Source organism: Parabacteroides distasonis ATCC 8503, assembly GCF_000012845.1.
In the GTDB taxonomy this organism is placed as follows: Bacteria; Bacteroidota; Bacteroidia; order Bacteroidales; family Tannerellaceae; genus Parabacteroides; species Parabacteroides distasonis.
Genome location: NC_009615.1, coordinates 4,450,585 through 4,508,255, shown reverse-complemented (window position 1 = coordinate 4,508,255; position 57,671 = coordinate 4,450,585). Strand labels below are relative to the sequence as shown.

The following is a 57,671-nucleotide window of genomic DNA, read 5'->3' as shown; positions in this document are numbered from 1 at the left end:
CCACTTTTGATCTTGTTTACGCTATTATCTTGCGCAGATACGATAGAGACTCGTATTCCCTATCGTATCGTTAGTCTAGAATTGGACCTCACTTATCAAGATAAGGCGTTAAATGCAATACAAGCTTACAAGATCTACACACAAGCAAATATAGATCAAGATCGTGAGCAAACAGGTTTTGGAGGCGTATTGGTCTATCATGGATTGTCCAGTAACGGAACCGGTGCATTCTTTGCGTTCGATGCCGCTTGTCCTCATGAGGCATCCGCTAATGTCATCGTAGAGGTGGACGAATCCGCCGTATACGCCATCTGCCCGAAATGCGGTAGTAAATTTGAACTTTTAAACGGTATCGGCAACCCGGTGGAAGGGCCTTGCGCTGAGGAGAAACAAGCCCTCAAACAATATGTCGTCGATACAAACGGTAATAAAATTTACATCCATAATTAAATTTTTCACCGGAAATGTTTGGTAGTATAAATATTTGTACTACCTTTGCACTCGCAAAAGAGAAACAAACAATGCGGAAGTAGCTCAGTTGGTAGAGCATAACCTTGCCAAGGTTAGGGTCGCGGGTTCGAGTCCCGTCTTCCGCTCAACTCTTAGAGAAGAGGTGGATGCTCGAATGGTGGAATCGGTAGACACGAAGGACTTAAAATCCTTTGGCCATTGCGGCTGTGCGGGTTCAAGTCCCGCTTCGAGTACGATCTAATTTAATTGCGGAAGTAGCTCAGTTGGTAGAGCATAACCTTGCCAAGGTTAGGGTCGCGGGTTCGAGTCCCGTCTTCCGCTCGCTTCCAAAAGGCCTCGCTGTTCGAAAGAATAGCGGGGCTTTTTATTTCCAAAATATAATCGTATCTTTATCTTCAATTAAAGTGAGGGTTATGGAATTACGTACAGCGAATGTTACCCGATATATCATGCCTCTGCGGGAAGGCGGATCATTGCCTGCTTTAGCGGAGGCGGACGATGAGTTTAAATATGTCGTTAAGTTCCGGGGAGCCGGACATGGGACAAAAGCCTTGATAGCCGAGTTGATCGGAGGTGAGATCGCTCGTTGCTTGGGTTTCCATGTACCGGAATTGGTCTTCCTGAATCTTGACGAGGCTTTCGGGCGGTCGGAAGGTGACGAGGAGATACAAGACTTACTACAAGCAAGTCAAGGGCTCAATCTGGGATTACATTTTTTATCCGGAGCCTTGACTTTCGATCCGGTAGTCAATCGTGTAGATCCCAAACTCGCCTCACAAGTCGTATGGCTCGATGCTCTTTTGACAAATATAGACCGCACGGTCCGGAATACGAATATGTTGATATGGAATAAAGAACTTTGGCTCATCGATCATGGAGCTTCCTTATTTTTCCATTTCTCATGGGTAAATTGGCAAAAACATGCGATCGGCCCTTTCATCCATATCAAGGATCATGTATTATTGCTACAAGCGACGCTGCTGGAGGAAGTAGACAAGGATTTCAAACGTATCTTAACGGAAGAGAAAATTCGTGAGATCGTAGGTCTAGTACCCGACGATTGGTTGCATTGGAACGATAGTCCCGGTACGCCTCAAGAGATACGTGATGTATATATCCGGTTCTTAATTGACCGAATCGCCCATTCTGACACGTTTATAAATGAAGCTCGACATGCAAGACAAACACTTATATGAATATGCCGTAATCCGTATCGTACCGAAAATCGAACGGGAGGAGTTTATCAATGTAGGCCTTATCATGTTCTGTAAACGGCCTAAATTCATCAAGGCTCGCTATCATGTAGACGAGAAGAAACTTCGTCTGTTCACATCAGATATAGATAAAGAATCTTTGTGCGCCAATCTCCACGTTTTCGATAAGATATGTTCCGGCGCCAAGGATGGAGGCCCTATAGCTAGCCTAGATATTCCAGAGCGCTTTCGTTGGCTTACCGCCATAAGAAGTGCCTCTATCCAAACCTCACGTCCACATCCCGGTTTTTCCAACGATCTAGAACAGACATTTGAGAGATTATTTCAAGAATTAGTCTTATAGATAATAAACATAAATCTCCGTATCACGATAAAAGAAAAAAGACGGATCGTTTAAACAACCCGTCTTTCCTTATTGAATTAATAGATATTATACTTTTCCTTTTAAGTCCGCATCCATAGCGGCGGCGGCCTTACGACCGTCTCCCATCGCCAGAATCACGGTAGCTCCACCACGAACGATGTCACCACCGGCATACACATCGCCTAAAGCGGAACGCATACTGTCTTCCTCCACTACGATCGTACCCTTCTTGCTCACCTCCAAGCCTCCAAAGGCACGGGGTATTAATGGATTCGGAGATACACCGACGCTAACGATCACCTCATCCACATCAATTGTTTCGATAGCGCCCTCGATAGGTACCGGACGACGGCGACCAGAGGCATCCGGCTCGCCCAATTCCATCTTCTGCAAACGCATCTGTTTCACACGGCCTCTTTCATCACCTATATATTCAATCGGATTATGAAGCGTCAAGAACTCCACACCTTCTTCCTTCGCATGTTTCACCTCTTCCAGACGGGCAGGCATCTCCTCCTCGCTACGACGGTAGACGATCATAGCACGCTCAGCACCCAGACGACGAGCGGTACGGACAGAGTCCATAGCGGTATTTCCTCCACCGATCACGGCCACCTTCTTTCCTTGTAGCACCGGCGTATCACTTTCCGGATTCGCCGCATCCATTAAGTTTACACGGGTCAAATACTCGTTGGACGACATCACGCCCACAAAGTTCTCACCCGGAATGTTCATAAAGTTAGGCAGACCGGCGCCACTTGCCACAAACACGCCCTTAAAGCCATCCGCATGCAAATCATCATAACTGATCGTCTTGCCCACGATACAATCTTTCTCAAACTGTACGCCCATCTTCCGAAGACCATCAATCTCCACGTCCACGATCTTATTCGGTAGGCGGAACTCCGGGATACCATATTTCAATACACCACCGATCTCATGCAATGCCTCGAACACAGTCACATCATATCCACGCTTCGCCATATCTCCGGCAAAAGACAATCCGGCAGGACCGGAACCTACCACGGCAATCTTGATACCGTTCTTCTCCGCGATCTCCGGAACCGAGATATTACCGCTCTCACGTTCGTAATCAGCGGCGAAACGCTCCAAGTAGCCAATGGCAACCGCTTCCTTACCCATTTTCAAATGGATACACTTGCTCTCGCATTGTTTCTCCTGCGGACAGACACGACCGCAAACAGCGGGCAGGGCACTTGTCTCTTTCAAGGTCTTAGCGGCCTCCAAGAATTCCCCACGCTCGATATTCTTGATAAAAGTAGGTATATTGATATTTACCGGACATCCCTGCATACAAGTAGGATTCGGACAATCCAAACAGCGCTCGGCCTCTTGCATGGCCTGTTCTTTTGTCAAGCCTAAGTTAACTTCCTCCAAACGGGTACGACTCCGGTATTCCGGGTCCAACTCGTTCATCTTCACACGGGGGATATCCGCACGTTCTTTATTTTTCTTGCTTCTGCGAAGTGCCTCCCGCCAAGGTTCGGCACGACGAGCAGCGATTAATTCTTCTGTTGTCATGATTCAATTACGTGGTTTCGTTATTTCTTCTCTATATCCTTATAAGCGCCGAGACGCATGATCATCTCATCAAAATCCACTTGATGAGCATCGAACTCCGGTCCGTCCACACAAACGAACTTGGTCTTCCCGCCTACCGTGATCCGGCAAGCTCCGCACATACCCGTTCCGTCCACCATGATCGTATTCAAGGAAGCTACGGTAGGAATCTCGTATTTCTTTGTAAGAGCGGAAACGAATTTCATCATAATAGCCGGACCGATCGTAACGCATAAATCCACCCTCTCCCGGTTGATCACGCTCTCCACGCCATTCGTCACCAAGCCTTTCGTACCATACGATCCGTCATCGGTCATGATAATTACCTCATCCGAGTTTTGGCGCATCTGCTCCTCAAGGATCACCAAGTCCTTGGTACGGGCCGCCAATACGACGATCACACGGTTTCCCGCCTTATGGAAAGCCTCCACGATCGGCAACAACGGAGCGACACCTACGCCACCACCGGCACAAACAACCGTTCCAACCTTCTCGATATGGGTAGCCTGCCCTAACGGACCCACCACATCCGTGATATAGTCACCCTCGTTCAATTCACAGATCTTACGGGATGAGCCGCCTACCGCTTGGATCACCAAGGTGATGGTACCTTTCTCGGTATCCGCCCCGGCAATGGTAAGAGGTATACGTTCGCCTTTATCGCCAACCTTCACGATCACGAAGTGACCGGCCTTGCGGGAGCGGGCGATCAAAGGAGCCTCGACTTCCAGCTTCACCACGTTGGCTGAGAAATGTTCTTTACTTACAATCTTATTCATTATAATCGCTACTGTTGATAGTTTGTCTTGTTTTGCTGGCAAAAATAAGATAAAAAAGTGAATATAGCCCTATTTTCCTTAACAAAAGGCTTTATTCAAACAAACCTTCATCACGCACTAACATCAAAATAGCGGAATGAGGGACAATCAAGAACTTTTCGTCATTAAAATTGATCTCGTAAGCGGCATTCTGCAAATAGACAGCCAAATCACCTTCACGGGCTTGAAGCGGCAAGTATTGCACCTCCTCCCCTTTCTTTTTCTCCCAGACCTCATGCTCCTCAGATTGAGAAGGCAACGGATATCCGGGCCCCGTCTTTATGATATAACCCGCTTGTATCTTCTCCCCTTGTTGAACCGAGGGAGGCAGATACAATCCGGTCTTCGTCTGGCTCTGTGGATTCTTAGGCTTAATCAATACTTTATCGCCTATCATCAGGAATTTATCGATGTCTTTTTGATCTATGGATAGTTGCATGATTATAAGATGTTAAATTTTTATTTCGCGAACTTACGGAAAGTTTACCGAACAAAAAACCCTGTTCGTTGAATAAATCCGCTCGTTCACAGATTATATTTTCCTAAGTTTTTCCCTTGATTTACATTTGCACTGTTAGAACTTGTGAAAGCCATAACAATCCGGTTCATCATACAGACCGGCAGAATAGGTAAACATTAAGGAAAAGGGCACTTTCGGGTGCCCTTTCTCATTTATCCCCATCAGAAAACAATCGGATTCTATCAAAAGTTGTTCACCGATAAAAAACACGATTTCACAGAATAAATCCGCCCATTCACTGACTTTTATTGCTCAGACTCTAAACAAACTTTAATATTGAACCTAGTTTACTATACTTTATTAACCTATTTTATTATGAAACACAGACATGCGATCTTTAGAAGCAGGCTGGGACTAGCTTTATGCTTTATGTTGGCAGGCGGTGCTATCATACCGCAAAGTTCCGTATTAAAAGCGGAAACCTCCGTTACGCAACAATCCCGGAAAATAACGGGTACGATCACCGACGCTAAAGGAGAGCCCCTATTAGGTGTTAACGTAGTCGTAAAGGGTACCACGAACGGAACGATCACCGATCTGGATGGTAAATACGTATTAGAAGTAGAGCCGAATGCCATTCTGGTCATCTCTTACATCGGGTACGTAACTCAACAAACACCTGCAAGCGGGAACGTCATGAACATTACCTTAAAGGAAGACACCCAAAATCTAGACGAGGTAGTCGTTGTCGGTTACGGTACCCAACAGAAAAAGGACATCACAGGTTCCGTAGCGGTTATCGATACCGAAGAGCTATTGGCGTCTTCCGGTTCTTCCGCCACACAACAGTTGCAAGGTAAAGCGGCGGGCGTAAACATCGGTACCTCCGGTGCTCCCGGTTCAGCCACGATGGTACGCATCCGAGGTATTAATTCCATCAATGACAACGGACCTTTGTATGTTATCGATGGCGTATCCACTCGTGACCAAGACCTAAGCTCTATCAATCCCAATGACATCGAGAGTATGCAAGTATTGAAAGACGCCTCTTCCGCTGCGATCTACGGAGCGCAAGCAGCGAATGGCGTCATTTTGATCACGACCAAGAAAGGGACAAAAACGGGACAACCGAGATTAACCTATGACGGATATTACGGTTTCTCTAAAACAGGTAAACGCTATGACGTCTTAAACGCTTATGACCGTATTGATGTTGAATGGCAAGCCTCGAAAAACAATCTGGACCTAACGGGAGCTAGCGCCAACGGAGAATTACCTTACCACCAGCAATTTGGAAGCACTTCCGACTCTTGGGTTAATCATCTACCCAATTACATGACCGTAACCGGCGCCGGTGGTAGCACCTCCATCGATCCTAGCGATTACGATCAAGCGAACAACGTAGTCTATGCGCCCGTAGGCGATACGAACTGGTGGGATGAAATCAGCCAACTCGGTTGGATGCAAAATCACCAGTTGTCCTTGTCTGGAGGTACCGATAAAGGGCAATACACCATGAGCATGAACTATTTCGACCAGCAAGGTACCGCTATCGAATCTTATTTCACACGCTATCAAGCACGTGCTAATTCATCGTATAACGTCCGCCCATGGTTGCGATTCGGAGAGAACCTAACTTATAGTTTTAGCAAAAACAACGGACTTAGCTTCTCAGGTACAGAGTCCAACATCTACTCATGGACTTATCGGGCCTCTCCTTATGTACCGGTTTATGACTATGCGGGCAATTATGCAGGCTCCTTATTCGCCGGGACCGGCAATTTCCAGAATCCTGTAGCTATTCATGAAAGAAATAAGGATAATTATGCCACTACCCAACGTGTATTTGGCAACGTGTATGGAGAAGCAGACCTATGGACCGGGCTGACTTTTAAAACAAACTTCGGTATCGATTATCGTAATGATTATTCTTACTCGATGACCAAGAACAACCCGGAGTTCTCCGAGTCCGGTGGCCAAAATAATTTCTACGAAAGTAATTACTTCAATTATCGTTGGGTTTGGACCAATACGCTATATTTCAGCCGGACATTCAATGAGATCCATTCCTTGAACATCTTATTGGGAACAGAGGCTATTCGGGATGGTTTAGGCAGATCCCTCAACGCACGTAGATATAACTATTTATTCGAAGACAATACCAATACATACACCTTGGATATGGGCGAGAACAATAGCCAACGTACCAACTCTTCCACTTACAATGGAGAATTCGCGCTATTTGGTATGTTTGCCCGTGCAGACTATGGATATAAGGATAAGTATCTATTAACCGGTATTATCCGCCGGGACGGTGTTTCCCGTTTCTCGGAAAGTAATCGTTACGGAGTCTTTCCTTCTATCTCCGCCGGTTGGCGTATGTCAGAGGAGGCATTTATGGAACCAAGCCGAGATTGGCTGGACGACTTAAAGATACGAGCCGGTTACGGCGTCACGGGTAACTCAGAGATTCCTGTCGCGACTAATTTCGCCAATTTGTTCACGACCAGCACCTCCTATACGAATTACGACATGACCGGAGCGAACAATAGCGAGACAACCGGATTCCGCCTCAGTACCTACGGTAACACTGATACGAAATGGGAAATGACCAAGATGGTCAACTTGGGTCTGGACGCGACCTTCCAGAATGGTAAATTGAGCGGTTCATTCGAATGGTATACGAAGAAGACATCCAATATGTTGATACAAGCGGCCTACACCTCGATGGCCGGAGAATCCGGAAGCCCTTATATCAACTTCGGAGATATAAAGAACACCGGTTTCGACTTCATGTTTAATTACCGTGACCGAAAAGGAGACTGGGCATGGGATCTATCCTTGAATTTATCCCATTATAAAAATGAGGTCTTGAAACTCGCGGAAGCTGACGATTATTCTCTATGGGCTAGCGGTACGCGCATCGAAGGATACGTAACCCGTACGACAAAAGGACATGCCGTGTCTGAATTCTGGGGGTTGAAGCAAAATGGTTTTTATGAGTCCGTAGCCGATGTTATGGCAACCAAGCCATTTGGACAAAGTGATATCACAGAGGCAGACGCTGCCGCTTATGTCGGCCGCTTCCGTTTCGAGGACTTGAACGGAGACGGCAAATTGGATGATAGCGACCGGACCTTTATCGGCTCTCCTCATCCGGACTTAACCGGAGGCCTCAACGCCACGTTAACATGGAAAAACTGGGACTTTACTATGTTCTGGAACTTCTCTATCGGCAATGACTTATATAATAACACAAAATATTTTACCGATTTCTGGACTTTCAACGGTAATAAATCCTCACGCCTCAGAGATCAATCATGGACATTGAATGGCGATAACAGTAATGCTATCCTTCCTATGCTGAATACGGAAGATAACTATTCCGGAGCTTATTCTAGCTCTTATTACGTAGAAGACGCCTCCTTCTTACGCCTGAAAAATCTCGTATTGGGATATTCCTTGCCAAAGGAATTACTCAAGAAGGCCGGTATCCAGAATCTCCGCCTGTACTTACAAGCCGAGAATATCCTTACGATCACCGGATATACAGGCTTAGACCCAGAGTTTACCAACGCTTATTTACGGCAAAGCGATTCTGACAACGATGGAGCCGGACGTGTAGACTTAAAAAGAGGAGTCGATATGGGAGGCTGGCCAACAACCATGCGGTTCTTATTGGGCGTGAATTTTACTTTCTAAATCCATTTTATAATAAAAACGACTAGTATGAGACATAAAATATTAATAGTAAGCGCAGCTGCTTTATTTACCTTGAGTTCTTGCGGTGAAGATTTCCTGTATAAAGCTCCTCAAGGCAGTATTGACCAAGAAGCATTAACAAACGCAGAAGGGGTTGAGTTATTGGTGGTCAACGCTTATGCCGGTTTGACCCGGCCGACCGGATATGACAATATGTTCAACTGGGTATTCGGCGGTGTATACGGAGGTGACGCCAATAAAGGCTCCGAATCCAATGACCAATCCGTATTGAACTCCGTAGAGACGTATGCTGTCACCGCCACAAACGATTATTTACTGAATAAGTGGAAAGACGCGTATTATGGAGCACAACGTTGCAACTTAGCGCTCAATGTGATGAAAGAAGCGGCAGATATGGACGAGACGACCAAGGCCAACCGGACCGCGGAGCTGAAATTCTTACGTGCCCTATTCATGTTCGAAGGGGTAAAGATTTTCGGACCGACCGGCATGCCCTATATCGATGAGACGATCGCCGCTGAAGAAAACGATCCGAAAGTTCATAACGGTACGGATATCTATCCTAATATTTTAGCAGACGTAGAAGCGGCCATTGAAGGATTGCCCGAAAAACAGACCGAAGTGGCACGTCCTACGAAAACAGCGGCAAAAGCGTTAAAGGCTAAAATACTGATGCAGCAAGGTGATATGGCAGCCGCCAAACCCATCTTGGCCGATATTATCGCAAACGGATTAAGTCCTAAAGGAGAGAGATTGGCCTTACAAGATGATCTGGACGCAAATTTTAACGCAACTACCGAAAATGGGAAAGAGTCTATCTTTGAGGTACAATTCTCTGTCGGAGCCAATAATAACGGGAATTACGGATTTTTACTGAATTATCCTCATAACACAGGCCCCGGTGGATGTTGCGGATTTTATCAACCCTCTTACGAATTGGTAAACTCATTCCAAGTAGACGAAAATGGGCTTCCTTATCTTGAGGGAGAGTACAGAAATAAAAAATCCGTGACAGAACGTGTTACCGATTATGATTACATCTCTAAGAATGATAAGACGATCGCCGTAGACCCTCGTCTAGATTTCGCCGTAGGACGTATGGAGATTCCTTATAAAGATTGGGGATTGCCCGCTAATGATTGGGTACGAAATGTAAGCAGCGGTGGGGTATTCCTACCCAAAAAGCATGTCTATAGCAAAGCGGAACAGGATGCCGGATTAGCTGGCTCCACCTATTCATCCGGCTGGGCTCCCGGTTCTGCCATGAATTTACAATATCTATGCCTACGTGATTGTAAATTGTTATATGCGGAATGCCTAGCGAACGACGGAGAATTAAGTGCCGCCATGCAGCAAGTAAACGATATCCGTGAACGTGCAGCCAAACCGGACAATATCATTTATTTGGAAGACGGAACGCCTGCCGCCAATTATTTGGTGAAACCTTATCCATCCAGTCACGCCGCATTCAGCAACAAGGAAACTTGTATCAAGGCGATTCATATGGAACGTAAGCTGGAACTTGCGATGGAAGGACAACGATTTTTCGATCTGGTTCGTTGGGGAGGTGATTATATGAACAAGGAATTGACGGCATATATAAATTATGAGAAGCAATACCTAACTAAATTCTATGGTGTATCCGCTCCAACCGCTTCTAAGACGATGTTCCCGATTCCCGAGACAGAGATCCAGACCGCAGGAAACGATGAGAACGGCCAAGCTTATCTGGTACAAAATGATGCTTGGAAATAGTCCAATCTCATCCTTCTTATAAACAGAAAGGCGGGCTTCCCGAAAGAAAGTCCGCCTTCACGATTCTTTGTATCTACATTAAATAGAACGTCCCTTGAACACATTCGACTCGCTCGAAGGATAGAGATTTCCCGTAAAGGATATACGGTTGCTATTAAAGTTAGGTGATACCGTGGCAGTACATTTATTCGTACCTTTCGCCATACGGAACGTAACCCTAGCGGATACCGCTACACCCTGCACATTCATCTCGTACATAACGTTTCCTTTTTTGTCAGTCTTCATCTGTACACCGGAAGTTGTTCCATCAACCGTTATACCTCCTATTCCGTTAGGACCGGCCGCCGGAGTATTAAACGCTAACTGAATGGTAGCCTTCTCACCCTTCACCGAAACGAAGTTCGTGTTCGGAGTAACATAAACAAAACTACCGCGCTTAAACTCTATACGATCCGCTTCCAATACGAAATCCTTATTCTTCAAAGCTTGCACCGCTTGTTCAAACAATGCGTTAGCCTCGGCTTCCTCCGCAGCTTTCTTCGCTGCCTTCTCTGCTTTCTTTGCTTCTTTCTCAGCCTGCTTCGCAGCTTTCTCCGCTGACTCGTCCTGCTGTGCCATCATCGACCCTGCACCAAATAATAAAACGGCGAGCAATAATACAATCTTCTTCATATTAACTCATTTTTAAAGGTTTGTCTATAAAAGTACTTTTATACATACAATAAAAATACAATTAACATCGACATAAGTTCATCTTTAACCCTTATTTTTCACGTTTTTAACATGATACCATAAAAAGCCCCATGCGGTTACCGCCGCAATGAAATCGGAGAAAGGTTGCGCTAGCCAAACGCCATCCAATCCCCAGATCGGAGGAAATAGCAGGATAGCCGGTATCAGGAATAAAACCTGCCGACTTAGACTCAGAAACATCGCTTTCCATGCGACACCGATACTTTGAAAAAACTGGCTGATCGTAATCTGGGAACCGACAACGAAAAAGACCAGCATCGTCAGACGTAATCCATTGTCCGTAATCGACACCAATTCGGCATCCGTCGAGAATACGCTAACGATCAGTCTAGGGAATAATAAACTGACGATACATCCTACCCCTGTAATCAAGGTCGATACTATAATAGACAACCGCAAGGTAGCCAATACCCGGTCATGATGCCCAGCGCCATGATTAAACCCGACAATCGGTTGCATCCCTTGGGCGATACCGATAATCAACATAACCAGCAGCATGGCGATACTGGAAATAATACCGCTGGCACCAATCGCCAAATCGCCTCCATTCTCTTTCAACGCATGGTTCATGATCACCACAACCACACTGCCCGCCAGCTGCATGGAAAATGGAGACATGCCGATCGTAAATATATTCCAAATAATGGGACCTTTCAACCGGAAATATTTCGTATGGAAACGTACGATACTATCCTTGCTGATAAAATGACTCATCACGAAAGCGGCACCGGCAGCCATGGAGATCACCGTAGCGATAGCGGCACCCTGTATCCCCATATCCAGCCAAAAGATAAAGATCGGATCTAGGATCACGTTCAAGACGGCACCGATCATCATCGTGAACATCGCCTTTTTCGGATATCCGGAAGCACGCATCACGGCATTAAAGCTAAAGCTTAATGTAGCCAGCAAATTACCCGGGACAGCGATATATAAATAGTCTTTCGCATAAGGTATCGTCTGCTCACTTCCTCCGAACCACATTAACAAATCATCCAAGAAAATCATACTGGGGATAATCGTCAAGGCTCCGATAATGAATGTCAAAATGAAAGCGTTTCCTAATACGTTATCTGCCAGATCATTCGCCTTACGGCCTAGATGAATGGAGACCCTTGTAGCGGCTCCCGCGCCGATCAACATTCCAAATGCCTGCATAAAGAGTAGTATCGGGAAAGTCAAAGTCAATCCGGAGATAGCTAGCGCACCCACTCCTTGTCCGATAAATATACGATCTACTATATTATAAAGAGCATTAACCATGGTCCCGATAACGGCGGGAATTGCGTAATGTACCAACAAACGGCCTATATTCTCATTTTCCAGCCGCCATGTAATCTCATTTGACATATATAACTTATGATTTATGAATTATGATTGAGATCATCTCCGCCACACTTCCTACGATTCTCGTGCCCTCTTCCGCAGGGAACTGAATACGCAGGCTATCCGGAGCATTACAATAAACACTTATATAATCCTCGCTAACCGACGAGGGCTTAAAGCCATTCCGGATCAAGGCATTCCCAACCCAATAAGAAGTCATAAAATCCCCCGCAACCCCAATAAGCTTTGCTGGAGCTACCGTATTCAATTTCCCGGTATTCGGATCAAACACGATTCCTTCCTTACTGAAGAACGTCTCAAACGCTCCTCCCATAATCAGGTCTTCCGGCGTTCCGCAAGCCATCGGACGTTTTTTCTCTTGCAGCCACAGGCAATCCCCCAGCTGGATCGCCAAATCAAGATCATGCGTCGATAGCAGAATCGCTTTTTGTTGCTCTACCGCTAAAGTATGTAACAAGACCATAGTCTCTATCCGACTTGTCACATCTAAAAAGGCCGTCGGCTCATCCAACAATATGATGGGGCATTGCTGTGCCAGCGCTTTGGCGATCATGGCTTTCTGACGCTCGCCATCACTAAGTTCCGACACATAATTATAAGCCTTATGAGCGATACCGGCGGCAGCAAGCGATTCCTCGATAATCCTGCGATCTTCCTGCCTTAATTGTCCGAAAAAGCCGGTATAGGGATGTCTTCCTAAAGAGACCAACTCGTAAACCGTTATTCCACCGGCATTTGTCTTCTCTGTCAAGACAACTCCCACCAGCCGTGAGAAATTACCTTGTGAATAAGAATTCAGCGGCTTCCCCATTAGCTCGATTTCTCCTCCCAGAGGAGGTTGAAAACCACATAATGTCCTCAATAAGGTAGACTTTCCCGCTCCATTTAATCCGAGAAGACAGGTCACTTCACCCGGATATAGATTCAGATCCAACGCATCATGCACGCGCTTTTTCTGTCCGCCTTTCAATATATACCCAATACTTAAATCACTTGTCTTTATCACAGGGATCCGTTCCATAGCCACTAATTAAAATATTGAATATTTTTCCGGTTCACGATTACGTAAATAATAACAGGCGCCCCAAGCATAGGGGTAACGGCATTCAATGGCAGGATCGTATTACTGCCCGGTACCACCATCAGCATATTACATAGAAGAGCAACGCAGGAACCTGTCAGCATTGTAACTGGCACCAACATCTTATGATTGGAAGAGCCTAACATCAACCGGGCGATATGTGGAACTGCTAATCCGACAAAGGAAATGGGGCCGCAAAAAGCAGTAGTTGTAGCCGTTAATACTCCCGTACACAAAAGAATCGCAATCCGTGTTCGTTTGATCCGGATACCTAAATTAGCGGCATACATTTCTCCCAATAATAAGGCATTCAAAGGCTTGATCAGCAAGATCGCTAATAACAGCCCGATTAACGCACAAGTTCCAAAGAATGGTAATTGTTCCAAGGATACACCGGAAAAATTACCAAGCCCCCACATCACGAACGCATGTACCCGGTCTGTAGATGAATAATAATTCAAGATAGAAATAACCGAAGAAGCTAGATAGCCAATCATGATTCCGATAATCAGAAGCATGACATTATTCTTCACTTTTGCCGAAAAATAGATAATCAGTCCCAGTATCACGCAAGCCCCCACAAAGGCCGCGAGGATTACCGCCATATATCCGCTGATCGGCCAATCCGTGAACTGCCCCAACGTACCACCGAAATAGAGCATGATAGCGGCTACTCCAAGATTAGCGCCATCACTAATGCCCAATATGGAAGGTCCCGCCAACGGATTCCGGAACAATGTCTGTAATAGCAACCCGCTGGTAGCCAAGGAAGCCCCCGCCAATAATGCGGTTATAGCCTGAGGCAAACGAGATTGCAACACGATATTCTGCCATGCGATCTTATCAGATCCCTTCCCCAGCAAAATATCCATCACGTGATCCAAAGGAATCGGTACGGCCCCATACGCCAGCCCCCCAACAAAAAGCCCCAAAAGAACCACCCCTAATAACGGATAAAAAAGTAGCGCTTGTTTGTTCATGGCGCAAAGGTATACAAAAAAGCGGAGTTATACAGTGAATGGTAAATCAATAAAAAGGCCATCCCTTACAGTAAGAGATGGCCTAAATTATTCTTAGTTATCCGATTCTTTTATTTTGAGAATGCCGCATAACCCGGATTCTGTTTTAAGTTCGGATTCACCTGCCAAGCATCCTGCGATACAGGTAACAACTTCAAGTAGTCATCAGCTTTACGCTCACAATTAGATTGCGGCCACATTCCTGTAGTGAAACATCCGAAACGGATATCATCCTGACGGGAATAAACCTCCCACGCTAATTCCAAACGACGTTCCAATTGTACTTCCTTCAAAGTTACAGTCGCATAATTATGGTCGCTATTGCCATATCCTCTCTCACGAATCGTATTCACCAAAGCGGTAGCTTCACTAACACTTCCCCCTCCGCGTAACAAAGCTTCAGCTTTCATTAAATAGATATCCGCCAAACGGAAAATATGGAAATCATTTCCCATAGAACTTGTCAAATCCGAAGCGAACTCCCACTTGAAGCAACGAGCTCCATCATGCTGTTCCACGGCACTCCAATTGGTTCCATCATATTCCATGCCCGGAATCATGTTCACATCGATCGTATGGTTCAATTCGTTGTTATGATCGGTCATAATCGGCTTGCCTGTTGATTTGTCTATCATCAAGCCAGTCAAGAACGTACCGTCCAAGCGAGCGTCTTCCTCATCGAACAAACGTACATACTCCGGTTGAGCGCAAATACCATTCCAAGTACCACTAGCGGTAATACCCAAAGACAGATAATCTTTATAATGCAACGTATTATTGTGCAACTCATTCTTCACGTTTCCATCATTACCCGTATCACTGCTAGAGAACGTAGCGGCCAAGATAGCCTCCTTTGAATTCTCATTTGTCACGGAGAAGTTGTCTTTCCAATTAGGCTCTAAGATATATCCCATAGCCATCACCTTATCACAGTTATCGATAACTTTCTGATAAGCGTTACCGGAGAACGTAACCCCCCAAGCCTCAGCGTTCAGATACAGTTTTGCCAACAATGAATAAGCGGCACCCTGCGTAAATGAACCATAATTCTCAGTTGTAGCCGGAGGACAGATATCCTTGATTTCCTCTACTTCCTGAATCAACCAATCAAATACTTCCTGACGGGAAGAATTCCCCGGGAATACTTTATCCGTAGGGTGGAACTCCGTCAGCAAAGGAATATTTCCCCAATAATCCATCATCACATAGATCCAGAAAGCACGGACACCACGCAAGTCTGCCACGTCTTGAGCCTTCTCCTCTTCGGTAAGGATCTCTGAGTTCTGCAATTTACGGATAGCCTCGTTACAAGTACCAATCGCTTCTGTGGCCGCTTTCCATGCGCTTTTAACTCTTGAGGTCTGAGAGGTCCATGTATGCATATAGATTTCCCGGTATTGACCACCATCATACCAGTCACCACCTCGACGAGTCGGAGTCACAGCCATAGAACCGGAGCATTCGGACAAATGCATATACTCTGTCCAAAACTTCTTCATCGTATTATGTGAGTTACCGATCAAAGCATTCAACTCGGCCGTTGACTGGCCAAAATCATCAGCGGGCAACTTGTCATATACTGTTTCATCCAAGTCCATACAGGAAGAAAGTCCTCCTAATAAAAACAATCCAGTTATAAATGATAATATAGTTTTCCGTTTCATAATAAGCTTATCTTTTTAATTAGAATGTTAAGTTAACACCAAATGTAAATGAACGTGCCTTCGGCATGTAGTTACGAGGTTCAATACCCGGAGACAAACCTGCGTTGTCATCGCTAGCCTCACCACGGAAATTCTCAACTTCTGGATCCAATCCTTTATAACCTGTAATCACGAATAGATTCTGACCGGCTACATATAAGCGAGCCTTATCCAACCAATCGATTTTCTTCGTATTGAATGTATAACCAATCGATAAGTTATCCAATCGCAAGAATGAAGCGTTTTCTACATAATAAGAACATACACGAGAGTTTTCACTTAATGTCAACAGATTATCGTTATCCATTACATTCGTTCCATCGATATATGTATTATTACCGTAAGCTGCCAATGGGTTGTTCAATACCTTATTGCCAATTGTTCCACGGAAGAAGAAACTTGCGTCCCAGTTTTTCCAGTTGAATGTGTTATTCCAACCATATGTCAAATCAGGTTGAGCGTCACCAACATACGTACGGTCATCATCCGTGATCTGTCCGTCACCATTTATATCCTCAATGATAAATTTACCATTCTCATCAAGGCCATTACATTTCAGCATGAAGAACTGTCCGACCGGGCGACCTTCCTCAACTACGTGTGAAGTCACACCTGAAGCACCGCGAATCCAAGGATCACCCACGTAAACACGTCCCGTAGAGAACAATTCATTAGACAGTTTTGTGATCTCATTCTTGTTATGAGCAAGATTGAGAGAGGTTGTCCACGTAAAGTCCTTATTACGGATCACGTCTAAGTTCAATAAGATCTCAACACCTGTATTCTTCATATCACCTACATTCGCTTGAATCTGATTGTATACGTAAGTAGGAGTAGAAACCTCATAGTTGTAAAGCATATCTTTCGTACGCTTGTCGTACCATTCGATCGTACCGCTCAAACGACTATTGAACAAGGTGAAGTCCAAACCGATATTTAACATAGCAGTCTGCTCCCATTTCAAGTTCGGGTTCGCGTTCTGTGAAGGACGGAAAGCTGTCGGCCAAGATCCGTTGTTATAATAAGTACCAGAAGCTGAATACAAATCCAATGACTTATAAGGTCTCAAACCATCTTGGTTACCGGTAATTCCGTAACCTGCACGTAATTTCAAATCATTGATCCACTTCGTATCTTTCATGAAAGACTCTTGGCTGATACCCCAAGCAGCGGAAACTGAAGGGAAAGTACCCCACTTATGGTTAGCACCGAATTTGGAAGAACCATCTCGGCGAACCGTAGCCGTAATCATATACCGCTCTTTAAAGCTATAATGCGCACGAGCGAACAAAGAGATCAGTTTATATTCATTCCGGCTGGAAGTAACATTACCGATCTTCAGCAAGTTTCCGGATTGGATATTATCAGCGCCCATCGATCCTACGGCGAAATTCGTAGCCTCCGATTTCTGGTCGGCGTACAAGTTATTTTCCCAAGAATAACCAACGATAGCATCGACCTTATGCTCCTCTGCCGAGCCAAAAGCTTTCGTATAATTAGCGGTCCACTCTAACAAGTTACGATCCCATAGTCTATTACGACGGATTGCCTTACCCGTATCACCCTGTCCACGAGAGTTCCGAGGATCTTGCCATTCGCTATAGTCAGATGAGAAACGGCTCTTATACAGGTTCACCTTGGTTGTCAGTCCATCCAAAATAGAGAACTGTACATCACCTTGTCCATAGAAGTAGTTATTAGCTGCTTTCTTATAGTTCTGATCTTGGTTCTGAACCGGGTTACCTTGATCATAATTGTGGTTGGCATCCGTGAAATAAGAGCCGTCCGCATTATAAACCGGATAAACCGGAAGCATATTGTAAGCCAAGATATAGTCATCAGAAAACGGCATCTGCATATCCGTCAGCGTTGCGGCACCCGTTAATCCAATACGTAAACGGTCGTTGATAGCACGTTGCTGGAACTGGAAACGGAAGCTATGACGAGTCATGTAGTTATCGCGAGCCACACCGTTACGATCCAAGAAAGTATAAGAAGCACGATAATTACTCTTAGAAGAACCACCCGACAAAGAAAGAGCGTGTTGTTGAGAAACACCTACACGAGTCATCTCATCGAACCAATCCGTGTCCGAGTTGTACTTATCATAAGTAGAGATATCTTTACCCAACGCCTTATTAGCGGCACGCCACTCAGAAGCGTTCAACATGTCGGGCTTGTTCGCAATGGTAGAGGCGGTAAGATAACCATCATAATTGATCTGGGTTCTGGAACCGGAACCTCTCTTCGTTGTGATCAAGATTACACCACCAGCGGCACGAGAACCGTAAATAGCGGCAGAAGAAGCATCTTTCAATACAGAGATTGACTCAATATCCGAAGGTGATACAGTAGACATATCACCACCCGGAACACCATCGATCACGATCATCGGGCCTTGGTCGTTCTGCAAGGTAGAAGTACCACGTAATTGAATCTGGGAACTACGAGTTACATCACCGGAACCAGACGTAATAGTCAGACCCGCTACCTTACCTTGCAGCAAGTCGGACGCGTCACGATTCACTCCTTTATTAAAATTTTCCTCGGAAATGTTCGCTACGGAACCGGTAATCTCCCTACGAGTCTGCGTACCATAACCGATAGCTACAACCTCTCCCAGATTCACGACAGAGGCACCAAGCTTAACATCTACGGCAGAGCGCCCTTTCACAGCTTCCTCTACCGAGTTGTAACCGATAAAAGACACTTGGAGAATTGCTTTTTTCAGGTCATTCACACTAAGGGTGTAGTTACCGTCAATATCAGTGATGGTACCGTTGGTAGTACCTTTTTCCACGATATTCGCCCCGATAATAGGCTCACCTAGTTCGTCCAGAACTTTTCCTTTAACAGCGCCAGACTGGGCAAAAGCGGCTGTCATGCAAAAAGACATTAACACGGAAAGTATGGCTACATTCCAGTGTTTGAAAGAATCAAAGATTTTCTTTCGTTGCATAATTACTTAATTTTTAGGTTAACGATCATTTAATTCACAAATACAATTGAGAATTTCCATGGCAAATGTAACTTAATTTTTTAAAATAAACTATGATTATGTAAAAAAGTAAGGAAAATCAAACAGGAGGTCTTTCGGTAGATCAAAATAAATGTCAACGGATAAACCTAAAGAGTGACGTTTTCATTTCGATAAGCCACTTATAGTGACACATCCTTTTCCCCGACAGGCTCATCTACAAACATAAATAAGGAGAAAATCGTTTCTTTAGTGGTTTTAAGGTAGAAAAAGAGTACTTTTCCCTCGATTACAACCCTGTTGTAAGATACTTACAGTAGTATTATAAGGTACTTACGGTAGTGTTGTAGCATACTTCCGACTGTGATTCGCATCACTTCCGAATGAAAAACCAATCACTTCCGAATAAAAAAGCCTCCTTTTACTTGTTAAGCAAGAAATAGAGGCTCTCTTTTTCGCTGGAAGAAAAGGGAGGGAAACGATATACATCTACAAGACAAGGTGTTGCCATTATTTTCATTCAATTTCGGAAGCCTTACGCCCATAAGCCCGGAAAAATCGATTCTCCGGGACTTTAAAATACAAAATGTCAATTTGTCAATCTCCCTTTATCCTTGTCTATAGTTCTGGACGGACTACGCTAAAATCTATCTCTCCATCCTCTCCTTCTCCTTTATCAACCCATTCCGATAGGCGTAAAGAAGTTTCTCCAAGTCCTTGATCTGGCTTTGAAGATCCGCACCCTTATCCGTATCTTTCACCATCTGGCGATGGGAGCTTAATTCTACCACGATCGTGGTGGATTTGATATCCAAGCCTTCCTCGATCGCTTTCGCCCGGGATTCGAAGGGTTCGTGTTGCACAAGCTGGAAACCACGGGAGTGATATACTAATGTATAGCCCGCGATACCGGTTTCCAAATGATACGGACGGGAGAAACCGCCATCGATTACCAACATCTTGCCATTCGCCTTAATGGGATTCTCACCTTGATTGGAACGGACAGGGACATGTCCGTTGATGATATGCCGATGCATACCGGTCACCCCAAACTCATCCAATATCTTATCACAAATTTCCTCTTGCTCTCGTAACGTATAATAAGCGCCTTTTTCCTCCTTATGAGTCTCGGCCTCTTCGATAAAGGCACGCTCGAAAGTAGCCATCTTGCTTTTATCGAATAACGGGGAGTCCTTGCCGCCCCAAAGATACCAGATATAATCATGCGCATATTCCACTTCTTCCTGTTCCCCGGTCTTGAAATAAGCCGTACGGATCAGTTGGTCTACACGGTCCAACAAAGCACGGCCCTTATAATCCTGCCCCAAGATACGTACTGACTTAAATGTACCATCCGGATTCATCGGGATAGAGGCATGAAACAGTAAATTGGAATTACAAACCTGATACATTCCCCCATGCCGGAAGAAACAACGCATATGCTTTTTCATCTTCTCGCTGCTCTCAAAAGAATGCAATATCTTTCGGATCAAATCCTCTTCCTCAATAGAAAGACGATACGGATCTTTCGGGTCTAAAGTAGGCCAGTTAGTATCTTTAAGCGTATAATCCTTTCCATCGATATGAACCACTCCCCGCTTCAGATCGATATGGTGCAACAACATCCGGTCATCCATCTCAAACTCCGGACGACGGCGGATGATCTCACCCTCCAGCTTGAACTGGATGATGGTGATCGCCTTGTGCATCTGGGCGATCAAACGGGTGGTCTTCTCATCCATTGCATTATCGGCGAACTTTGTTTTCGGCATGAATAACGCGCAAGGATCATCCCCATACGCCTCCATCGCGAAAGTGGCCAACGGCAAAAGATTGATACCATATCCATCTTCTAAGGTAGCCATATTACCAAAGCGTAAACACATACGAATCACGTTGGCGATACTTACCAAATTACCGGAAGCGGCTCCCATCCACAAGATATCATGATTACCCCATTGAACATCGAAATTATGGTAATCGCAAAGGATATCCATGATCAGATGAGCGCCCGGACCCCGATCGTAAATATCGCCGATGATATGTAACAGGTCGATTGTCAACCGTTGGATCAAGTTACACATAGCGATAATGAAATCGTCCGCACGTCCCGTGGAGATGATCGTACAAATAATCTGATCCACATAAGCGGATTTATTCGGCTCTACGGAAGACTCGTGCAATAACTCCTGAATAATATAGGAGAACTCCTTGGGTAAAGCCTTACGTACTTTCGAACGGGTGTATTTGGAGGACACGTTCCGGCAAACACGTACCAATTGATTCAAGGTAACTTGATACCAATCTTCCAGATCTTGCTCTTGGCTCTTGATCAGTTCCAGCTTATCCTCCGGATAATAAATCAAGGAACAAAGCTCCTTCTTCTCGGATTCCCGGAGCGTATTACTGAAAATCTCGTTCACCTTGCGCTTTACGGCACCGGAAGCGTTTCTCAGCACATGGCTAAAGGCTTGATCCTCGCCATGCAAATCACTCAAGAAGTGCTCCGTACCCTTCGGTAGGTTCAAGATCGCCTCCAGATTAATGATCTCCGTACTGGCATCCGCGATCGTCGGGAAACTCCGTGCCAACAATTGCAAATACCGTAAATCGTTTTGTACAGATTCGGCTATAATATCTTTTGTCATCTTATCTCTTATTTATACGCGAATATAAATAGATCCGGTCATTTAAACCGAACCTGCTCCGGTTTATTTTTCTCGGCTACTTGCTGGATCTCATAGGGGCTGACCTCTACGGCACCTTTCGTCAATTCCGGAATATTGTAGGAATACAACTGATAGTCATACTTATCCGGATCTTCTTGAGGCAATAAGAACGGTTTCGAAGGCTTACCGTCTTTCCCTATATGACAAATATAAGGTAAAGTATATAAACCGTTATCCCGGCGGCTACTAAATACGACCCAATCACTATTACTACTCCAAGAATGATAGCTATCCGTATCCGGGCTATTCAACGCAGACATATCCATCGCTGTCCGATTCTCCAAATCCATCATCCGGATCTCCGCATCCGGGTGCCAAATAGGGAACTGCCCATAAGCGGTTTCCGTGTACATCAGGAAACGTCCATCGGGAGAGATACGGGGAAATGTATAGCTCAAGCTATCCGCATGTACCAACGTATCGATCGGGAAGCTGATCTCGCCACGATCCGGATCAAACGCAACACGACAGAGATTATAACGTACCTTATCATAATTCTCCGGCATCTTCTGGGCCGGGGCCGTACAGAAATAAAGCCATTTACCATCCGGAGAGAACGCAGGGAAAGTCTCGAATGCATCTTTTGTGATCAATGAGGCTTTCGAAAGGATTTCTTTGTTTTTCACGTCATACACCACCACATCGGACTCCAAGTCGAACACTTCCATCTTTTTCTCTTTCACGGAATGGAAAAACTGTTTGATATCATTTACCGATGTGGTGATATAGCGCCCGGAAGGATGCCAGAAAGGATACGTCATATTACTGATCGTCCCATTCGTTTTCGTATTCAATTTACTGATTTTCTTGTCTTGGACAATATAAGTTCCCCCATTCGCCGCACGCATATGGAACATCATCTGCCCCGGGTCTCCCATACAAAAAGAATGGCAGTTCATACAATTATAGCCAGTCATATCGTTACGGATAATCGGCTGTTCGTCAAACGACTCCAAATTCCGCTGATAAATACCCACAATATGCCATTTCTCGTATCCCGGCTCTATCAAACGGTATACTAAATGAGAGTCGATCGCTTGATCACTGATATAGACAGAGAATGGTGCCCATTTAGTCCATTTGTCTCCCTCTTTCGTCGTGATCGTTACAAAAAAGGCTTTACCTTTATTCGCACGGGTAAGCCGTTCCCAATCCTTGGACTTAAAACAGATCGTATTCGTTCCGTAATACTCAAACACCCCCTGCTCGCTACCCTCGATCTTCGCATAGCATTTTTCAGCGGGCACGTCAATACGGAAATTCAATGGGGCTATATTATAAGGTATAGTAACCCCTTGGTAATCCGGGAACATCGGCGGGGGAGACATGCGTTCGTTCTCGGCAACAACAAAGCCACCCGGATGTACCGCCCAAAAACCCAAGTATAGTACAATAACCAGAACTTGCAATAGTAAATATCCGATCACAAAGTTTCGGACGATCTTTCGTTTCCTCGTATTATCCATCATAATTATTGTCGTTTAGGAGTCGGGGTAAATTGAGCGTAATAATAATAGGTATCGCCAAACTGCGCTTTCAAGGCGGCAGGAGGCATGCCTCGAGCCACTTTCATAAATTGCAGAAAGCGGTTTTGTACCTCCGAACTGATCGGATAGCTTTTGAACGCCTCCGGGTCTTTCTGCACGGCAGCGAAAAACAGGCATATAGCCTCCTGATAGAGAACGGGAAATGACTCGCCTCGCTCTTTCATCAATTCCATATAATGCATAAATGTCATCAAGTCTTTATAAACCAATAAGTATCCCATTCCATACTCAAAAGCCGGACGATTATCGGCATGATCGTCGATCAAGAAAGCCAGCGCATTGGGAAATGTCAAGGTCAAGTCTAAGGGATTATCCGTTACCGGAAGTACCGCCCGCTTCGCCTTTATCCAATCGGTAGAGGCACAAACCACGGAGTCGAGCAACGGGCGCTGCGCTTTTGCCCAATCCCTGTAGTGGGGAGTCGATTCAAGAATCTTAATATATTTCTCGGCGGCACGGTATTCGCCGGTTACCAGATAAGTCTCCACCAAACGCTTCATCAAACGAGGCTGCACGCAACGTTGCGAGCTTAATACACCCACAAAGGCGAAACGTTGCGCTGCGTTTACCTGCCCTACTTGCCAAGCAACCTCGCTCGCCTCGATCAATCCCATCCGGCTTTTCGGATCGTGCGGGATAAAGCCCTCCACCCCGATCTGAGGGAAACGCATCAAATCGCCAGAAAATCGTCCCGTATGTGATAAAGCCAGATTCAAATAAATCAGGGCATCCATATCCCGGACCGAATGCGCACGAGCATGTGAGACTATCTCTTGCCATTCTCCCTGCCGTGCATAGTAATCGTACCGATAGGCCTGCTCCATCGGGTCTTTCTTATAGAGAATCCCATAAGTCATCGCTATCAGAAGGAAAGCGTAAGAAACGATTCGCTTCCAAGATTCCTTACGGATAAAAACCCGGTTCCTTACATAATAAAGAATTAAAACGATCAAAGGATATGAAAGCCCGATATATCCTAAAGAATTAGGTATCGGATATTCGGGATGGCATAGATGTTTGCTGAAGAACGCTTCCCGCATCGGAAGAATATAAACCGTACGCATGGCGATCAACGGTTGCAAACCTCCCCAAGCGATAGCGATAATGGCTACTCCAAAACGAGCCTTATCCTCTTTAGCACAACACTCATAAACTGCGATCAATAAGGCCAATAATAAATTAGCGGGTGCCGCAAAAAAATAAGAGCCCCCCAAAAACAAGAAGCCAAAGAGATAACGAAGCCAATCAATCTTGATTGAAGTATACAAATACGCAAGAACCTGCACGAAAGCGAGCATCGTCAACAAGGCGATTGACTCCAGCGGATAGATCCAAATTAAAAAAGAGGGAAGAATAGCCGCCAACATAGAGGCACGCACCCCACAAGCTTTTAAGTAAAGGAAAAAACAGCCGGAGATCAGTCCTAATAATAAAGCGATCACTACCGAAGCTCCATAAGGATGGATAAACGCGAGCGATAAGAACTCAGTCACATATTCATTCAATCCACCCGGTTCGGCCAATCGGTCTTGGAAATAACTACCGGTAGTCTGAAACATCATATACTGCTCCAGAAAACGATACCAATACCGAAAATTCAACTCTATGAATAGGATACTTCCTATAATAAAAAGGAATAGTATAATAGTATTATTGTTAACAAATAGTCTATTCTTCATTCTCCAACTGTTTTTCAGATCGTAAAGATAGAAAGTATATAGAAGATGGCAAAAGAAAAGGTTTAATTATTATATTGAACACGGAACACACGGAGCGTGTGCTCCATGTTCAAAGCTATATTTCTTACATCTGTTGCTCGCCGCCGCCGGAACCGCCGCTCTTCATATCATCGTTGCTGATACCTCTTTTTACTTTCTTGATGGCATCTTTCAAGGTGCCAAAACGATAAGATACACTAACCATTAACATTCTCATCGTACGGTAATTGATCTCACGACGGAAGAAGGTATCATCGGAAGTAGTATTTTCCATCTTCATTCGCTTCCAGAAGGGGTTTTGGAAAGACAACTGGACAGATAGCTTTTTCTTCAAGAAATCCTTGTTCACGGAGATTCCCGTGAAATAGAATGGAGAGCCTTTCCCCTGTAACTGGATCCAAGGAGAGAAATATCCTCCCTGTATGTTCACACGGAAATCCAACGGGAAATTAAACTGCGTACCGGCGAAAATACGTCCGCTGAATCCACTATTCGCCATATCATTCTTTTCGCTCTTCAAATCCGTATAATCCATTCCACCATTCATATAGATACGGAACAAAGGAACCGGATTCCAATTTGCGTATACGAATAAGCCGGTAGATTGTTTCTTTCCGATATTACCGTAGGTGGTTTGGAAAACACCCGGATTCTCCGGATCGATAAAGGTATATTGCTCGATCGAATTATTGACGAACGTATAAGTAGCGCTCGCGTTAATGCTGAATTTCTGGGCGAACATACTATAGTTCAAGTTTATATTATTACTTTTCTCCGAGTCCAGATTCGGGTTACCGAAGGATATGTTCTGTGGGTCCGCATTGTTTACATAAGGATTCAAATACCAGATACCCGGACGCTGGATACGCATATTATACCCCAAGCGAAGCTGTTGCGCCATACTCAATTGATAAGAGACCGTAGCGTTTGGCACCACGTCGAAATAATGGGTATCAAAGTTCATATCGGGAGCCATCTCATATTTCACGTCCAAAGCGGTTCCTTCCGCACGTACCCCCGCCTTCACGCCAAACTTATCAAACTTCATCGAATAGCCCAGATAAGCGGAATAGATATGTTGGGTATGACGGAAATGGCTATCTTTAGAAGTTATGTCCTCCCATATATTCAACGAATCGTTGAAAGCGGTACGATCCGTATTACTCCGGCTCTGGCGGAATATATATTTTGCGCCAACCTCCAAGGTCTGATCCTTCCACGTAGGGGTCGTATAATCCACCTGCCCGGTGTGCTCGTTCGTAGAAGCCTTGTTGATATTATTTTGCGGATAGCCGAGCCAAGGATTGTAATTCACGACATTCTTTAATTCCGTATAATCCTTGTTATCATTGGGAGAATGGCTGAAACGGTAGGAGATCGTCAGCAACTCATCTTTTTTATGGGTAGAGTGTTGGTAATCCACGCTCACGTCCGTAGAACCAAACGTTTCCGTAGCGTCGGAATTACGATTATAATCGTATACCGGATTACGATTGATATCCTGCATATTCACCGTGTATTCCGAACGGTTCGTCATCTTACCATGGAATAAGTTCGCCCCTACGGTCAGCAAGTTCAAGGAGTCGATCTCATAACTACCTTCCAGCGAACCAAACTGGAAGGGTCCGTTATTCTTCCTACGTCCATTTTGCGTCAAGAAATGTTGCTCGTCATTTTCCAAATCCTCACGTATCGAGGTAGACTCATTCCAAGGCTCCCTATTATAATTGTAATTATAATTCGCTGTCAACCCGAACTTACCTGCTTTAAGGGATATATAGCCGCCACCGCCTACACGCCCCAACGAACTACCGTTCACACGAACCGTACCAGTATATCCTTGTAGAGCGTTTTTCGTCGTAATGATATTAATAATACCACCGATACCCTCAGCGTCATATTTAGCGCCCGGGTCTGTAATCACCTCTATGTTTTTCACGGAATTGGCCGGCATACTCTTCAATACCTCAGCTGGATTGTTACTCAACAGGTTAGAAGGCTTGCCATTCATGTAGATCTTAAAGTTCGTGGAGCCTTTCAATTGGATTTGGTCATCTCCGTCCACGGTTACCATCGGTACCTTGCGCAGCATTTCCAATGTATTGTTTGTCTGTGCCTCCGGATCATCTTCCAAGCTATAGGTAAGTTTATCGATCTCAGCCTTCACCAAAGGTTTCTGTGCCGTAACCGTCACTTCCCCCAGCCGCTGGTTATCCTCCTGCATATACAACTTACCCAAATCCAAGTTCCTCTGTTTATCCGAGATCGTAAATGTTTTCTCGGCAGGAGCTTTTCCTATCGATTGCATAGAGATGATGTATTTACCGGCGCTACTCAATGGTGCCTGAAACTTACCATCCACATCACACGCTAAAAGCTTGACCGGCTTATCGGGGGTCTTCGCTAAAGCAATTCTCAACGTCGCATAGGGTACGGACTCGTTACTCAGCGAGTCTAACACCTGTCCCTTAATTGAATAGGAACCTGTCTTGTCCGCTTGCGCATACAGAGGAAGCGCAAAGAACAGTACCCAAAATAAGGCAAACAATTTCTCTTTCATACGTTCATCTATCACTATAAAAATAATACATTTTACTGCAAATTACACTATTTACGATTTCATCGTACAAATAAAGTCATTAATAATGTTCATATTTCCTTTTTCTTCTAAAGAAGTCTGAAAAAAGAGTATTTTTTCATAATAGACGGACATCAAGTAAAATAGGTTGCACAATAATCCTAGGAATCTTTGAGAAAACGAATATATTGTTATTTTTGCATTCGTAATTCTTTAAAATACAATGTCATGAGAACTATCTTTTGTGTATTAGCCACTTTGATGTTGGGTTTGACGAGTCTGCAAGCCCAGAGTTTAAAAGCCATTAAGTTGAATGCTCCCGACAAGACCCGGGGCGCTTCGGTAATGAAAGCCTTGGCAGACCGTCACTCCGAGCGCGAGTTTGCCAACAAGAAACTCAGCCTACAAGATCTTTCCGATTTGATGTGGGCCGCTATCGGTATCAACCGGGAGGATGGGAAACGTACCGCCGCTTCTGCCTTGAATAAGCAAGATGTGGATGTCTACGTATTGATGGAAGAGGGCGCTTATCTGTATGATCCGAAAGCCCATCAACTGAACCCGGTAGCGGAAGGCGATCACCGTCCACTGATCGGAGGAAAGCAAACCTCCGTGAACTCAGCTCCCGCTTGTCTATTGATGGTTTCTGATGTTTCCAAATTCGGCAATGTAGGTACACCACAATTACGTGAGCGCTTTGGAGCCTTAGATGCCGGGCTGGTCTCTCAGAATATCGCCTTGTTCTGCTCTGGATGTGGCTTGGTAACGGTTCCCCGCGGCAGCATGGAGGCTGATGCTTTGAAAAAAGTGTTGAAGCTATCCGACTCCCAAATCCCGATGATCAATCATCCGGTAGGATACGCGAAATAACGTCAGCACTCACGTAAGCCCCCGAGAATCATCTTGTGGGCTTACAAGACCGCTCACGCAGGAGGCTGAGAACAATCTTTACAAAAAATAGATATTCCGACTCTCCGAATATGATCAACCAATTCCATATTCGTCAATTTATGAAAAATAGAGAGATCAAACTGATAAGGTAATAATAAATCATCAATCGCAAACGCAATCTGATTTAACCGACTACGTGTCAAGTTTGCCCCCACCAAAGATATATCCACGTCCGAAAAAGGTTTATGGTTTCCCTTAGCTCGCGAACCGTAAAGTATTACTTCCTCAATATCCTCGTATCGAGCGTAAAACTCACGCAACTTATTCAATTCTATGTCACTCAATCCATATTTCATTTACAGCTTCATCTAGTCTCATTTTCCGATATACATAACATCCTCTCTTCAAACCGGCAAAATAGTGGATAATAAACCAGTACGATATTCTCATAAATTTCAGAAGCCACATCGTCATCATAATTATGAGAAGTCAAATTACGATCCTCAATTGTCTCCATCCATCGTTTATCTTCTATAAGCCCTATTTGTAAAGCCTTACGTATAGCATCACGTGAACCTCGAATATCCGTATAACCTTGATATTCCGCATAATCTTTCATCACCTTCCAGACTAATTCACGGGTATATTCAAAACGCTGGATTAATCCTTCTTGCAAAAGTTCATCAATCTCGTCCGCTAATTCCAACCGCCAAGATACAATGTCCACCGCTTGACCCAATTTAGCCAAAGCCTTACAATAATTAGGAAATCGCTGTAACCAACGTATATCTTGTGCCATATATGTAAACTTTAGGATACGAAGATAAGAAAAACAGAAGATATTCCTACATTCATTTCTTGAAAAATGCAAACCAAGCAATCAAAGCCAGCAGCACGAATATAACCACCAAGATCGTATTCCCCCAACGAATCAGGAAGGAAGGCATCTCGCCAATCATGTTGCGGACTTTCTCGCTACGCAACTCGATACGGTTTTGATCCGATTCTGCTTTTTTCTTCATCTCATTGTATGTCGACATATCTTTAATTCCCCAACTCTAATTGATTCTTCACTAAATTATAATAAGCGCCTTTGCGATCGATCAGCACGTCGTGGGTGCCTACCTCTACGATACGGCCTTTGTCAAGAACGACTATTTGATCGGCATTGCGTACGGTACTTAATCGATGGGCGACGATTATTACCGTCTTACCCCGGTAAAAGTCCGTCAGATTCTCCACTATGGCACGTTCATTGTTGGCATCCAACGAATTCGTCGCCTCATCGAAAAAGAGATAAGAAGGGTCCTTATAAACCGCCCGGGCGATCAAGATCCGTTGACGCTGGCCTTGGCTTACGCCTTGACCATCCGGACCTATCACCGTATTATATTTTAAGGGTAAGCGCTCGATAAATTCCTCTATATTGGCGATACGAGCTGCCAATAATAAGCGAGATTTATCAATCTCACCGTCATCCACGGCAATATTGCGTGCGATCGATTCAGAGAACAGATAACCGTCTTGCATCACCGCACCACATTGGTCACGCCACCATAAAAGGCTGAAAGATCGCAAATCATTTCCACCCACCCGGATATCACCTTCTACCGGATTATAGTAGCCCAATAATAACTTGATCAAGGTTGTTTTCCCGCTACCACTCGTTCCTACGATCGCCGTAATCTTGCCTCGAGGTATTTTAAGGTTTATCCGCTCCAAGACTTTCGGCGAATGGATGCCCTCATATTGAAACGTCACGTTACGAATCTCAATGTCCCTATCGCTTCCGTTAAAACCGGTTATCATACGTTCCGGCGTCTCCTCTTCTTCCCGATCATGGATCTCGCTCATCCGTTCCAGACTAATCTTCACGTCTTGCCAACTATAAAGAAACTGCACGAACTGTTCCACCGGAGCGTTCAACTGCCCGATAATATACTGTATAGCCAACATCATACCCAACGACAGGCTACCCCCGATCACAGCCGTAGCGGCAATCACCGTAATCACGATATTCTTTACCTCATTAATCAAGATACTGCCGGCCTCCTGACTCTGTTGCAGCCGCATCGATTCGATGTTTGTCCGGAACAAGTCCGCTTGTATATCCTCCCACTCCCAACGCCGACGTCGCTCACAATGCTGAAGCTTGATCTCTTGCATACCATTCAATAACTGCATGGTTTTCGATTGATTACGGGCCCGTTGCTCAAAATAAGTATAGTCCAGCAAACGACGTTTTTTAAGGAAGAATGTCACCCATACGGCATATAAAGCGCTACCTAGTACGAAAATAAAGAATATCAATCGATTATAATAAAGTAATACCCCACCGAACACCACGAAGCTGAAAGCGGAGAAAAGCACCGTCAATGTCTGCGCCGTCAAGAAACGTTCCACACGCTCATGATCATGGATGCGTTGCAAGAGATCGCCCGTCATTTTCGTATCGAAAAACGACATGGGTAATCGCATCAGTTTGATCAAGAAATCGGATAACAATGATATATTCACCCTCGCACTTATATGCAGTAATATCCAGCGACGGATAAAGTCCACCGAGGCACGGCTCAAGACCAGCATCAATTGTCCCGCCAAGATCAGATAGATCAGATTCAGATTCTTAGTAGCGATACCTTTATCCACGATCGCTTGGGTAAGAAACGGAAAGATTAATTGCAATACGCTTCCCAGCGCAAGCCCCAGCAACAACTGGATAAAGAAACGTTTATAAGGTTTCATATACCCCCAAAGGAAATGAAAGGGATCTCTTCCCGTATGGCGTTCATCTTTCCGCTTATAAAAAGCGGGGGTCGGCTGCAAGGCCATTAATATGCCTTTCTCCTCCCCTCTCGAACGGGTACTGATCCACGCATTACGAAACTCTTCCTCATCGATACGCAACAAATTCTTACCGGGATCAGCTATATAAAAAACAGATTTCCCATCCTGTTTCTTTTTAACGTCATATAATACGACAAAATGATCTTGGTTCCAATGGAGGATACAAGGGAAGGGGCGTTGCTCCACCATCTTCCCCAAGGTCATTCGTCCACATATCGTACGAAATCCTATATACTCGGCGGCATCAGCGATACCCAGCATGGAGACTCCTTCCCGGGTTACGACGCAAAGGTTTTGCATCGTCTCGGCGGAATACTCCTTGCCATGGAACTTGGCGATCATGCGGAGGCAGGTGGCGCCGCATTCCATGGAGTCGGGTTGCTTGATATGGGGGAAGCTCATAATTTAATACCTTCCTCTATACTATACACATTTTTCCGTTCTTTCATTGCTTTCGACTTGTTTTTACGGAATGTATAACGAAGCAAGATCCAAGGCCGAAAAGAGGCACTGATTTTTCGTTGATCGCTGTAGTTCTCATAGCTACCACTACGTAATTCCATCGAGGTACGATAAGTAACCAAACAATTCTCCATCGCCACGGAAATATAGAAATAGTCCGTAAAATTATAAGAGACCTGTACCATCGAAAAAGAAGGGCTATGATACTTCACACGAGAGATTGGCGTATAGGTATAATTGTTATATAATATATCAGCACCCAAATACCACTTCTTATAATTCGCATTGAAATACAAAGAGGTACTAAACCCTTTCCTTGGATCTTCATTCTCATAATAATCCACGACATGATACGCATTGACACCTATACGCCCTAAATTGCCTATCCGATAAGACAGACTTCCCCCTATGCGTAAATTCTTATACTTCCCGCTATTCCTATAGCTACTGATATAAATATCCTCTTCGCTGAATCCATACGATTCCACCAAGTCCGTACTGATCCGATAAGAGACGCTCGGTGTCAAATAAAATCCTTTCGTGTTAAATGTCAAGGATAGGTTCAATTTATGATTTTGGCTCGGAAGCAGATAAGGATTTCCTTGTGTCTTCACTAAAGAATCCGTAGACATATTATAAGGATTCAATTCGCTCTCGGTAGGAGCCGTATTGGTAAGCGTGTATCCCAATCTCGTAGATAGATGATCGCTAAAATCATAATTACCGCTTAAAGAAATGCGAGGCTTGAAGTAATGATTAGAGGCCTCACCCGCTTTCAGCCAAATTCCTTCCAGCCCAGCAGAAAGCATATAAGAAAAACGCTTTATAGACTGGCTATAGTCCGCATACAAATACTCTTCCCATTTCTCGTGCCGGAAAGTAGGCATTCCTATACTCACTTGACGTATACGATCACTCGTAAAACGAGTCTGATTCCCTACATTCAAGCTACCTCCATTTGCAAAATCCACATTATAATCCACATCAAAACGACCGGAATTCCGGTCGTTCTTATATAAATATGTATTCAGATAAGACCAATCCAGATATGACTCCGAGCGATTTCCGTCATTCTCGTTATGATTCTTATTGAAAGCAAGGGTCGTTTCCAATATATGGTTTTTCGCAAACGTATGCTTATGGAACAAGCTAGCCGTAAAAATATACGATTGATCCTTATTAAAAGAAGAATAATCGAATTCTTGGGGTATTCCATCCGTTAAAAGTCCATCACCCCAACCTTTCTTCTTATTGATTTTTTTATTACCATACATATGAGCTACGATATAATCCTTGTCTGTACACATCCAACGGAATTGCAACTCACCTAAATAGCTAGTACCATCCAAACGTTCCTCTCCCTTCGTCCATTTACTATACCCCGTATTTAGCTGCCGTTGCTCCTGTTCCGAGCGATCATCATACAAATAGTCCACTGAAGCTCTTCCATAAAGTGCGTATCGAGAGTTTCCAACCTCAAAATACCCTACCCCAAGCCCCTTACGGAAAGGGACATCATGCCGCGTGGCTCCTTCCAAGAAGATAAAAGGTTGTGTCTTCTTTTTCAATTTTATATTCAATATCTTTTGGTAACCATCCTTTAAGTAACGGGCTTTCACCACATCGATTATCTCCACGGATTCTATCTCTCTCGGATCAAGAGTGGCGATTCCCGAGTTATAACGATTCCCGTTTATCAATATCAAGGGTTGCGCCCCATCCTCCAACTGCACCTTCCGGTTAGCCACATCCGAGTACAAGCGTGGGATCTCTTGCAGGGCCCGGAAAGGGTCTTTCATATTTTTAGCCTTCTCTGACAGATAAAAGATCTCTCCCGTAGCGGTCCGATTCACTTGATCATTCCGATTACCCGTCACCATTACTTCGTCCAATACGACCGTTTTCTCAGGTGTCAGCAAGAAGTCTTTTCTAACATCCCTGTTTTCCACTCGCAATATTTGCTCCTGCGCATTATACCCCAAGAAAAACAAACGTAGCTCATACGCTCCCTCCTTCAATCCATCTATACGAAAATGACCTTTTTCATCAGTTAAAGCCATGGCCGATAACGAGTCTTCCACACTCAATATCACCTGTACCCCATCCATCATCTTCCGCTTCTCGTTTGTAATTATTCCTGAGAAGGTGTAAGACTGGGCAGACAATGTGAAGAGGCCTTGTGAGATGAACAGAAGCCAGAAAGCGATAGTTCTCATGGTATTATGCGTATAATTCTTCTTTTAATAATTGACATTTGAAAAGATACATCAGATATTCTTTCAAAGTCATATTGATTGCGTCAAATGTACATATATTTTCCCCCGGATGCAACATTATTTGTTTATTACATGGTCCCAAACAGGCAGGCAGTAATTTACAATCTATACAATTTTGAGGCAACATCTCCTTCAACCAATAAGAAACTTTTGTCTCATTCCAATGTACCTGTCCGGATTGTAAATCAAATTCTCCTAACGCATTTTGATCATCAAAAGAAGAAATCGTAGAACACTTAAAAACTTTACCATCATAATTAAACAAAACTTCTCTATGCCGTTCAGCAAAGCAAACATCTCCTTTTGGCATAATATAATAATCCAATAAAAATTTCTTATCTAAAAACTTTTGAACCGAAGCATGTAATAACGGCACATTAACTTTATCTTTTTCTAGTTGCCACACTTTTTTCAAAATGACAAAACAATACTTACGATCTAGAAAATCCAAATCACCAATGATTTCATCTATTTTCTCTAATGTCTTATTATCAAAGTTTATTCTTACCGCAAGCCACCTATTGGGAATTTTATCATTAATAAGCCGAATAGTTCTCAATGTCTTCTCATAAGTATCCTGATTCGGGTTATCCTTATCTTTCTTTATTTGATTATGATGTATTCTATCACCATCCAAAGTAATTTGGAATTGGCATTCAAAGTTTTTTAAATAATCTATAATAGATTCTGTTATCAAAATCGCATTTGTTGTAAATTCAGCAATTAGATCCAATTGATTAACTTGGCAAAAGTTTCTCGCAAAATCCAGAATTTCTTTTATCCCTCTGAAATACAAAAAAGGCTCTCCCCCAAAGAATGATAATTTTAATATCCTATAAGATGTTTTAATATATTCTTGTTCTATATTCTTTTTTATAGCTTCTATTACTTCACTCTTCAAGAAACTTCCCGCTATTCTATTCTCGTAAAAGTACCAACAGTTTAAATTGCAATCCAATGTTGTATTCACCATGACTTGATACATAGAGGCATCAAATTGCATCCTTTTTTTCCGAAACAAGACAATCTCTCTTTCATCAAAATCATCAGGAACAATATATTGATTATCCACCAAAGATTTATATAATACAGGATCAGATTGCTCTAATTCTAAAATATTTTCTTTTTTATATTTTTCATATCTCACATTATTTAATAATATAAATTTATTATTAAATGAATTATAAAGTAAATAAACCTGTGGCAAAACTTTCTCTACAACCTGATAATATATCTTCTTCATTTCATTTTTCATTAATTTCTCGATAGAAATAGCTGATGCCTTCTCCCTGTTACAAAGAAAGCATCAAACTAAAAAAACTATCAATTAGCCACACCTCCCTGAAGAATTATTGACTCCTCCACACTTACCTGAGCCATTGTTAGTACCAGAACAACTTCCATCCCCATTATTCGGAGCCTTATCATCTGGATCCTCTCCTCCACGAACTAAAATAAGTTCATTTTCCTCTAGCCTCTCTAAAATAAGGCTAGGCAAATTCATTAAATCATTCATAATATCTAAAATTTATAGTTTATAATAGGTCATAATCTATGACCGTTTCATTTACTATTTTACTTATGACTGTCTAGGATTTTCTTGTGGACACAGAACCTTCCGTCCATCCTCAATCCAATACCATTCGTCAGTCTCTTCATCATAATGCCATTCACCACCTTTTATAGCGGAAAGTTCTTCCTTCGACAACAAATCACCAATTTCCATGTCTATATGCTTTTTTAGTCTGTTACAAAAATATAAGTAAAATTTCGTACTCTATCTAACAAACACCTAATTTTCATCTAACAAAAAGCTAACAAAACGAGAAAAACGCATCTTTTTTAAGATTATTCACTATCTTCACATCCAAAATAACGAATCTATCATGAAACACTCCTTATATATTGCGGCCATTATGTTGCTAGTCTTAATACTCTCCCAAGGATATTGGCTATACAATATATATAACGCTGAAAAATATAAAACGCAAGAAGTCCTTGAAGAGCTATTCGAAGAGGCTATCAAGCAAGAAATGTCCAAGCGAATGGTTAGCAACAAACCGAAAGACCCCAACAACCCCAAAAGAATCATAAGAAGAGCTAGTGATATGACACCAGAGGAACGAGCCAAGCTAAAAGGGGATACCATAATCTGGCCACAAATAAAAAATCGGAATCTAAAAGATAACTATGCCGACCTATTAGCGCAACGTATGCAAGACGGTCTACGTAATGCAAATAGACCCTTAAAACCAAATGTATTAGACAGCCTATTCAATAAAACATTAACTGATCACAATTTACAAGCAATATCTTATATAGAAATATCAGACTCTACCCGGCAAACCGTAAATACGGTAGGAAAAAAATTCAACCTTTCATTTTATAAGTTCCAAACAGAAAAGCTCCCGATAGGAACGCAGGGATTACAATATGTACAGGCTTTCGTTAAATTACCTCTTTCTGACATTGTCCAACGAAAGCTCTTGGCTTTTATCGTATCTTGTCTAATCATCCTTACCTCGGCGAGTTGCCTATATTATTTATTAAGAACAATACGTAAAGCCCACGCCCAACTCCGAGACCGTGAAATAGCCGTACATAGCGCTATCCACGACTTGAAATCCCCGCTGAACACGGCGTATGCCTCTATGGATCTTATCGCTAGCCTAGAGAATGAACCGATGAAAGTGAACATATTAAATACCGGAAAAACTCAGATAAAACAGTTGATAGAGATCATCGAGTCCATGCTGTCACTATTGAAAACAGCGGATGGAAAAGAGAGCACACGAAAGTCGCCTATAGATATTAAATCATTTATTGAGCAAACCTACCAAGCGATAGCAAGGCTCTATCCTAATAAGATCCCCTTGTTCAAGCTTGAGAAAAGCGAGGATTTCCCCGACATGATCGAAGCTGATACCGTTCGTTTGGAACGTTGCCTCCGGAATTTGCTAGAGAACGCATTGAAATATTCGAATGACGATGTACGAATCACCGTAACGTTGACTATGAAAAACAACCATTACCGAATAGCCATAAAAGACACCGGTTGGGGAATCCCCAAGAAAGCCCAGAAAAAACTCGGACAACAATTCTTCCGGGTGAAACAAGCCGACAAGCCAGCGCAACCGGGATATGGATTAGGTTTGAGTAGCGTAATGCTAATGGCTAAAGAAATGGGCGGCTCCCTAACTTTTCAGAGTGAGGAGGGTGTCGGTTCAACATTTTTCATTAACTTACCAGCCGAAAACTCATAACACTATATGGAAGATAAACAGAAAGTGATCTTTATTGAAGATGACCCAAACCTTGGATTAATCATCGTATTGGCCTTGCAAAGTAAAGGATACGAGGTTTGCTACGCCAACACGTTAAGCGGTATTCAAGACATGATAGAAAAAGACTGCCCTAATATCCTGCTTCTCGATCTGGAAGTTGGCAATCAAAACGCATTGGATTATTTGCCTTTTATTCGTTCAAAGCATCCTTCATTGCCTGTACTGATAGCCTCTTCCCACAACGAAGGGGAGGAAATAACACGCTGCTATGAAGCCGGAGCTAATCATTACACCAAAAAACCGTATGATATACAAGAAATAGATTTCCTAATCCAAAGGTTTTGTAAAAAGGGCAGTCCGATATCAAATAGTATATCTATTGGAGATTACCAACTGGAACTCTCCACTCATAAATTATTCTATAAACAAGAACAGTCAAAAACATTAAGTCCTAAAGATTTCAAGTTATTCTATCTGTTATCCGAGCAATTAAATCAGCCAGTAAGCAGAGAAAAGCTTTTTCATGAAATATGGGATGGGCAAGAAGTTCATGATAGCCTAAACAACAGCATCTCGCGTTTGCGCAAATTATTGGAAAAAGATACCACACTTTCAATAGATGCCGTAAAAGGAGTTGGATATATATTATCAAAAAAAGACCAACTCTCCTCATCGTAATTAAGGGGGGCTTATTGTAGATTTCTAGATACGCCCTTGTTCCCTATCGCATGATTCGGGAAAAACACGTACGACTTTTTTGAAAAACACCTACGACTTTTCCCTAAAACACGTACATGTTTTGAGTAAAAGATCATCCTGTTTTTAACATACTAATAATCAGCATATTATATAATTCTTTTCATTACCAAACTTATTGTTTGGAATTTATATCGATCCTATAGGGACGTAGCGTGCAGCGTTTGCTACCTAAAGAGTTTTCATTATCTTCGCGGAAAATTAATTGAGATGTGGACGTTCTTTATCATACTTCCAATCCTGTATCTTGCAGGGAATATTTATATTTATCTAAAGGGAAAACAGGCTTTGAAAAGCCAGTCTACCGGAGTTAAAGTATTGTTATCCATTGTTTTTTGGGGAGGAGTTTTATCATTCTTCAGTAGTTTTCTATTCAGGAACCTAGATATGCCGGCTTCTTTCGCTCAAACAGTTTCCCAAGTAGGAACAGGATGGCTCGTGTTCACTTTATACATGGTATTAGCTCTGTTGGTATTTGATATCTTACGACTTTTCCACCTACGTTTCAAATACTCATTCTATTTATCCTTATTCTTAACACTCAGCTTATTAGGATATGGAAACTATAATTACCAACATCCTGATACACGAGTTATCAACATGGTTATCAACAAACCGGCCAATACCGATGGACAGCCGCTGAAGGTCGTAGCCATTAGCGACATACACTTAGGATACGCTACCAACAAGACAATGCTTGCCGGATATGTGGATATGATAAACGCCCAACGCCCGGACATCGTTCTTATCGGTGGAGACTTGATAGACAACAGTGTCGCACCTCTGCGATACGAGCATATGGAAGAGGAACTGTCCAAGATCTACGCCCCATTAGGCGTTTATATGGTACCGGGTAACCATGAGTATATCAGTGGCATAGAGGAGAGCGAGAAATTCATAGCGCAGACACCCATCGAACTTTTAAGGGATTCCGTGGCTATCTTGCCCAATCAGATCCAACTCATAGGACGGGACGACCGGCATAACAAAGGACGGAAAACTTTAGGTCAGCTTACTGCGAACCTTGATAAAAGCAAACCTGTTATCTTACTAGACCATCAACCCTACGATTTAGAGAAAACGGAAGAAGCTGGCGTAGACTTACAGTTTAGCGGACATACACATCGAGGACAAGTATGGCCGATGAACTGGATCGTGGATCATCTGTTCGAATTAAGTTACGGGATTAAAAAAATCGGAAATAGTACGGTTTATGTCTCATCCGGCTTATCTTTGTGGGGACCGCCTTTCCGTATCGGGACGGACAGCGAGATGGTGGTGTTCAATATTACATTCAAAGAGTAAAGATGAAAGTATTTATTCAATCGATCGTAGCGCAGCTATTACTAAATCCGTATATTTTCTGGAGAGGATATCAAGCGCTTCCTCCTAAGAAAAGTTGCCGGATTCCTTTTATCTTGTTTTTCGTACTCGAACTATCGCTTTATTTTTTCGGATTTATTTTTAGGAATGAACTACCTGATAACGTGATAATCACGATCCAATACATCTGTAACACTTGGTATATAGCGTCCATTTATATCACTTTATCTCTCTTGGTACTTGAGTTGATCAGGCTCTCCCAACGTATCAAGCCATGGTTCCCCAAATGGATGAAAGGGCATTGGCAGCAAACCAAGCTAACCCTGTTTTTTCTTATCGTATTCGGTGTTACCGGTTTAATGATTCACGCATACCATACGGTAATGAATCCGATTGTTAAGAACGTATATATCACGTTGCCCAAAGCCGCAGGGGATCGGGATAGCCTGACTATTGTCATGATGAGCGACTTACATATCGGAGAGGTTATCGGGAAGGACTTGGTACAAAAATATGTGGCGCTCAGCAACGCACAGCATCCGGATATGGTGGTATTAGCGGGGGATATTATGGATTATGAATCCCGGTTCGCGGAAAACGCCCACATAGAGGATGATTTAAAACAATTAAAAGCTCCGTTGGGAGTATATATCATTTACGGGAATCATGAATACCGGGCAAACCGGAACGCGAAATATCGTTGGCTGCAAAAGACCGGAGGTACGCTACTAATAGACTCGGTGGTCCAACCGGACTCAACTTTTTATTTGATAGGGAGGGATGATTTCATCCATAAGAAACGAAAATCGCTTCATTCGTTAATGGAAGGGGTGGATACCGGCAAACCGATTATCGTTTTGGATCATCAACCTTGGTCGTTCGCCGAGATGAATATGAATGGGGTGGATTTGGGACTGCACGGACATACGCATAACGGGCAGTTATGGCCTTATCCCCTACTGATGAAGCTTGTGTATGAATGCCCGTACGGATATTATAAGAAAGGACCTACGCAATTCTATGTATCTTCCGGCATTGGTATAGCAGGACCTCCTTATCGGGTGGGAACCGTCTCGGAATTGGTCGTATTGCATATCCGCTTCAAAGCCCCCAAACAGACTGGCGAAAGAGGGAAAAGCACGATGCCCATTCAAGGGAGCTGACAATGGGCATCGTAAGCTCGCTTGAATGGGCATTGTAAGGCCCTTTGAATGGGCATCGGCAGAAACCCGCCTATTCGGTACCCTTGGTGGCCGCTTCCAACTCAACCGGCACGCTCAATGTACGCCTGTATAAATCCGGATCGCCCAATACCTCCAACGCTTTCTCCAATACAAGATCATCTTTCAAGCTTTCTTGCAACTCTCCTCGTTGGTAATAATAACGTTTTACGATCTCGGCGGCCATTACTCGTTTCACCTCATCCTTGAAACGATCGAAATCTTTTTCCAGATTCGGAGTCAGCTTAGCCTCTAATTCCTTGAACGCAGTAGAATCCTCCTCCAGATACCCCTCGAACTCAGCCACTTCTTTTAAGTTCCTCAATACTTTCTCGCTTTGGCGGTCATACGTGAAATTCTTGGACTTGGCGTATTGCTTCAAAGCTTCGAAATCCTCATCGGAAACCGTAAATTCCTCGATAGGAGCGATTGTCTTATGCTTTTGTGCCCAATCCGTAACGAAGTCGAACAAGACCGTATCCGCCGCCAAATAATACATCATGGTAGGCACTTTCGGCTCCTTCACCTCAAACTCCGGACGTACGCCACCACCATCACGAACCGGACGCTTCTTGGACGTATAGAATACGGAAGTCAAGCTATCCGGAATAGCAGCCACGCTACCATCCTCTTTCCGGTGCGAATAATCGATTTGCTGGATGCAACGGCCACTCGGGATATAGTATTTACTCATCGTGATTTTCACTTTTCCATTATAAGGCAGGTCACGAGGAGCTTGCACCAACCCCTTACCAAACGAACGTTGTCCCACCAACACGGCACGATCCATATCCTGCAAAGATCCCGATACGATCTCAGCGGCGGAAGCCGTACCTCCATTGATCAATATAGCCAACGGCATTACCGTATCCAAAGGCTCCGTAGAGGTTCGGTACGTACGATCCCATTGCTTGATCTTTCCTTTCGTTGAAAGCACCTCGCTGCCTTTCGGTACGAACATACCTACGATTTGTACGGCACCTTCCAGCACGCCGCCGCCGTTACCGCGCAAATCCAGTACCAAAGACTTGATATTATGATTTTTCTTTAAGTCCAAGAACGCCTCTTTCACCTCTTGAGCACTCTTGATAGTAAATGCCTTTAGATAAATATAACCGATACTGTCATTCTTAACCCCGTAGTAAGTAACTTGAGGTGTCGTGATCTGCTTACGGGTAATCTCGAACTTCCGGGGTTTCTTCTCGCCCGGACGTTGGATCGTCAAAACCATCTTCGTATTCGGAACACCTTTCAACAACTCGCTGACCCGGGAGTTTGTCGCCTTGGAAACATCGATCGTATCGATCGCCAAGATCAGATCGCCCGGCTTCAGACCCGCTAAATCGGCCGGCATTCCCTCGGTAGGCTCGGCAATCATCACGCCTCCCTCGTTGTTACGCTGACGGATCAAGGAACCGATACCTCCGTATTCGCCGGTCGTCATCAGACTCAATTCCTCCGTTTTTTGCTCAGGATAGTATTCCGTATAAGGATCTAAACCAGCCAACATTGCCTCGATTCCCCGCTGAACGGTTTTATCCACATCCACTGAATCCACGTAGAACATCTCTACTTCTTTCAATAAAGAATTGAAAATGTCTAGGTTCTTACTCACCTCAAAGCGGTTATCTTTTTGCGCCCATCCCGGCACTACGCTACTTGCGACGAACAGCAAGCAAAATAAACCTATAATTCCTCTTCGTTGAACCAATCTGTACATACAATATTTAGTTAATTAATGGCATAAATGTAAGGAATAATATGCCGCTTAAGCCAATATCCCTTTTACTTTTAACTTTATTTGTTCCCATTTATCATACGGAATCTCCGGGCCAACCACGTCGATCACATAGCCCGCCAGCATCGATCCGATGCGTGCGGATTGTACCAAAGACGCTCCTATGGATTGACCGTATAAGAATCCGGCAGCGAAGTTATCACCGGCTCCAGTCGTATCAACAGGCTTACCCCCCTCAGCCGGGACAGAATAAAATTGACCATGACTACCGATCAAGGCACCTTCCTTTCCTAAAGTGACCAATGAGACCTCTACCAAGTCAGACAAGGTATGTACGGCCTCAGCAGCCTTTTGCCCGGTAAAAGCCTCAGCCTCACTCTCATTAGAGAACAAAATATCCACATATTTAGGAATGATATCCTCCAGCATTCCTTTAAAAGCATTCACGATATTGAAGTTCGACAAATCCAGCGCTACTTTCAAGCCCAACTTTTTAGCCTTCTCCATCGTAGAACGAACCAACGGCTCGTTTACGAGCAAGTAACCTTCTATATAAATACATTGATATTTACTTAGCATCTCCTCGGTGATCTCATCCGGGGTTATTGTCGGGGCCGGGCCAAGGAAAGTTCCCATCGTACGTTCCCCATCCGGAGAAATCATCACCGTACAGCTACCTGTAAGTCCATCCGTCTTGATAAAATAGGAAGTGACACCCGCTTTTTCCAACGCATCCTCATAAAATCCGCCGATCGAATCATCCCCGATCTTACCGATAAAACCGGAATTCGCCCCTAAAGAAGACATCGAACGCATCGTGTTGCAGACAGATCCTCCCGGGGTTTGCGTACGTGGCAAGCCAGCTAAAGTTGTACGGATAGCGATCATTTGTTCCCTGTTAATCATATCCATAGCTCCTTTCTGTATACCGATTTCCGATAGGACATCATCATTTTCAAGCCTCAATAAAACGTCAACCAAAGCGTTTCCTAAACCTATTGTATTCATTTTTTCGTAATTTTTTTCGCAAAGATATTGCATATTTCGAAAATACCCCGTACTTTTGCAGTGCAATTTCAGAAAGGGGTTACGGAATAACCTTTGAAAGAGCAAAAAATTCTTCCTTAGCTCAGTTGGTTAGAGCATCTGACTGTTAATCAGAGGGTCCTTGGTTCAAGTCCAAGAGGAAGAGCGAAAAGACATTGGGAAAGACTGAAAAACATTCTTCTTTAGCTCAGTTGGTTAGAGCATCTGACTGTTAATCAGAGGGTCCTTGGTTCAAGTCCAAGAAGAAGAGCGAAAAGAGTTTTCATATAGAGATTAAAAAGTTAAAAACTGATTCTTCCTTAGCTCAGTTGGTTAGAGCATCTGACTGTTAATCAGAGGGTCCTTGGTTCAAGTCCAAGAGGAAGAGCAAAAAGAGAGATACCTATTAATAGGTATCTCTTTTTTCTTTTGTTCTTTTTCCGTTATTCACAGGGTTTTCAACAGGGTTATTAACAACCCTGTAATCCTCCTACCCTCTCCAAGCGATTAAAAATAAGTTCTTTAATTCTTCCGCAAGGACTCCACGACGCATATTGGGAAGATGAACGTTATCCCGCAAATCAGCGGGCATGTCTTTAATAAGTACATCCGACTCCTGCGAAGCCTTATAAATAAACTCCGTATCAAATAAAAAGCGATTCACCTGAGTTGAGGCCAAGAACGATTTTCCCCGCTGGTTAAAACCTTTCAAACCTCCTTGAGCATCCGTATGCGTTAATCCTAGAAGCGTAAAATTCAATATACGGGAAGCATAACTCATAATCTTTCTTCGAGTACTTAAATGGGTATAATAAGTATGATTCCGCACGGCGATAACGACATCATATCCCGATTCCAACCATTCTACCATCCGGCAGATAGAATCCGTCTCATACGGGAAATCATAGTCCGTATATAAAGTAATAGATGAGGTGGAATGAGACAAGCCAGCCCTAACAGCGGCTCCTTTTCCCTTATTCGTATCATAACTTACGATCATCGTATCAGGGAGAGCCTCCAGAAGACGTCCCACCGCATCCTTCGTAAATCCTCTCTTCGAAGCGTCATTCACGACGATAAAACGGAATGAGCGGCCTTTAAGCATCTTTACCAATTCCGCATGTTTCTCGATCATCAGACGTTCCCAGCCTTCTTGTGGGTTATAACAAGGCAAGATAAGGTCGATCGCCTCCTCTTTACCCGGGAGAGTCTTCGGCCGATGAAGCGGCTCTGAAAAATCCAATGTCAATTGCTCCCATACGATCTTAAACCAGATCAACACACAAGGAAGTGCTTTCAACGCATAAGGAATAACATACATTTTCCGGATATAACAGGGAAATATATCTGTAGGGGAAAGGGATGTCAGAATAAAACAGAAAACGAATAGTACCGTATTCAAGCCAGGAGTCGTCTTACGGGTAGGCGTACCTATATACCAAAGGCAGACGGCTATCATGGCTCCCAAATATCCGCTATTCTCTGTTCCGGAGCTAAAAAGGACCATGAACAAAAGAGTAGAGCAAAGAAAATGCATGCGGAACCGCCTGTTATCATATTGATTTATCCTAAAATAAGGAGCAATAAATAAAAGTAGCCCGGGGATAACCAACCAGAGATCACTATACGTATTGACTCCCGAAATCTTACGAACCATCCCCAACAAAGAGATATTTGTATAAGGAGTAAATAAATTCTCTACATTCTTATCGAGAAGTACCTCATACCATTTCACGTATTGACTTGCCACATATTGAGGAGACGTATATAACATCGGAAGAACATACAAGACTATGCCCCAGAAAATAAGTCCTTTCAAAAAGGCGATCCGGCGTTTTGAGAATAACAGGAAAGCAAGACCGACAATGCCATAAATCTTAGTCATCGTACCCAAGACGATCATTAGCGCCGCCCAAAACTCCTGTTTCCGCTCAATAAAAATAAACGAGAATAAAATCATGCCGGCTATGGCTATGTTAAATTGCTGCATAAGAACACACGTAAACAACTCATTCAAGCATACCCAAATGACAAACGCCTGTTTCCAATCCGCCAATCCGAGTTTACGGATAGCCATATAAAGCAGCAAGCTATTCGCGAGACACCATAGCAACATCCCGATATAAGGAGAGAAGAGGGAGAAAGGCGCTATTATAGCCGTAAAAGGGATCCCGTATAAAAACCGGTCGTGGTATTCATTCGGATAATATATATAAAGGTCTTTCAACTCTAACGCATGGAAAAAGGAAGCCCTATAAATCATAAAGTTATTATAAGTCCTACCCACGGGTAATTTCAATAAGCAAGCGACAAGGGCCGTCGCAAACCAAACAAATCCGACAAACCTCGGATTCTTAAATATCGGGCGTCTAAAAAATTCTCTCAACATATCCTTTTTGATTCGTTACAACTCCACTTTCAAATAAAACTTCTGACAGCCTATATGTTCAAAAGACTCGCCAACGTATAAAAACCCCTATCTAAAACAGTAGAAAAAACGTAAAAAGCATTTTTTTAAGTATTATCTTCGCGACATGGGAAAGAATAAATTAGCTAAGTTTGACGATATGGCGGGCTATCCGCACGTATTCCAATACCCTTTCGCCGCCCTACAAGAAAAAGGGTTTGACATGAAAGGACAGTGGCATGAACGTTTTTTCAAGAACGACCATCCTATTGTTTTGGAATTGGGATGTGGAAAAGGAGAATATACCGTAGGTTTGGGAAAGCTTTTCCCAAATAAGAATTTTATTGGTGTCGATATCAAGGGAGCACGTATGTGGACCGGAGCGAAAGAATCGCTGGAAGCCGGGATGAGTAACGTGGCTTTCCTACGTACGAGTATCGAATTGATTTCCTATTTCTTCGCCCCGGGCGAAGTTGCCGAGATCTGGATCACATTTCCAGACCCTCAAATGAAAAAGGTCAACAAGCGTCTGACCGGAACCCGTTTTATGAAAATGTATCGGGAAATCCTTTCTGGAGATGGTATTATCCATTTAAAAACGGACAGTAACTTCATGTATACCTATACGTGCGAGATGGTAAAAACGAACCATTATCCCGTATTGTTCAGTACAGACGACCTATATCATTCCAATCTGGCGGATGAGATCTTATCCATCAAGACCTATTACGAGCAACAATGGCTGGATCGTGGCTTAAACATCAAATACATCAAATTTGTTTGTGAGGAAAGAGAGCGATTGGTGGAACCTGACGTAGAAATAGAGTTAGATCCTTATCGTAGCTTTAATCGCAGTAAACGAAGCGCTTTGGCTTCTGGTAAATAAAAGAATGACTTAAAAAAATCAACAGATATGACAATCTATCCGAATCTGATTATTGAGGCGTTGAAGAACGTTCGTTACCCGGGTACGGGAAAGGACATCGTTTCCATGGGCCTCGTAGAAGACAACATTCGTATCGATGGTATGAATGTCACCTTCTCGTTATTATTCGAGAAGCCGAATGATCCGTTTATCCGCTCCGTAGTAAAAGCCGCAGAGACAGCTATCTTAACCTATGTAAGCCCGGAGGTGAATATCAAGGGGAACATCACGGTAAAAGCCCGTCAGTTAGCTCGCCCGGAACCGGATAAATTATTACCGCAAGTAAAAAATATTATCGCCGTATCTTCCGGTAAAGGAGGAGTTGGTAAAAGTACCGTTGCCGCTAATCTGGCTGTCGCACTGGCTTTACAAGGATATAAGGTAGGGTTGCTGGATGCCGATATATTCGGGCCGTCCCAACCCAAGATGTTCAACCTAGAAGAGGCTCGCCCTTATATGGAAGAGGTAGAGGGCAGGGAACTGATCAAGCCGGCCGAAAATTATGGTGTCAAGATGTTATCCATCGGCTTCTTCGTTAATAAAAACGACGCAGTCCTATGGCGTGGAGCAATGGCTAGCAACGCATTGAAGCAATTGATCGGCGACGCCAACTGGGGTGAGCTTGATTATTTCTTAATCGATTTACCTCCCGGAACGAGTGATATCCATTTGACAATGGTACAAACACTAGCGATAACCGGAGCCGTGGTGGTAAGTACGCCGCAAGAGGTTGCTTTAGCGGACGCTCGTAAGGGTATCAGCATGTTCACCGGAGACAAGGTTAATGTCCCTGTTTTAGGGTTAATCGAGAATATGGCTTGGTTTACCCCAGCGGAATTACCGGAAAACAAATATTATATATTCGGAAAGGAAGGTTGTAAACGCCTAGCTGAAGAACTGAACGTGCCGTTACTGGGACAGATTCCTATCGTACAAAGTATCTGCGAAGGAGGAGATCAAGGAAAGCCGGTAGCGTTGAACCCGGACTCAATCACAGGTAAGGCATTCCAAGAATTGGCCGAGAATGTAGTCAAGCAGATAGACTATCGCAACGAGCATCTGGCTCCGACAGAGCGAGTGATTGTAACCAAGAAATAAAGATGATTTATACGTATATACGTGTGGCCTCGCACGTATATACGTATCGTCCTACACGTACGCTCGCATGGGCCTACGCCTATATACGTATCAGCTTATGCGAACGTACGTATAAATTCAGCCCACAATATACTTGGCTTTCTTACCGCAAATCTTTCTGATACCCAACACAATCAGCCAAGATACAGCGAATGCTACCACAGAAGCGGCAGGAATCTGTAAACCCAAAGGGATATTCAAGGCTCTCGCCAACAGCACGCTGGGTCCCGTAAAGAAATAATGTACCATATAGATACCGAAACCGCATATGGTTAAGTTCGCCAACATTCGCTTAATCGTATCCGACTTAACATTTACCTTCTTCGCCAGCAAGAAGATAGGAATCGTCATCATCACCACATTGGGAGAACAATAATAGAAGAATAACTCTAACTGTTCCTCCGTGTAAGCAGGCAAAGCGGTCGTATAGCGGAAACCGAAGAAAGTAATGGCATAGCCTACGACAAACATAGGAATGCCTATCCCAACGATCTTTCCTAACGACCAATCATGATTCCGCAGATAATGCCCCAATAGCAAGTAACCGTTAAACCCGGCGAAATAATAAAGCATACTGAATTCATTCCATGAGCATCCACCCCAAATGTAAGGAGATACGAATTCCCGATAATAAGGAATAAACAAAGTCACTCCCCAACCTGCCAGAAACCATAATTTCGCCTTATCCGAAACTTTCTCGACCCAAGCGGAGAAGATCGGCAAATAAAGATATAAACCTATCAGTAAATAGATATACCACATATGTACATCCAACAATGAGAAATTGAACGGTATCTGGGCGATATAGCCTAAAGACACACTCAACGATTGACGAGTCACCTCTTCTCCCGAATAAGGGAAGAAATCAAGAATAAGTTCCGGCCTCAAACCAAGCAGTCCCGTAAACCAAGGGAATAAATTATAGATAACAGACCAAATCAAGAAAGGCCAGAACACCCGCAAGATCCTTTTCTTATAGAAGATAGAAGTCTCTTCCCGGACCGGTAGCAACAAGGCTCCCGTAATCATAACGAACAGAGGTACACAAGGACGAAGAAAAGCCCCATAGGCAGCTCCCCAAAACTTAATATCTCCAATAATCGGAGAATCTCCGGGATAGAAATTAAACGGGTCTGTACAATGACAGCAAACAACAGTAAACATGGCTATCAAGCGTACGACATCCAGCCAAACTACGTGTGTTTTCACGGTAGGATTTGTTACATTTTGCATAAAGTAGATCGATTGTGTTTAGATTGACGGCGAAAATACAAAATAATCCAGCCGAATAGGAAATTCAGCTGGATTTCTAACCTCTATTAACGATATTCATTAATATACAAAGTCTTTCCTACGGATAAACGCCACCGTACGATGTATTTCCGTGTACATAATAATATCCTCATCGATAAATGGCACCTCTTTCCGGTAATCCTTCAAGAACTTCTCTAATACCGGAGAAGTCCTAGCCGGACGACGGAACTCAATTCCTTGTGCCGCATTCATCAACTCGATCGCCAAGATATGATCCAAATTGTCCATGATCTTAAACAACTTCGTCGCCGCATTCGCCCCCATACTCACATGATCCTCTTGCCCATTACTGGACACGATAGAATCGCTGCTCGCCGCATAGCAATACATCTTATTCTGGCTTACCATACTAGCAGCCGCATATTGAGGGATCATGAAACCGGAGTTTAGGCCGGGATTAGCGACCAAGAACTCAGGCAATCCCCGCAAACCCATGATCAATTGAGCGACACGACGTTCCGATATATTTCCTAACTCAGCCAAGGCAATCGCCAAGAAATCATAAGAAATCGCCAAGGGCTGACCGTGGAAATTACCGCCGGAAATAATCTTATCCTCCTTCGGGAAGATCGTCGGGTTATCCGTCACGGAATTTACTTCGGTAAGCAGGACATTCGCCACATAATTGATAGCGTCTTTCGTAGCCCCATGCACTTGAGGGATACAACGGAATGAATACGGGTCCTGAACATGTTCCTTTTTCCGGGCGATTAACTCACTTCCCTCCAATAACCGTCGAAAAGCGGCCCCGGTCTCGATTTGTCCGGGATGCGGACGCATCTGCTGGATACAATCCATGAAAGGATCGATACGCCCATCGAAAGCCTCCAAGGATAAAGCGGCGATCAGATCCGCTTTCTTGGACAGGCTAAACGCACGCATCAAGGCGAATACGCCATTGGCGCTCATAAATTGCGTACCGTTCAATAAAGCTAACCCCTCCTTGCTTTTCAGCTTCACAGGCTTCCAAGCGAACTCGTCCAATACGCTGATTGCTTCCCGTTTGCGGCCCTTATAATAAACGTCACCCACGCCGATCAGAGGCAGGAACAAATTCGCCAGAGGCGCCAAATCACCGGAAGCGCCTAAAGAGCCACGATCATACACGATCGGAAGCACGTCATTATTGAAAAAATCCAGAATACGTTGTACGGTGATCACCTGTACGCCACTATGCCCCAACGAAAGGGCATGCGCTTTCAATAACATCATCAAACGAACGATCACCGGACTTACCTCATCCCCTACGCTACAGGCATGACTTTTCACCAAGTTCTCTTGCAAGGTGCTCAATTCGTCCGGAGAGATATTCTTATTACATAAGGACCCGAAACCGGTAGTAATCCCATACAAAGGCCCCTCCTGTTGCTCGATCTTATGATCCAAGTAATCCCGGCAACGCTGGATGCGCTCCTTCACCTCGGGTGAAAGCTCCAACTTCATATTTTGAGTAAGTATCCGTTCGATTCCCTCAAAAGAGAGAGGCTCGGAACCCACATAATAAACATTACTCATATGCTATAATTTAGTCTTCACCCAATCCAATAACTTTTGCTCTACACGGATAGCGTTCGCCTCCAGTTCATCCGCTTTCTTCCGCATCATTCCGACGAACACCTCGTCTTGGATGGACGTTAAGTTAATTCGGACATTCAATAAAGCCCCCAATACACAAGTACGGGCAGCCATCATCGCCACGCAAGCATCCGTGACGGCATTCTGATTACCTTTGTGAGCCACATAGATAATCGTCTCCATTACGGAACCGATCTCCTCCGCCACCCTCATCGGAACAATAGCCGCCTCCTTCGTTGCGCTCTGTATCGCATTCGTACGGATCACCTGTTCGTCAGGCGTTTCTTTCGGCAACTTAAAAGCGGAGAATACACGATCATAAGCCTCGCTGTCCTTATCGATATATTCAGTAAGACGTTCACGGATCATAGCCGCCTCGGTAGCGATCGTCTTCATTTGTCCTTCCACTTCCGCATATTTCTTTTTGCCAACAGTCAGATGGGCCACCATCTCTGTCAAAGCTGCCGCTATAGCACCATTCAAGGCAGATATACTTCCACCACCGGGAACGGGAGCACTACCCGCCGTTTCCGCCAAAAAATCTTTAATTGTCAAGTCTGCTAACATAGTATTTTGATTTAAATGATTCAACAATTCTTATCTTACATCATATAAAGTTCCCCGTCCTTAATTACGGTATCCACGAGATTCATTCCCACATGATAAGGTAGGAACTTATAAGACGGGTATTTCAGCAAGATCACGTCCGCACGTTTTCCCACGCTGATACTTCCAATCTCGGAGGCACGTCCCACAGCTGCGGCTCCATTAATGGTCAATGCCGTTACCGCTTCTTCAGGGGTCATCTTCATATAGATACAGGCCAAGGCTATCATCATCGGGATCGAGGCGGAGAAACAACTTCCTGGATTTAGATCGGAAGCTAAAGCCACCGCGCAACCGGCATCTATCATCTTCCTTGCAGGCGCATACGGCTCATTCAAGGAAAAGGCAGTCAGCGGAAGTAAGGTAGCTACGACACCCGCTCTTGCCAGACGTTTGATGCCTGTGTCCGATATATGTAACAAATGATCAGCACTTACACACTTCAAGGAGGCCGCCAGTTCCGCCCCTCCGAAAGGAACGATCTCATCCGCATGCATCTTCAATTTAAAACGATGATGACGGGCGGCACGAAGCAAGCGCTCACTCTGTTCTAACGAGAAAACGCCTTTCTCACAAAACACATCACAAAATGTAACCGTATGTTCGGCTCGTATGGCAGGAAGAACTTCCTCGATCATATAATCCACATAATCGTCCGTACGACCGGCAAATTCAGGAGGAACAGCATGAGCTCCCAAAAAGGTCGATACGACATCCATCGGATGAGACTCATTCAGGTCCGACATGACACGAAGCTGAACTAATTCTGTTTGCAAATCCAAACCATAACCACTTTTCCCTTCCACTGTGGTAACACCCATGGAGAATAACTCATCCAAACGTTCTTCCCCTCTGTCCCATAGTGTATCGAAATCACTTTCACGGGTAGCTTTCATCGTATTCACGATACCTCCACCACGCTCCATGATCGACATATAACTATCTCCCCGCAATCGCCAAGAGAACTCCTCCTCCCGGTAACCGCCAAAGATAAAATGCGTATGGCTATCTACAAATCCGGGTAACACCGCTTGGTTCTCCGCCCGAATCTCCAAATAATCCTCCGCATGGATGTTTCGAAGTACCTCCTCCGTAGGTCCTACATGCGTAATAACCCCATCAGACATCGCTACGGCTCCATCCTCGATAACGCCTAAATCAGACATCTCCGCTCCCCGTCGCGCCTTATCCCCATGGCAAGTGACGATCTGGGCAGCATTCCTGATTAATATCTTGCTATTCTCCATACGCTATTCCATAATACGGGCTTCCAATACTTGATTCATAGAAAAGTCCTCTAATCCCAAATAGTAAGAGGCCGTATCGATCAACGCCTCCATAGGAACCAAGCCGATAATCTCGCTCCCCACCACCGGAACACCATATCTGCGAGCTTCGATACGAACTAACTCGAAGGCCCGGTACAAGGCCGTACGGGTATAATCGGTCATATTAATAGAGACCTGTACGATACCACGTTCCTTCAACTCAACCCCCATCGCTTTACAATAGCGTAAACCTCCGCCGATGAAACGGATTTTCTTCGCTATATCCGTAGCGATATGCAATTGATTCGTTCCTAAGTTCACATTATAGGCGACCAAAGGCATGCGGGCTCCTATGGCGACCGTACCGGCTGTCGGATGTCTTTCGGCCGGACCAAAATCAGGTTTCCACTCCGGTTGATGGATTTTCTCTGCCATCCCCTCAAACTCTCCTTTACGGATCGCCGCCAGATTCTCCCGATAAGGGGCGGAAGCTGATTTCTCATATAAGAAGACAGGTACGGCATAACGAGTGCCCACTTCCTCCCCTACTTCCTTAGACAAGGCGATCGCCTCTTCCATCGTACATCCGCGAATCGGTATAAAAGGAACAACATCTACGGCCCCCATTCGAGGATGTTGACCGCTATGCTTGTTTAAATCGATCAGCTCAACAGCAACTCCAATGGCCTCCAATACGGCTTGTTTTAAAGCGACTGGCTCCCCTACCACGGTAACAACCAAACGATTGTGATCCTCGTCATTACTATAGTCCAACAGTTTAACACCCGTCTTAGCCCGGAAAGGCGCTACGATCTTATCTATCTTCTCCAAATCCCGTCCTTCACTGAAGTTAGGGACACATTCCATAATCTTATTCCAAGTACTCATACCTTTTTATTTAATGATGTTTGTACGATTTCATGAATAAACGCTTTCTCCGGGATATACGGGAGGGTAATATGATACTGTTCGCCACGATTCTCATTGAAAGTAGCGCTCGTACGCATCGCATTCGGGTTACGAGCCCATGAGCGACGGGCGACACCCCCCATCACGTCCCATATCATAGCGGAACGAAGTATCTCATCCACCCGCTCACTACCATCGAGAACCATACCAAAACCTCCGTTTATCGCCTTACCGATACCAACCCCTCCACCATTATGAAGAGCGACCAAGCTCATACCCCGGGCGGCATTTCCAGCAAAGCACTGCACCGCCATATCAGCCATCACATTGCTTCCGTCCCGTATATTAGAGGTCTCACGGAATGGAGAATCCGTACCGCTCACGTCATGATGGTCTCGTCCCAACATAATCGGGCCTACCTCCCCATCACGTACCATTCGGTTAAACTCAAGGGCGATCTTCAAGCGCCCCTCAGCGTCTTGATATAAGATCCGGGCTTGCGTACCCACCACCAAACGGTTCTTCTCCGCGTCACGTATCCAATTATAATTATCCATATCCTGCCCTCTTCGAGTCGGATCGATACACGCCATAGCCGCATGATCCGTGCGAATCAAATCTTCCGGCTTACCGCTTAAACATACCCAGCGGAAAGGACCGTACCCATAATCAAATAATTCCGGCCCCATGATATCTTCCACATAAGAAGGCCATATAAAACCATCTTTCTCGTCCACACCGTTACGGGAAATCTCATGTACACCGGCATCATAGATCGCTTTCATGAAGGAGTTCCCATAGTCAAAGAAATAGGTACCCCGGGCAACCAGACGTTTGATCACCTCGAAATGTCTCTTCAACGTTTTATCGACCAAAGCACAAAAGTCTTCCCGGTGATGAGCCAATAATTCCGTACGTTCCTCAAACGTCACGCCTACCGGACAATAACCACCTTCATAGACCGCATGACACGAGGTCTGATCACTCAAAAGGTCGATGGAAAGCCCCTGTTTATCGGCATATTCCAATAAATCCACGATATTGCCATGAAAAGCGATAGAGATCGGTTCTTTCTTACGAATCGCCTCGTCGGCTAAGGAGAAAGCTTTCCCCATATCATCCGTCACATGCTGGACCCATCCTTGGCATCGGCGTGTCTCGATACGGGAAGCGTCTACCTCGGCGATTATACTGGCAGCACCGGCAATCACGGCGGCTTTAGGTTGAGCCCCACTCATTCCTCCTAAACCGGAAGATACAAACAGATAGCCTCGCAAATCCTTATCTTGTGGAATCCCTAATTTCTTACGTCCGGCATTCAATAATGTATTAAACGTACCGTGTACGATACCTTGCGGGCCGATATACATCCAACCTCCGGCCGTCATCTGTCCATAATTAGCGACTCCCATCTGGGCGGCGACATGCCAATCCTTTTGGTTATCGAACATTCCCACCATCATGGAGTTCGTGATAATTACCCGTGGGGCATCCGGCTTGGAATGAAACAATCCCAGAGGATGCCCGGATTCGATCACCAAGGTCTGCTCCTCGGTCAGCTCCTCCAAATACTTCTTAATCAAACGATATTGCATCCAATTCTGGCAGACCTGCCCAGTCTCGCCATACGTAACCAACTCGTAAGGATACAAAGCGATATCAAAGCAAAGGTTATTATCGATCATTACTTGAAAGGCCTTTCCCTCGATACATTTACCTTTATATTCAGAGATAGGCTTCGCTTTCAGGTCTCCCTGCGGACGGTAACGATAACCATAGATCCGTCCCCGGGTCAATAATTCCTCCATGAACTCAGGAGCTAGCTTCTCATGTAATTCAACAGGGATGTAACGAAGCGCGTTCATCAATGCCGTTTCTGTTTGAGCGGGCGTAAGCGAATAGCCGCGATCGGGAGCACGGCGAATACCGGAAACGAAGGAAGGATATTCCGGCAAATAGTTATCAAGATGTATTTCCATAACGTGAATGATTTAGTAGGTGCTTACAATCTGCAAGGAATTTCACGGATTCAGCGCCGACAAGTTAGCGATTATCCAAATCCCAGCCAATTATCATTCCATGTTTAGAAGCATAAAAAAGCCTCCGTCTCTCTCATCCTCCCTAAGGGAAAGAAAGACGGGGGCATAATTATAATTGTTCAGTAGTAGAAGTTTTTCCTGATCCATTAGGACCAGCAACAATACAAAGTGTAGGGCGTTTCTCTTTCATTACAAATCACTATTTAGATTCGTTCGATCTATATATCTTCAGTTTTTCTCTCACTTCCTGCATTCTTCGTTTCAGTTCCATCTCCGCTCTAAGTGAACTTTCTCGAGCGGCAATAGCTACTTGCTCCATTATATCTTTCCTATCATGAAGTAACTTTAATTAAATGAATAGATTATCAATTAAATCTTCGCTCTATCAATCCAATTCTCTATTTTAAGATGAGGAATACGTTCTAGGTGCTTTACATTTTCTGTAACTAAAATCAAATCATTTGCTACGGCAGAAGCTCCAATCAACAAATCAAAATCATCTATTAAAAGTCCTTGAGATCGCAATGTGCTTTTTAGTTCAGCGAACATAAGCAAAGAACCGTAAATTGGTAAAACTGTAAACTGCGAGATAAAAGATTCTACCTCTTTCAACATTTTATCCTTTCGATTTGAGCAAGTAGCTCCATATAGAAGTTCGGCAATAGTAATTTCAGAAATAAAGCAATATCGCTTCATTTTATCATCAATCTTCTCATTTAAATGAAATTTCCCTTTCATATAGAAGATACATATGTTGGTATCTAAAAGATAACGCCTCATTCGTCAAAAGATTCAATAGATCGCGTTCCCAAAACACGTGCTTTATTAATTTCAGCAATAATCTCTTCTGCACTTTTGTCATCATCCCAAGCGCCAAACGAATCTTGTATGGATGTCTCTTTCTTTTTACCTCTCAAAAGGCTCTCTGAAAGCTTACGAATGACACGCAACTTTATCTCATCGCTAAACGAAGACAATAAATTTATATAACTATCCGCTATTTTCACCGTTGTATCCATAATCTTTTTCTTTTACAGAAACAAATATAATCATTATTGATTATAATACAGTATTTAGTCTACTTTTTTTGCAAGCGTGAACCACCAATACAGCGTACCCAGTATTTATCAACAGGTTAACCATACCAGTTTTTCTGAACAAAATTCAGATTTCTTATTCTTTAACAATTAAGCGGCTGTTTGAGACGGCTTTGTTATCTCAGCATCCTTGCCGTCTCCATAACGACGAACATAGTCACATGGCAAGAACAAAGCGTCCACATTGTTCAACTTGCAACTTTCTACCAAACACAAAAAAAGGTGCATCAAAATGACACACCCTCCTCGTAACAAAAATAAAATCTTTATGATTAGCCTCTACTTAGGCCTACACAGTAAAACGAATTTAACTCATGGAATAGCTGTTAAAATCAACGCTCAATCAAGCCCCTTATACCTCCAACGATATACTCAATATCCCGATCCGTTACATACGGGCCGGAAGGCAGGCACAACCCGACCTTAAACAAAGATTCGCTCACCCCATTCACGTAAGCCGGGCAATCTTTATAGACAGGTTGCTTATGCATCGGTTTCCACAAAGGGCGGGATTCTATACCCATCGCGTCAAGTCCCACACGCATCGCCTCGACATTGGCATTCGGCTCGCAATCCGTATGTGCGTTAACCGCTACGTGAGTCACGCCACCCGCACCACCAACAGCACCTTGTACCGTTGCTTGATAAGCATTCTCCTGCCCTTTCACCCTCAATAAAGGATCCAAGACAATCGTATTCAACCAATAATTACTATCAAAACGACCGGAAGGAT

Annotated in this window: 45 protein-coding genes and 6 tRNA genes (2 of these 51 only partly in view); 18 read left to right on the top strand and 33 right to left on the bottom strand. The window is 44.0% G+C overall.

Annotated features, from left to right (window positions below):
- From BDI_RS18440 to BDI_RS18415, 6 genes are all read left to right on the top strand, one after another.
- Positions 1-450, top strand: the 3' portion of a protein-coding gene (locus BDI_RS18440; RefSeq protein ID WP_005859000.1) for a Rieske (2Fe-2S) protein. The gene continues 24 nt to the left of window position 1, outside the view; the window shows 450 of its 474 coding nt (coding positions 25-474); the start codon falls outside the window, past its left edge; the stop codon is at positions 448-450.
- A gap of 73 nt (positions 451-523) precedes the next feature.
- A tRNA-Gly gene (locus BDI_RS18435) sits at positions 524-596 on the top strand.
- A 23-nt stretch (positions 597-619) separates the two neighbouring features.
- Positions 620-704 (top strand) — tRNA-Leu (locus BDI_RS18430).
- A 15-nt stretch (positions 705-719) separates the two neighbouring features.
- Positions 720-792 (top strand) — tRNA-Gly (locus BDI_RS18425).
- A gap of 92 nt (positions 793-884) precedes the next feature.
- Positions 885-1,667: a HipA family kinase gene (locus BDI_RS18420; protein WP_012056134.1), complete on the top strand. Its 783-nt coding sequence runs from the start codon at positions 885-887 to the stop codon at positions 1,665-1,667.
- Positions 1,645-2,028: a DUF3037 domain-containing protein gene (locus BDI_RS18415; RefSeq protein WP_008772668.1), complete on the top strand. Its 384-nt coding sequence runs from the start codon at positions 1,645-1,647 to the stop codon at positions 2,026-2,028. The genes BDI_RS18420 and BDI_RS18415 overlap by 23 nt, the downstream gene beginning before the upstream one ends.
- 87 nt (positions 2,029-2,115) lie before the next feature.
- Here BDI_RS18415 and gltA read toward each other — a convergent pair whose 3' ends face one another.
- The 3 genes from gltA to BDI_RS18400 all read right to left on the bottom strand — a co-directional run bounded on the left by gltA (position 2,116) and on the right by BDI_RS18400 (position 4,887).
- Positions 2,116-3,591 (bottom strand): NADPH-dependent glutamate synthase, encoded by a 1,476-nt coding sequence (gene gltA, locus BDI_RS18410; protein WP_012056133.1) that lies wholly within the window; start codon positions 3,589-3,591, stop codon positions 2,116-2,118.
- A 20-nt stretch (positions 3,592-3,611) separates the two neighbouring features.
- Positions 3,612-4,409, bottom strand: a complete 798-nt coding sequence (locus BDI_RS18405) for a sulfide/dihydroorotate dehydrogenase-like FAD/NAD-binding protein (protein WP_008779313.1) — start codon at positions 4,407-4,409, stop codon at positions 3,612-3,614.
- Positions 4,410-4,500: 91 nt separating this feature from the next.
- Positions 4,501-4,887 (bottom strand): co-chaperone GroES, encoded by a 387-nt coding sequence (locus BDI_RS18400; RefSeq protein WP_005859009.1) that lies wholly within the window; start codon positions 4,885-4,887, stop codon positions 4,501-4,503.
- 396 nt (positions 4,888-5,283) lie between these two features.
- On the opposite strand from BDI_RS18400, the gene BDI_RS18395 reads away from it, so the two are divergent.
- Both BDI_RS18395 and BDI_RS18390 read left to right on the top strand, forming a co-directional pair.
- A complete protein-coding gene (locus tag BDI_RS18395; protein ID WP_012056132.1) occupies positions 5,284-8,610 on the top strand; it encodes a SusC/RagA family TonB-linked outer membrane protein in 3,327 nt (1,108 codons plus the stop codon).
- Positions 8,611-8,637: 27 nt separating this feature from the next.
- Positions 8,638-10,386 carry a RagB/SusD family nutrient uptake outer membrane protein gene (locus tag BDI_RS18390; RefSeq protein ID WP_005859014.1) on the top strand — a complete coding sequence of 583 codons (1,749 nt, stop codon included), beginning with the start codon at positions 8,638-8,640 and terminating at the stop codon, positions 10,384-10,386.
- 78 nt (positions 10,387-10,464) lie between these two features.
- Here BDI_RS18390 and BDI_RS18385 read toward each other — a convergent pair whose 3' ends face one another.
- The 10 genes from BDI_RS18385 to BDI_RS18340 form a co-directional block, all read right to left on the bottom strand.
- Positions 10,465-11,058: a DUF4251 domain-containing protein gene (locus tag BDI_RS18385; protein WP_012056131.1), complete on the bottom strand. Its 594-nt coding sequence runs from the start codon at positions 11,056-11,058 to the stop codon at positions 10,465-10,467.
- Between the two features lie 84 nt (positions 11,059-11,142).
- On the bottom strand, positions 11,143-12,489 hold the full coding sequence (locus BDI_RS18380) for an MATE family efflux transporter (protein ID WP_012056130.1): 1,347 nt from the start codon (positions 12,487-12,489) through the stop codon (positions 11,143-11,145).
- 7 nt (positions 12,490-12,496) lie between these two features.
- A complete protein-coding gene (locus BDI_RS18375) occupies positions 12,497-13,507 on the bottom strand; it encodes an ABC transporter ATP-binding protein (RefSeq protein ID WP_012056129.1) in 1,011 nt (336 codons plus the stop codon).
- Between the two features lie 5 nt (positions 13,508-13,512).
- Positions 13,513-14,547 carry an iron ABC transporter permease gene (locus BDI_RS18370; RefSeq protein WP_008779308.1) on the bottom strand — a complete coding sequence of 345 codons (1,035 nt, stop codon included), beginning with the start codon at positions 14,545-14,547 and terminating at the stop codon, positions 13,513-13,515.
- A 110-nt stretch (positions 14,548-14,657) separates the two neighbouring features.
- Positions 14,658-16,250, bottom strand: coding sequence for a RagB/SusD family nutrient uptake outer membrane protein (locus BDI_RS18365; protein WP_005859095.1), 1,593 nt, complete (start codon positions 16,248-16,250; stop codon positions 14,658-14,660).
- A gap of 19 nt (positions 16,251-16,269) precedes the next feature.
- On the bottom strand, positions 16,270-19,248 hold the full coding sequence (locus BDI_RS18360; RefSeq protein WP_005859097.1) for a SusC/RagA family TonB-linked outer membrane protein: 2,979 nt from the start codon (positions 19,246-19,248) through the stop codon (positions 16,270-16,272).
- 665 nt (positions 19,249-19,913) lie between these two features.
- On the bottom strand, positions 19,914-21,914 hold the full coding sequence (locus BDI_RS18355) for a fructose-1,6-bisphosphatase (protein WP_005859099.1): 2,001 nt from the start codon (positions 21,912-21,914) through the stop codon (positions 19,914-19,916).
- A 38-nt stretch (positions 21,915-21,952) separates the two neighbouring features.
- Entirely contained in the window at positions 21,953-23,464 is a 1,512-nt protein-coding gene (locus tag BDI_RS18350) for a TolB family protein (RefSeq protein WP_012056128.1), read from the bottom strand.
- Positions 23,465-23,466: 2 nt separating this feature from the next.
- Positions 23,467-25,221, bottom strand: coding sequence for a DUF6057 family protein (locus tag BDI_RS18345; protein ID WP_012056127.1), 1,755 nt, complete (start codon positions 25,219-25,221; stop codon positions 23,467-23,469).
- A 124-nt stretch (positions 25,222-25,345) separates the two neighbouring features.
- A complete protein-coding gene (locus tag BDI_RS18340; RefSeq protein ID WP_008779306.1) occupies positions 25,346-27,820 on the bottom strand; it encodes an outer membrane beta-barrel family protein in 2,475 nt (824 codons plus the stop codon).
- 246 nt (positions 27,821-28,066) lie between these two features.
- Between BDI_RS18340 and BDI_RS18335 the strand changes: the two genes are divergently transcribed.
- Complete coding sequence (locus BDI_RS18335) at positions 28,067-28,708, top strand: SagB/ThcOx family dehydrogenase (RefSeq protein WP_005859107.1); 642 nt, start codon at positions 28,067-28,069, stop codon at positions 28,706-28,708.
- Positions 28,709-28,761: 53 nt separating this feature from the next.
- Here the strand turns inward: BDI_RS18335 and BDI_RS18330 are convergent, their stop codons facing one another.
- The 8 genes from BDI_RS18330 to BDI_RS21080 all read right to left on the bottom strand — a co-directional run bounded on the left by BDI_RS18330 (position 28,762) and on the right by BDI_RS21080 (position 36,040).
- A complete protein-coding gene (locus BDI_RS18330; RefSeq protein WP_005859109.1) occupies positions 28,762-29,085 on the bottom strand; it encodes a nucleotidyltransferase domain-containing protein in 324 nt (107 codons plus the stop codon).
- Between the two features lie 8 nt (positions 29,086-29,093).
- The gene (locus BDI_RS18325; RefSeq protein ID WP_012056126.1) at positions 29,094-29,528 is read right to left on the bottom strand and encodes a nucleotidyltransferase substrate binding protein; all 435 of its coding nucleotides are present in this window, start codon (positions 29,526-29,528) and stop codon (positions 29,094-29,096) included.
- 52 nt (positions 29,529-29,580) lie between these two features.
- Positions 29,581-29,769, bottom strand: coding sequence for a hypothetical protein (locus tag BDI_RS18320; protein WP_005859114.1), 189 nt, complete (start codon positions 29,767-29,769; stop codon positions 29,581-29,583).
- 4 nt (positions 29,770-29,773) lie between these two features.
- Complete coding sequence (locus BDI_RS18315; protein ID WP_012056125.1) at positions 29,774-31,978, bottom strand: peptidase domain-containing ABC transporter; 2,205 nt, start codon at positions 31,976-31,978, stop codon at positions 29,774-29,776.
- Complete coding sequence (locus BDI_RS18310) at positions 31,975-34,254, bottom strand: TonB-dependent receptor (RefSeq protein WP_005859118.1); 2,280 nt, start codon at positions 34,252-34,254, stop codon at positions 31,975-31,977. Before BDI_RS18310 ends, BDI_RS18315 begins: the two co-directional genes overlap by 4 nt.
- A gap of 4 nt (positions 34,255-34,258) precedes the next feature.
- Complete coding sequence (locus BDI_RS18305; RefSeq protein WP_012056124.1) at positions 34,259-35,557, bottom strand: radical SAM/SPASM domain-containing protein; 1,299 nt, start codon at positions 35,555-35,557, stop codon at positions 34,259-34,261.
- A gap of 84 nt (positions 35,558-35,641) precedes the next feature.
- Complete coding sequence (locus BDI_RS20535; protein ID WP_005859121.1) at positions 35,642-35,830, bottom strand: hypothetical protein; 189 nt, start codon at positions 35,828-35,830, stop codon at positions 35,642-35,644.
- Between the two features lie 63 nt (positions 35,831-35,893).
- Complete coding sequence (locus BDI_RS21080) at positions 35,894-36,040, bottom strand: hypothetical protein (RefSeq protein WP_005859123.1); 147 nt, start codon at positions 36,038-36,040, stop codon at positions 35,894-35,896.
- Positions 36,041-36,200: 160 nt separating this feature from the next.
- Between BDI_RS21080 and BDI_RS18300 the strand changes: the two genes are divergently transcribed.
- The 4 genes from BDI_RS18300 (at position 36,201) to BDI_RS18285 (ending at position 40,840) form a co-directional block, all read left to right on the top strand.
- Positions 36,201-37,577 carry a sensor histidine kinase gene (locus BDI_RS18300; protein WP_008779301.1) on the top strand — a complete coding sequence of 459 codons (1,377 nt, stop codon included), beginning with the start codon at positions 36,201-36,203 and terminating at the stop codon, positions 37,575-37,577.
- 6 nt (positions 37,578-37,583) lie between these two features.
- Positions 37,584-38,276, top strand: a complete 693-nt coding sequence (locus BDI_RS18295; RefSeq protein ID WP_005859127.1) for a response regulator transcription factor — start codon at positions 37,584-37,586, stop codon at positions 38,274-38,276.
- A 288-nt stretch (positions 38,277-38,564) separates the two neighbouring features.
- Positions 38,565-39,659, top strand: coding sequence for a metallophosphoesterase (locus BDI_RS18290; RefSeq protein WP_012056123.1), 1,095 nt, complete (start codon positions 38,565-38,567; stop codon positions 39,657-39,659).
- A 2-nt stretch (positions 39,660-39,661) separates the two neighbouring features.
- Complete coding sequence (locus BDI_RS18285) at positions 39,662-40,840, top strand: metallophosphoesterase (RefSeq protein ID WP_005859131.1); 1,179 nt, start codon at positions 39,662-39,664, stop codon at positions 40,838-40,840.
- A gap of 70 nt (positions 40,841-40,910) precedes the next feature.
- On the opposite strand, the gene BDI_RS18280 is transcribed toward BDI_RS18285, so the two are convergent.
- Together BDI_RS18280 and BDI_RS18275 are read right to left on the bottom strand one after the other, a co-directional pair.
- Positions 40,911-42,617, bottom strand: coding sequence for a S41 family peptidase (locus BDI_RS18280; protein ID WP_005859133.1), 1,707 nt, complete (start codon positions 42,615-42,617; stop codon positions 40,911-40,913).
- 48 nt (positions 42,618-42,665) lie between these two features.
- Positions 42,666-43,643, bottom strand: coding sequence for an adenosine kinase (locus BDI_RS18275; RefSeq protein ID WP_005859135.1), 978 nt, complete (start codon positions 43,641-43,643; stop codon positions 42,666-42,668).
- Between the two features lie 110 nt (positions 43,644-43,753).
- Here BDI_RS18275 and BDI_RS18270 point away from each other — a divergent pair.
- From BDI_RS18270 to BDI_RS18260, 3 genes are all read left to right on the top strand, one after another.
- Positions 43,754-43,827: transfer RNA gene (locus BDI_RS18270), tRNA-Asn, on the top strand.
- A gap of 31 nt (positions 43,828-43,858) precedes the next feature.
- Positions 43,859-43,932, top strand: a tRNA-Asn gene (locus tag BDI_RS18265).
- 43 nt (positions 43,933-43,975) lie between these two features.
- A tRNA-Asn gene (locus tag BDI_RS18260) sits at positions 43,976-44,049 on the top strand.
- Between the two features lie 102 nt (positions 44,050-44,151).
- Here the strand turns inward: BDI_RS18260 and BDI_RS18255 are convergent.
- Positions 44,152-46,050, bottom strand: coding sequence for a glycosyltransferase 87 family protein (locus BDI_RS18255; protein ID WP_012056122.1), 1,899 nt, complete (start codon positions 46,048-46,050; stop codon positions 44,152-44,154).
- A 145-nt stretch (positions 46,051-46,195) separates the two neighbouring features.
- On the opposite strand from BDI_RS18255, the gene trmB reads away from it, so the two are divergent.
- Complete coding sequence (gene trmB, locus BDI_RS18250) at positions 46,196-46,954, top strand: tRNA (guanosine(46)-N7)-methyltransferase TrmB (protein WP_012056121.1); 759 nt, start codon at positions 46,196-46,198, stop codon at positions 46,952-46,954.
- Positions 46,955-46,981: 27 nt separating this feature from the next.
- Entirely contained in the window at positions 46,982-48,091 is a 1,110-nt protein-coding gene (locus BDI_RS18245) for an Mrp/NBP35 family ATP-binding protein (protein ID WP_005859141.1), read from the top strand.
- A gap of 117 nt (positions 48,092-48,208) precedes the next feature.
- Here BDI_RS18245 and BDI_RS18240 read toward each other — a convergent pair whose 3' ends face one another.
- The 9 genes from BDI_RS18240 to BDI_RS18200 all read right to left on the bottom strand — a co-directional run.
- A complete protein-coding gene (locus BDI_RS18240) occupies positions 48,209-49,363 on the bottom strand; it encodes an acyltransferase (protein WP_008779296.1) in 1,155 nt (384 codons plus the stop codon).
- Between the two features lie 99 nt (positions 49,364-49,462).
- A complete protein-coding gene (gene hutH / locus BDI_RS18235) occupies positions 49,463-50,959 on the bottom strand; it encodes a histidine ammonia-lyase (RefSeq protein WP_012056120.1) in 1,497 nt (498 codons plus the stop codon).
- 3 nt (positions 50,960-50,962) lie between these two features.
- On the bottom strand, positions 50,963-51,586 hold the full coding sequence (locus tag BDI_RS18230) for a cyclodeaminase/cyclohydrolase family protein (protein WP_008772697.1): 624 nt from the start codon (positions 51,584-51,586) through the stop codon (positions 50,963-50,965).
- Between the two features lie 35 nt (positions 51,587-51,621).
- Complete coding sequence (gene hutI / locus BDI_RS18225) at positions 51,622-52,872, bottom strand: imidazolonepropionase (protein ID WP_005859151.1); 1,251 nt, start codon at positions 52,870-52,872, stop codon at positions 51,622-51,624.
- Positions 52,873-52,875: 3 nt separating this feature from the next.
- On the bottom strand, positions 52,876-53,781 hold the full coding sequence (gene ftcD / locus BDI_RS18220) for a glutamate formimidoyltransferase (protein ID WP_005859153.1): 906 nt from the start codon (positions 53,779-53,781) through the stop codon (positions 52,876-52,878).
- Complete coding sequence (locus tag BDI_RS18215; RefSeq protein ID WP_012056119.1) at positions 53,778-55,781, bottom strand: urocanate hydratase; 2,004 nt, start codon at positions 55,779-55,781, stop codon at positions 53,778-53,780. The genes ftcD and BDI_RS18215 overlap by 4 nt, the downstream gene beginning before the upstream one ends.
- Positions 55,782-56,210: 429 nt before the next feature.
- The gene (locus BDI_RS18210; protein WP_005859157.1) at positions 56,211-56,621 is read right to left on the bottom strand and encodes a type II toxin-antitoxin system VapC family toxin; all 411 of its coding nucleotides are present in this window, start codon (positions 56,619-56,621) and stop codon (positions 56,211-56,213) included.
- Positions 56,618-56,860, bottom strand: a complete 243-nt coding sequence (locus BDI_RS18205; RefSeq protein ID WP_005859159.1) for a hypothetical protein — start codon at positions 56,858-56,860, stop codon at positions 56,618-56,620. Before BDI_RS18205 ends, BDI_RS18210 begins: the two co-directional genes overlap by 4 nt.
- A 410-nt stretch (positions 56,861-57,270) precedes the next feature.
- A protein-coding gene (locus BDI_RS18200) for a DegT/DnrJ/EryC1/StrS family aminotransferase (RefSeq protein WP_012056118.1) crosses the window boundary here: on the bottom strand, positions 57,271-57,671 show its 3' portion. It continues 844 nt past the right edge of the window; the window shows 401 of its 1,245 coding nt (coding positions 845-1,245); its start codon lies beyond the right edge, outside the window; its stop codon occupies positions 57,271-57,273.

Excerpts from the sequence above, each read along its gene's own strand:
- BDI_RS18420 (WP_012056134.1), top strand. The coding sequence starts at position 885 with ATGGAATTACGTACAGCGAATGTTACCCGATATATCATGCCTCTGCGG.
- BDI_RS18415 (WP_008772668.1), top strand. The coding sequence starts at position 1,645 with ATGCAAGACAAACACTTATATGAATATGCCGTAATCCGTATCGTACCG.
- gltA (WP_012056133.1), bottom strand. The coding sequence starts at position 3,591 with ATGACAACAGAAGAATTAATCGCTGCTCGTCGTGCCGAACCTTGGCGG.
- BDI_RS18405 (WP_008779313.1), bottom strand. The coding sequence starts at position 4,409 with ATGAATAAGATTGTAAGTAAAGAACATTTCTCAGCCAACGTGGTGAAG.
- BDI_RS18400 (WP_005859009.1), bottom strand. The coding sequence starts at position 4,887 with ATGCAACTATCCATAGATCAAAAAGACATCGATAAATTCCTGATGATA.
- BDI_RS18395 (WP_012056132.1), top strand. The coding sequence starts at position 5,284 with ATGAAACACAGACATGCGATCTTTAGAAGCAGGCTGGGACTAGCTTTA.
- BDI_RS18390 (WP_005859014.1), top strand. The coding sequence starts at position 8,638 with ATGAGACATAAAATATTAATAGTAAGCGCAGCTGCTTTATTTACCTTG.
- BDI_RS18385 (WP_012056131.1), bottom strand. The coding sequence starts at position 11,058 with ATGAAGAAGATTGTATTATTGCTCGCCGTTTTATTATTTGGTGCAGGG.
- BDI_RS18380 (WP_012056130.1), bottom strand. The coding sequence starts at position 12,489 with ATGTCAAATGAGATTACATGGCGGCTGGAAAATGAGAATATAGGCCGT.
- BDI_RS18375 (WP_012056129.1), bottom strand. The coding sequence starts at position 13,507 with ATGGAACGGATCCCTGTGATAAAGACAAGTGATTTAAGTATTGGGTAT.
- BDI_RS18370 (WP_008779308.1), bottom strand. The coding sequence starts at position 14,547 with ATGAACAAACAAGCGCTACTTTTTTATCCGTTATTAGGGGTGGTTCTT.
- BDI_RS18365 (WP_005859095.1), bottom strand. The coding sequence starts at position 16,250 with ATGAAACGGAAAACTATATTATCATTTATAACTGGATTGTTTTTATTA.
- BDI_RS18360 (WP_005859097.1), bottom strand. The coding sequence starts at position 19,248 with ATGCAACGAAAGAAAATCTTTGATTCTTTCAAACACTGGAATGTAGCC.
- BDI_RS18355 (WP_005859099.1), bottom strand. The coding sequence starts at position 21,914 with ATGACAAAAGATATTATAGCCGAATCTGTACAAAACGATTTACGGTAT.
- BDI_RS18350 (WP_012056128.1), bottom strand. The coding sequence starts at position 23,464 with ATGATGGATAATACGAGGAAACGAAAGATCGTCCGAAACTTTGTGATC.
- BDI_RS18345 (WP_012056127.1), bottom strand. The coding sequence starts at position 25,221 with ATGAAGAATAGACTATTTGTTAACAATAATACTATTATACTATTCCTT.
- BDI_RS18340 (WP_008779306.1), bottom strand. The coding sequence starts at position 27,820 with ATGAAAGAGAAATTGTTTGCCTTATTTTGGGTACTGTTCTTTGCGCTT.
- BDI_RS18335 (WP_005859107.1), top strand. The coding sequence starts at position 28,067 with ATGAGAACTATCTTTTGTGTATTAGCCACTTTGATGTTGGGTTTGACG.
- BDI_RS18330 (WP_005859109.1), bottom strand. The coding sequence starts at position 29,085 with ATGAAATATGGATTGAGTGACATAGAATTGAATAAGTTGCGTGAGTTT.
- BDI_RS18325 (WP_012056126.1), bottom strand. The coding sequence starts at position 29,528 with ATGGCACAAGATATACGTTGGTTACAGCGATTTCCTAATTATTGTAAG.
- BDI_RS18320 (WP_005859114.1), bottom strand. The coding sequence starts at position 29,769 with ATGTCGACATACAATGAGATGAAGAAAAAAGCAGAATCGGATCAAAAC.
- BDI_RS18315 (WP_012056125.1), bottom strand. The coding sequence starts at position 31,978 with ATGAGCTTCCCCCATATCAAGCAACCCGACTCCATGGAATGCGGCGCC.
- BDI_RS18310 (WP_005859118.1), bottom strand. The coding sequence starts at position 34,254 with ATGAGAACTATCGCTTTCTGGCTTCTGTTCATCTCACAAGGCCTCTTC.
- BDI_RS18305 (WP_012056124.1), bottom strand. The coding sequence starts at position 35,557 with ATGAAGAAGATATATTATCAGGTTGTAGAGAAAGTTTTGCCACAGGTT.
- BDI_RS20535 (WP_005859121.1), bottom strand. The coding sequence starts at position 35,830 with ATGAATGATTTAATGAATTTGCCTAGCCTTATTTTAGAGAGGCTAGAG.
- BDI_RS21080 (WP_005859123.1), bottom strand. The coding sequence starts at position 36,040 with ATGGAAATTGGTGATTTGTTGTCGAAGGAAGAACTTTCCGCTATAAAA.
- BDI_RS18300 (WP_008779301.1), top strand. The coding sequence starts at position 36,201 with ATGAAACACTCCTTATATATTGCGGCCATTATGTTGCTAGTCTTAATA.
- BDI_RS18295 (WP_005859127.1), top strand. The coding sequence starts at position 37,584 with ATGGAAGATAAACAGAAAGTGATCTTTATTGAAGATGACCCAAACCTT.
- BDI_RS18290 (WP_012056123.1), top strand. The coding sequence starts at position 38,565 with ATGTGGACGTTCTTTATCATACTTCCAATCCTGTATCTTGCAGGGAAT.
- BDI_RS18285 (WP_005859131.1), top strand. The coding sequence starts at position 39,662 with ATGAAAGTATTTATTCAATCGATCGTAGCGCAGCTATTACTAAATCCG.
- BDI_RS18280 (WP_005859133.1), bottom strand. The coding sequence starts at position 42,617 with ATGTACAGATTGGTTCAACGAAGAGGAATTATAGGTTTATTTTGCTTG.
- BDI_RS18275 (WP_005859135.1), bottom strand. The coding sequence starts at position 43,643 with ATGAATACAATAGGTTTAGGAAACGCTTTGGTTGACGTTTTATTGAGG.
- BDI_RS18255 (WP_012056122.1), bottom strand. The coding sequence starts at position 46,050 with ATGTTGAGAGAATTTTTTAGACGCCCGATATTTAAGAATCCGAGGTTT.
- trmB (WP_012056121.1), top strand. The coding sequence starts at position 46,196 with ATGGGAAAGAATAAATTAGCTAAGTTTGACGATATGGCGGGCTATCCG.
- BDI_RS18245 (WP_005859141.1), top strand. The coding sequence starts at position 46,982 with ATGACAATCTATCCGAATCTGATTATTGAGGCGTTGAAGAACGTTCGT.
- BDI_RS18240 (WP_008779296.1), bottom strand. The coding sequence starts at position 49,363 with ATGCAAAATGTAACAAATCCTACCGTGAAAACACACGTAGTTTGGCTG.
- hutH (WP_012056120.1), bottom strand. The coding sequence starts at position 50,959 with ATGAGTAATGTTTATTATGTGGGTTCCGAGCCTCTCTCTTTTGAGGGA.
- BDI_RS18230 (WP_008772697.1), bottom strand. The coding sequence starts at position 51,586 with ATGTTAGCAGACTTGACAATTAAAGATTTTTTGGCGGAAACGGCGGGT.
- hutI (WP_005859151.1), bottom strand. The coding sequence starts at position 52,872 with ATGGAGAATAGCAAGATATTAATCAGGAATGCTGCCCAGATCGTCACT.
- ftcD (WP_005859153.1), bottom strand. The coding sequence starts at position 53,781 with ATGAGTACTTGGAATAAGATTATGGAATGTGTCCCTAACTTCAGTGAA.
- BDI_RS18215 (WP_012056119.1), bottom strand. The coding sequence starts at position 55,781 with ATGGAAATACATCTTGATAACTATTTGCCGGAATATCCTTCCTTCGTT.
- BDI_RS18210 (WP_005859157.1), bottom strand. The coding sequence starts at position 56,621 with ATGAGGCGTTATCTTTTAGATACCAACATATGTATCTTCTATATGAAA.
- BDI_RS18205 (WP_005859159.1), bottom strand. The coding sequence starts at position 56,860 with ATGGATACAACGGTGAAAATAGCGGATAGTTATATAAATTTATTGTCT.